The following is a 51904-nucleotide window of genomic DNA, read 5'->3' as shown; positions in this document are numbered from 1 at the left end:
TTTTGCATAGCGAGAATAATTAACGTCACAACCACATCACCAATACCATCTCTTAGGTCGTTTTCGTTGTTTCTTGCCAATGCAGCGCCAACTTCTCCGACTTCCTCAATCACTTTTAGCATTTGCTTTTCGGGTTCCGCTTTATCTAAACGCTTTTCTTTCGCCCATTCTTCCACTAATTTAACTAATTCATTCATCATTTTCCCTCCAAAAAATCTTTTATTTGTCTATCAAGTTCAGCTTGTTCTTCTGGTGATAGCTTTTCTTCTTCACCGTTCGCTTGATTCATCCATTCAGGCACCTTTTCTTGCCGAACAGGTTTATTTTGATATTGCTTATTTTGTGTTTTTTTATCTGCTCGTTCTCTCTCGTTATTTAGATAATCAGCATATGTTTTTACACCATTTGCTCGCCAATTTTTCAAAATACCAGCAAAATAGCTATATCTTCGTTCATTATTTCTAGCACAGATATTAACAGCCTCTTTCAATAACTCGAGATCTCCGTCAAAATCAGCAAGATCATATTGTAAATCAGTGATATTAACAGGAGTAGCAGGACTTACATTCTGTGAATAATAGCGGATTAACTCCGTTAGCTTTTCTTCACCTAACGGCTCTTCAAAGAATGCTTTTTCAACCGACGTTTCAGGTGACGACGGATTGATGCAACTTTCTGTTTCTTTTTTGTTTACTTTACTTTTATTTACTTTACTTTCCTTTACTTTACTTTGTGTATTAATGTCAGCATTAACTGTTTCACTTTGAGAGTTACTGTTGACATTAACTATATATTTAGTTGGTTTTGGTGTTTTCCGTCTTTTTGTCGCTTCGAAAAATGTCGCTTGGATATTCTCACTCGTAAGCACCTTGACCGAGTCAAACAGTTCTTTATCAAAAAATCCCCATAAGACTAAGCGGTTCACTATTTGATTGAGCATTTCCTTACTTACTCCAGGCAGGCGTTTTAAAAGAGTTGCTTGCGATAAATCATCCCACAAAATGAAATATCCTTTTTTGTATATCGCACAAAGCAGTTTGATTACCGCAAGTTCTCCTTTAATACCAAATTCCCCAGCAATAGCTTCTATTTTTTCGTCTTCAAAAATTCCAACATCAAGAGGAAAATAATCCAAACCTTCTTTTGCAGGTCTTGCCATTACATCTCCTTCTTTACTCTAATGGTGGATTTTTAGTATCAAATAAATCTGTTTGATTCAATGAATCTGAATTAGCTTCATTAATTACTTCTGCTGTTTTCAGCGTAGTATTTTCTTCTACTTCCGTTTCGGAAATAATAGTTCCATCTTCTTGCATTTGTTGAACTTTTTCATCTGAAGTTGTCGCTTCTTGCATTTCGATAGATAAAATTCCCCATTTTGATAACATATTTCTTAATACTGTTTTACGAGCCATCGCATTATAATCTGTAGCCCAGACACCGCTCAATTTTGTTTTTTCTTTGTCTTTGCTATTTACGATTCGATGAGCTTCAATTTCTTGTTTGGTCCAATAAACAGTTTTCTTGAATCCATTTAATAGTTCAAAATATCCAACATATCCGATTACATCGTCTGATTGTCTACCGTTTGGATCAAATTCAAATTCTTCCGTTAACCTGTTCCAACTCAGTAACTCTCCTTCGTAGACTTCAATAACATTTAATGCTTTATATTTACCTGACCGTTGAGCCAATTGAATATACCCTTTATATCCTAAAATAAATTGGGCTTTCCTCTCCCATTTGCCAGTCTGCTTATTTTTAGTATTAAATGGTACGAGATAGGCATAACCTAGATTTTTATCTAATCCTAAATTTAATGTAGCAGCTGTTAAAGCCCCGCTTAAGATAGACATTGGCTCGCTTTCTGCCAAGTAGCTATCATTAGAAACTAAGGTCATGACATTTGACATAAAAGCATTAGCATTTTCATGAAGAACTTCCTCAAATTTCCGCTTCATAGTAGGAGTATTCATTAATCCTTTTAAACCTAATTGATTCGCAGGAACTTGTTTTTGATTTTGTTGTGATAATTGATTTTTTAAGGTTTCGTTTGTTGCCATTATTACTTAATCTCCTTTTCTATTAATCTTCGTGGCTTAGTAACCATATATATTTCTTCATCTTCTGCAATTTGAGGATATTTTTCAGCAATCTTTTTACTGTTCAATCTTTTAGTAGGTATTTCCTTCCACTCAACAATATATTTTTTGGTAATACCAATGCTTGCATTTCTTTTTCCCAATTCGCTTTTTATTTCATTTTCAATTTTTCTAATAGCTACATCCAACTCTTTTTTGGTTTTCTTCATTTCATTTTTTTGATCTATCAATTCGTCAAACGAAGCAGGTAAAGTAGTTTGCGTTTCTTCTATGTCGCTATACTTATCCTTTAAAAAGTCAGCTGTTGCCTTACTTCCGTCAATAATAGGTTCAACGCCTTTGATTACGTTATTTTCCCAAAAATCAACTAATTGCTCGGTCAGTACATCGATTAATTCCTGATCACGTTCTACTCGTTTCCAAATAAATTTCTGACCACCAATTAAAACTGCAATATAACAATAGTCTTTATTCAAAACATTCATATAATGCTGAACTTGGCAAAGATAACTCAATGGCACTTCGTCTCCTGCCCATTCTTTCGCTAAAAATTGATTTGCAGTTTTGCATTCTAGAATGGCATTTTCTCTAACCACTTCTCTATCAATATTTGCTCTTAAAAAAGGATGGAGCGAATGTTCGAAGACTTGATTTCTACGACGAACTTTTTTTCCTGTTCTTTCTTGGAACTCTTTCGCAACAACTTCTTCTAAAATAGTTCCCCAATAAGCTGGCTCACTATCTGTCTCGGTTAGCTCTATTTGACCAGTTTTTTCTAGCCATAATTGATAAGCGGATTTATATTGATTCAAGCCTAAAATCGTTGCAACGTCTGATCCACCTATACCCTTTAAACGATCTAATAACCACTCATCGTGAGTCATTTCAAGCGTTGATTTGCTCATCGTACTTACCTCCTTGTTCTCTTTTTGTTCGTATTATAAATTTGATACACTTTCCTTAAAGGAGTGATTTTAATGTATGATTATTTGATGGAGCCAAAACTACAAAAAACTATTGATGGCGAATTCATCGAAGTAAAAACTTATCTTTGTGGAGAAAATGTCATTTTTATCAAACTTAAATCAGATGTTGTACTGATGATTGACGAAACGAGACATTCTATTAATTTTCTTTTGCCAAATAAAAATAGCTGTTACGACATTGTTACTGGTATATTTCCTACCAAACCGATTCTCGGTCACCTAGAACTAGAAATGGACACATCCTGTTTATCAATGATTGAAAAAGTATACAAAAACAATCGCTTTGACACAGATTTTATTGGTTTTGAATTAGATAGCATTAAGTTGTTTCTATCCGATTCTTCGATTACTAAAGATACTCATTCTTAATTTAGAAAGTTCATCATTAGCTATATTCGATGACTTTTCAGCTTGTTCCGCTCGACTCTTCAAAAGTATGTTTTCTTCGGATAGTTCTTCAATTCTTTTTAAAAGATCATCCTTTGAATTATCCGAAGAATAAACCACTGATTTACGATTTCGTTCTATTCTATTAGCGATAATTTCTAACAAACTATTTGTAATTTCTTGTTCTTTCTTGATACTGTGTAATATTTCTTCGATCATTGTTCTTCCTCCTCATCGTATTCCCACGTTAGCTCTAACACTTCTTTTTCTTCAGGCGGCTCTTGTCTTGCCCCTAGCGAATCAAATTCAGGCATTACAACCCCTCCCAAAATAGTTTTATTTTTTCATCTTCCAATTCGATATAATCGACACCTTGTATTTGTAATTGATCTAAAAATGGTTTTGTAGCTCCTTTACTGCTTACCACACAACTTGTATTGCCATAAGATGCAGATGTCCGAACAGATTGGACAATGTTATTCTGTGCGTTTGCTAGCATTAATTCGTAAATGTCGTTACCTAAACCTCTTACTTCAATCATTACAACTCACCTCGTAAAAAATCTTTTAACAATATATCTAGTTTTTCCTCATTATTTTGTTTAGTTGAAGATGATTCTGCACCAATAAGTGCTTCTTTTATTTGTTTACAATGCGGACAATTACAATCATGAGCAAGTGCTTCTTCTTTAAATTTTTCAAATAATTCATTAAATGCAATTGCTTGTTCAGGCAAAGAACCTGCAAGTAAAACACTGGATGGTTCCATTCTTTCTGGATCAACAGTTGCTAAAACAAGAGCAACTTCTCCTCTCTGGCATTCTTTTACAAGTTCCATTAATAAATTTTGAATTTTTTCGTTCATTTTGATATACTCTCCTTAGTTAATAATTTTTGATTTTTTTGTTCAATATTTGCCCTGTTCGTTTGCAGACGATTGGGGCTCTTTTTGTACTATGCTTAATCTCTCTGGATAAACACCTTCATCAAATGAAACATATGGATATTCTTCGAGCAATTTTCTAAAGACTTCCGCTTGTGTTTCTCCAATCACATATGTTTCTCTACTAGCTTCACCCACAGCTACATACATTTTTCATCGCCTCCTTTTTTAGAGTATTGATACTTCGCTTCATCCCAGTTAAAAAACCAATGGATAAAGAAAGGTGCACTTAACGTTGCTAGTATTGGCATTGAAAAGTGGGTTTTCAGTAATACACCTAGCGCAATCATCAATAAAAATGTACCTATCAATCGTGCTTCTCGGATTGCTTTCATGGTTAACCTCCTATACTTTTTTGATATAATTCAATTGAAAGCGGGGTGCAAAAATGTTTTTTGTGATTAAACGAGCTTCTGATAAAAAATACTATTTTTTGATTAAAACTGAAGAAAATGAAATAATCGCATCAAGCAAAACTTACTACTACAAATCTTCTGTTTTAGAAATCATTGAATCCATTAAGAATGATATGAATCCAAAAGCAATCATTGTTGATACTACTTTTAACTGAGGATAAGTTAGGCTTATCCTTTTATTTTTATTTACTGATCTAGCTCACTTCTTTAAACATATCTCTGTTTCCATTAGCCATATCAATTCTTGCTTGTAATTCCAAGTCAGGCTTCCATTTAGGAATTAGAGTTAATGCTTCTTCATATCGAACTTTTGGAATATCTACATAAGAGGCTACATCGAATAATGCTTTCAATTGTTTATAGCAATTACTAAATGCTGATTGCTTAATACTTGAATCCTTATAAGCCGATGTTTTTTTGCCACCTAATACTTTGATAACAGTTGATGAAACTAGTCCTTGTATCTTTCGTTGTTGGCTTCTATTAATTGTTGTTTCTGTTTCTAGCTTATCTAAACGTTGATTTACAAGAGTCAATCCACGTTCATGTTTTAACGCAGCTTCTAATAACAATTCTGTGTTATTAATCGGTAAGTTTGATTGAGTTTTAAGCAGTTCCTCCATTTGGTTAAAAGCTTCAATGTATTTCAGTTTGAATGAATCTGCTTTTTTCCCAGTGAATCCAAATGCAATGAAAGAAAAGCCATCTCGATTCATGTAGTACAATCTTTGTTTTCTACCTCGAGAATCTTTATATTCTCCCTCAACAAACATACTTTGGTAATAAGCCGAATTTTCGGCCGATTGAATTTTAGCCTCTATTGCTTCAATAACATGCTTATGTTGTTTTTCAAATACTTCAGCAACTTGTAAACTAGTTGTTACTGCTTGTTGGTTTTTCATAATTACTAAGTTGTCCATTTTTTCCTCCTTAAAAAAATTAATAATCAGGCAATTCGATATATAACCATTTTAAAAACGGTCTAATGCGTTCAGCATCAAACAGCCATTGCGCATTTACGCTATCACTTTCTTTTTTAGCTAGCTTATTCTTTTTTACATACGGATCATCAACAATGTTTTGCATAATCCACGCCCGTTTGTGTCGAGTGATTTTTTCCATATCCGACATTGTGTACCATTCAGGTTGTAAAAAAGTTTTACAATATTGTTCAACATATTCTTTTAGATGTTTATCAAGATATTGATTATCCACTTGTACGTTAACTTGTACTGGCACTTCTGGTTGTGAAAACATGGCTACACCTCCTACATGGGTTGTTTTACATTTGTATATTTTCGATCAATATCTAAAAAATCAGCAATTTTCAACTTATAAGAATCTGCTTTTTCTCCACGTTGGTACCCTTCAATTATTTGCTTTGCATAAACTGATGATGTTCCAATATGCTCGGCAATATCTTTTAACTTAAGTTGTTTACGCTTCATCATAACTTCAGCTAATTCAGCAAAATCTGTCACATACATTTGACATCCTCCTTATGTTTAGTTTTGAATTAGCTAATTTATTAGCTAATATGTTGACAAACACTAATATATATATTAGTATAAGTGCATAGCTAAATAAGACTGTGAATAAGCCTTATATTCAACCTTTATCCGTCGCCAAACGTTTAGGTTCATCACTACGCTATTCTTTTGTCTTTTTTAGCTAACTAACTAGCTTATGAATACAGTATACTAACGTTTTTATTAGTTGTCAATAGAAAACTAATATTTTTTTTAGCTGTTATTTAAGCTTACTTTGAGGTGAAGGTTTATGAATTTGTTAGAAAGAATTAAAGAACTTTGTAAAAAACGAAGCATAAGTGTTTCTCGATTGGAAGAAGAATTAAGTTTTCCGAAAAATACAATTTATCAATGGAAAAATAGAACTCCTGGAACAGACAAATTAAGTATAGTTGCTGACTACTTTGGTGTTACTATTGACTATTTATTAGGTCGTACAGACACCCCACAGTTCTCAGCTAAGAATGAACGAGATGTACAAAAAATGTTATCCGAAATGAAAGATGGATTAACTAACAAACATACCTTAGCTTATTTTAAAAATGATGGTGAAGAAATCGACGAAGAAGATGCTGAACTACTAGCTGAAGCTTTAGAGTTTGTTGTACGTCAATCCAAGCTTATCGCCAAAAAGAAATTTACTCGCAAAGATTATCGAAAAAACAATCATGACGATTTAGCTTAAAGAGGTGTTTCTTTTATGTCGAGACAACGTATTAGAAAACTAGCTCATAAATTAATAGAAAAATATAATACAAGCAATCCTTATGAACTTTGTGATTATTTAGGAGTACCTATTTATTACATGGATTTAGGGAAGAATATTCTAGGTTTCCGTTCAGTATTGAATCGTGCACCTATGTTGCTTTTAAACACAAGAAATTCAGAAGAAGAGGAATATATAGTTTGTATTCATGAGTTAGGTCATCACTGTTGTGGGCATACTAATAACGCCGACCAGCTAACACGTAATAACATGCGTTTTATAGCTCAAGGTGATGAGTATGAAGCTAATTGCTTCATGATAGAAATTCTATTATATGGTGTAAACCTAGCAGAATACCCAACTAAAGAATGTTTATTGAGAAGTTGCGGTATTCCTAGCTGGGCTGAGCGCTATGTAGATTGGAAATATTTAGAAGAAACGGCAAATTTTGATAGTTATAACAGTTATTATTAATAAGGAGTTTTAATTTTATGAAATTTTTTACTAATTTGCAGTCTTACAAAAAACAATTAGAAAAATTTTATATCAAGGAAAAATATGAAACAATTCCTTTTTTACCTAGCGAAGAAGAGTGTAAAAGAATACTAGCTGAATACAAAACTTTTCCTTCAGTTATAGTTCCAAAAGAAAATATGAAAAAATTAAATAACGGATTATTGCCTGGACACATCATAATGTTGTGGTGGATATGTAATCCACGTACAAATAAAGAAAACATCCCATTATATTTTCTATATGAATACGGGATAGATTTCCATAAACAATTTGATTTCTTAATTTCAAAAAATTATATTATTGGAAAATGGATTATTTCTGAATTAGGTAGAAAAACAATTGAAAAATATGAATATATTATAAGAAATCACAAAGCCTTCAAAACAATTGATAAAAATGGAAATATCAAATATTCTTACCAAGATAAAAAAAGAACTCAAGTTAATGGGAAAATTATACCATTTAAATCTACTGGCGATTTTGTGGAAGATCAACATTTAGGATACTCGTATGAACAAAATAAAGATTATCCGAATGCTATTAAAGCCTATGAATCTGCACTAAGATTATCTTTAAAAGATAAAATGTTCTCAAATTGCCCTCCCCCTAACATTTTTACTAGATTAGCTATTATTTATAGAAAACAAAAAGATTATTCTTCTGAAATAAAAGTACTTAATCAAGCTTTAATGTATTATCCCTCATCTGAAACTTTTCAAAAAAGGCTTGAAAAAGCTAAACTTTTAAATACAAAAAAATAAAAGCTTTTTAGCTTTTATTTTACAACTAAAAAAGAACATACATTCGAAAAAGAGGTGCATTATGTGTAAACAAACAGATTTACAAAAATTATTTTCCCAGAGAAAAAAAGCTAAAATACTCCCTTTATCCGTTTCTTTGGAAATCACTACGCAGCCATCAAAAACGACTTTTATTAATACGGAAGTTTTAGTGAATGAAATGGATATTCCACATACTTATGATTTAATAGGTATTGTAAAAGACGACATAGCTTTCTTTCATATTGACGAATTAGTTTATATTCAACTGACTCAAGATATTACCAAGGCGGGATTTTACGTTATTAAAACAGAATTTGGAATTGAGATAGTTGTAAAAAAATACGGGAACGAAATCTATACATCACTAAAACGAAGACGAGGAAATAAAAACAAACCTCTTTATCAAAAGTACCATGTCGAAGATTTTTTATTCATCTTTGGAAAAATAATTTACTAGGAGAATCAATTATGGCAAGTATTAAACAACAACCTAATGGAAAATGGCGCTATCGCATTCGATACAAAGAAAATGGAAAATTTAGAGAAGTTTCAAAAAGCGGATTTAGAACTAAAAGAGATGCACAAGCTGCAGCAAACGAGCTAGAAAGAAAGCTAAATTCAGGACTAGTTGTACAACATAACAAAGACATTTTAGTTCAGGAATATCTAAGCAGTTGGATAAAATTAAAAGAAAAACAAGTTAAAAAATCAACTTTGGCAAAATTAAATAGAGCAATTCGTTTACACATTCTACCACAATTTGCTTATTATAAAATAACAGAAATTCGTCGTATAGATTGCATAAATTGGGTAAACGAAATGTGCACTCATCTATCAATTGAATCTGCTAAATCTTATTGTTCAACTTTTAATAGCGCTTTAGAGGATGCTGTTAACGACTTTAAATTAATAGATTCTAATCCTATGAAAAATATTAAATACCCTAAAACGGAAAAGAGAAAAACAGCGATTCAGTTCTTTGAAAAAAGAGAATTACAAAATCTTTTAGTAACCGCTGAATCTTATAAAGGGACAAAACCTTTCATTAACTATCAATATTATGTACTTACTTTTTTACTTGCTCGAACTGGATTAAGGCTGGGTGAAGCGTTAGCGTTAAAATGGGAAGATGTCACAGAAGATAAACTCACAGTGAGCAAAACTTTATACCGTGAAAACAATCAAAATTTTATTACCACTCCCAAAACCATATCAAGCTATCGAACAATTATACTTGATAAAAAATGTATCGAACTCTTGAAAAGCTTTAAAATAAAGAAAATTGAACACTCTTTAAAATCAAACGCTTTCATATTGAATAAAGAGTTTGTATTCACAGATTCAAAAGGCGACTTCTTAAAACAGTGTAACTACAGAACGTATTTCACAACAATATGTACATTAGCCGATGTTCCTAAATTATCACCGCACGCGCTAAGACATTCACACGCTGTACATCTTTTAGAAAGCGGCTCTAATATAAAATTTGTTTCAGAACGATTAGGCCATCACACGATCAATATGACCGCAAATGTTTATCTACACGTATCTAAAAAAATGGAAACAGAATCCATTTCAAGATACGAAAATTTTTTATAATTTTTTGTGGCAAATTTGTGGCAAGTAATTTAAAACATCGATACAAAACCTTATTTATAAAGATTTTCAGCAATTTACACTATTCGGTTGATGAACCTTGGTTACAATTGCAACAGTTCACATTCTAATATGGAAAGTCAAAATAGTCAATGAAAGCCCTGTTTTACTTTGCACTTATTTGCAGTTTTCACCTCTCATGCATTGTTTCGTGCCTTTTTCTAGTCATTTTTTACTTTTTTAAGCAATCTTTATTCGCAGAAGTTCCTCCCTCTGGTATAATGGACAATAGCGATTCAAAGGAGGAGCTCAATGAACATTCACTACTATCTTATTATCAACGAGCAAGCAAGTAGCGGCAATGGCCGAAAAGTCGCTAGAAAAGTGATTCAACAACTCAAGCAACAAGAACTTAAATATACGGCTCTTTACACTGATTACGCTGGACATGAAAAAGAATTGACGAAGGAACTTGCAGAAACAACTTTACTTCCTTGGTCTGAAGACTTAGACGTTTCAACTTTTCCAATCCTAGTCGTGCTAGGCGGCGATGGCACACTACATAATGTCATTAATTCATTACTTCCATATGATTCAGCTATTCCTTTAAGCTATATTCCATGCGGCTCTGGAAATGATTTTGCACGAGGGGTGGGATTATCAAGAAATATTGATAAAGCATTGCATCAAATCCTGCGCACCAGACGACCAAAAGAAATTCAAACGATTCATTATGTAGAAGCCAACCAAGAAGAAATCGGCTTAGCCACCAATAATGTTGGCTTAGGATTAGATGCGGCAATCGTGGAAAAAACCAACGAATCGTCATCAAAAAAAGCCTTAAATAAATTTAAGCTTGGCTCGCTTTCCTATATTTCTTCAATCATTCATGTCTTTTTTAAACAAAAAGGCTTTCCAATTTTAGTTGAAATGAATGGTAAACAATACACATTTAATCGTGCTTTCCTATGTACGGTCACAAATCATCCTTATTTTGGCGGGGGCGTATCAATTATGCCGACGGCCAATCCTCGCAAAGCAGTCGTGGACTTAGTTGTCGTGGAACGAATCAATATTTTTAAAATTTTGTGGCTTATTTTCCTATTGCTTCGTCAAAAACAAGGGAAATCTAAGCATTTTCATCATTTTCAATCAAGTAAAATTCGAATTGTTTCGACGATTCCACAAACCATTCACGCAGATGGCGAGATTTTAGGCAAACGAAGTATTGATATGGTTTATACCACACAAAAACGTTTGTTTTGGTTTTAACTGAGTCCCTTAAGGTTGAAAAAGAGTGCCATAAGTCAAAACGACTTATGGCACTCTTTCCTTTTCTCACATAAATTGATAAGGCGTCGTATCCTTCATTCCAATCATTGGATCAACAGCATTTGTTTGAATAATTTCGACTGTTAGTCGTGGTTCTTTTGGTAATGGTTCTTCGACAACTTTTGTCGCTTTATTTGCTGTTTCTGGGGTTGACTCTTCCCCTTCATCAGCAAATAGTGAAACTTCTTGTACCGTTGTGTCAACTAATTGCTCGTCTGTTTCTTTTATCTGATTGGCTTTCGTTGATTGCTGTTCAGTTTCATAATAGACAGCTTTTGTTTCCGTTTCAGTAAATGGATGGTCTGCCGTTAAACCTTCTTCATAGGCTTCTAACTGGGTTCTAGTCGTTAAGGTCATTTGTTCTGCGTTCACGATTCGTTCTTTTAGCATCGTCATGCGACTAGCCGATTCGTTTTTGACACATGTTTCAAAAGCAGAAACCTCACCTAATAGAATTAATAATTCTTTACTACGTGTCACTGCTGTATACAGCAAATTTCGTTGCAGCATTCGGCTATACTGATGAACCATTGGCAGTAACACCATGCGGAATTCACTACCTTGCGCTTTATGAATCGAACAACAATAGGATAACGTAATTTTATTCCATTCATTTCTTTTATACGTTACTTCATTATTATCAAACTGTAAAACCAACTCGTCCACTTTGTCCTCTGAGTCTTTGGCTAAAGTAATTCCGACGATTTCTCCCATATCTCCATTGAACACATTTAATTCTGGCGTATTGACTAGTTGCAAAACTTTGTCCCCAATCCGATAGACGGTGTCATTCCATTTGACTTCTTTTTTCTTACCATCATTTGGATTGAAGATTTCTTGCATCATCTTATTCAAGGCATCAATGCCGGCTGCGCCACGATACATTGGCGCTAAAACTTGGATATCTTGTGGCGTAAACCCTTTTGCTTTTGCCTTTGTGACGATTTGTCGAATGTATTCTTCGATATGACCAATATCACTTGCAAAGAACGAGCGATCCTTTTGATTTTTTTGAAAATCAGCAGGCAACTTTCCTTCTTTAATTTCATGGGCAAGAGGAATAATACTTGAACCGTCTCCTTGACGATAAATTTCGTTTAGCTCACATTTGGGAATTTCGTTAATTTGCAATAAGTCATGTAAGACTTGACCTGGACCGACAGACGGTAGCTGGTCCTTATCACCAACAAAAATCACTTGCATATTTGTCGGAATAGCTTTTAATAACGTATTGGCTAACCAAGTATCCACCATTGACATTTCATCTACAATTAGCAAACCGCCTTCTAATTCTTTGGCGGTTAAACTCGGATTTTTTTCACGACCTGTCAAGCCTAACAAACGATGGATGGTACTTGCAGGTAAACCTGTCGTTTCGTTCATACGTTTCGCTGCTCGCCCAGTTGGCGCCGCTAGCAAGATTGGAAACATCTCCTGCGTGTAGTCTTTGAGATCTAATGAAAGACCATTTAGCTCCGCAAACAACGAGACAATCCCATTAATAACAGTTGTTTTCCCTGTTCCGGGCCCTCCAGTTAAAATAAATAACGGCGATTTAATCGCTTCTTCAATCGCTGCTTGTTGCGAGTCGCCATACTGAATATTTAAACGTTTCTCAATCATTCGGATATTTTTTTGGACTTCTTCTTCCTCGTAATGAATTTCTTTTTTACGAGAAAGTAAACGCTGAATCGAAGTACCAATGCCCCATTCAGAAAAATAGAGACTGTTCTCAAAAAGTTTAGTCTCTTCTTGTTGGATTTTTCCATGTTCGACTAACGTAATGATTTCATTGGCCACTTGATCAGGTGAGATTTCCACTGGGCGACTTGCTTCCAAGGTCCGAATCGCTTCTTCTAACAAAACATCTGCTTGAACATACGTATTGCCTGAGCGAATGGAGTGTTCAAACACTTCATGTAAAATCGCCGCTCGAATTCGAACAGCAGAATCCGCCTGAATGCCGATTTGTTCAGCAATATTGTCCGCTCGTTTAAATCCGACTCCCTCAATATCTTCAACTAACTGATAGGGATTTTCTTGAATCACAGAAAGGGTTTCTTCTTGATACGTTTGATAAATTGAAAAAGCTAACTGACTACCGAAGCCGTATCGATTTAGTCCCACAATCACTTGCTCCATCCCGTGATTCAAGCGAATTGTTTCGACGATTACTTGACGTTTTTTTTCATTTAAAACAGTAACTTCTTCCAAAACACTCGGGTCATCAATAATTCGGTCAATCGCACTTTCCCCTAATACTTCAACAATTTTTTCAGCTGTTCGTTTACCAATGCCAGGAAATTTGTCACTTGATAAATAGTTAACCACCCCACTAGCCGAAGTCGGTCTTTCTTGCTGATAACTATCCACCTGAAACTGTCTGCCATAACGAGGATGGTCCACAAAATGACCAAAGAAACGATAGGGTTCCTCTTCTTGAACTTGGCCAAAACTTCCAGTTACTACAATTTCTTTTTCTAAATAATCTGTATTTGTATCGGTCACATTTACAAGAACGACTTTATAAAAATTACTGGGATTTTCAAAAAAGATTGCTTGTACAGTTCCAACAATAAAGGCTTTTTCTTCGTCCTCACCAAAAAGTGTTACCACTACAAGCCCTCCTTTCTGTTGTGCGCTTATTGTGATTTTTCTTTAGCTAAAAAAGACGTATCATTCCATAATGTTAAGTCGTACGGCATGTTCCTTGATGCCTCTTTGGTTTCAAGGATTGAAAGGCTATTGTTTAACAGCCCGCCCATTGTCCGTAATTCTGATAATGGTTTACCAGTCATCGCTTGGATTGCCGCTGTCAAGGCTGCTCCGTGTCCGACAAATAGAACTGGACCTTCGTGCTGCTTCGCCGCTTCAGCAACTGTTTCTGAAATCCGTTGAATCGCTTGCTCGATTGGTTCACCATCAAAAATTGTTGGATCATACAAATCTAAACGATGCCGTAAATGATCTAATTCTTCTCCATAAAAATTACGCATTTCTTCAATATATTGTCCTTCTAGACGACCTAAACCTAATTCTTTTAAGGTATCTGTATAAACAATTTCAACTGGATGAGTCAATTCTTGTTGAATTCCTCGCGCAGTATTTTTGGCACGTAATAGCGGACTAGAATAAATTTTTTCAAACGGAATATCTTGTAAATATTGGCCTAATTGTTTAATTTCGTCATAACTAGTTGATAATAACGGCGAATCTCCTGTCATTCCTTGAAATCGTTTCTGTTGATTCCATTCAGTTTTTCCATGTCGTGTAAAATATAATTTCATGTAACTTCTCCAAACTTCTTTATCTCTTCATATGTCTTTCTAGTTTATCACTTCCCTGCGAAAATATCCATGGAAGTTTCTAGTAATCCAAGCAAAATAAGCCTAGAACAAAAATCTAAATTGTTTTTTGTTCTAGGCTTGAAAATTGGGCAACAGTATAAATAAAACCACTTTCTTCTGACATTTTTGAAAAAAAGCGTTACTGTCTTAACTTTTTTTAATCCAATTTATCATTTTCATAATGATGCGTCAGTTCTAAGTTCGGAAAATTTTGCTGACGTAAGGCTTCATAAACAATTAGTGCGGCAGTGTTAGAAAGATTCAGTGAGCGCACATGTTCATCATTCATAGGAATTCGGATACACTTTTCTTCGTTTTCTCGCATAAACGTTTCTGGTAAGCCCGTTGTTTCTTTTCCAAAAAGGAAATAATGGTCCTCGCCATCATTATAATTGACCTCACTGTATGTTTGGTGAGCAAATTTGGTTACTAAATGCAAGTGTTTGCCTGCCACATGGGCTAAAAAGGCAGCCAAATCTTTATGATACGTAATATTTACATCATTCCAATAATCTAATCCGGCACGTTTTAAGTGTTTATCATCTGTTGAAAATCCTAAAGGTTCAATTAAATGCAACGGTGTATTCGTCGCTGCACATGTCCGTGCAATATTTCCAGTATTTGCTGGAATTTGTGGTTCAAATAAAACAATATGGTTCGTCAACTATCTTCAGCTCCTCAAATATCAATCGTGTTCATTTTAGCATAAATTCAAAATAAATAGCGCCCACAATACTTATTTTCAAAAAAAAACCGCATGACGCGATGATGTCAGGCGGCAGCTATTCTAACCAATAAAAAAAACGTACCGTCTCGGTGTCTAGCACGGCGAGTCGTTACGTTAGTGAAGGTCTCTTCACTAACTTTTATCAGAACAGGACCCTGATAAAAACCAATGAAAAAACAACTTGTAAGTAATATAACACCAATGTCACTTTATTGCAAGACTTTTTTAGGATTTTCTTCACAAAAAAGTCTATCTTTTACGACCTACTAACAAGCGGACGTCAATCGTGATTTTTTCCAATGGTCGCTGTTGTAGCTCGGCTTTAACTTCTTGAGAAACTTGCCACTCTAATGGCGACATTTCTAATAAATCCAACCGTCTTTCCTCCGGAATGTCAAAGCAATAAGTTATTCGTTCATCTACTTCTACTGCTAATTCCTCGGCAAAACGTTGGACTACTTTTTGATTGGAATAACTTTGTTTCTTTTCGTCATTGGGATAAAAAGCCGCTCGTAATTCCTTTAAATAATTCTCTTCAGGAATAATTTTAATCACAGTCCCGTCAGCTTTTAGTACTCGCCGAAATTCTTGATAATGTGAAGGAGAAAAAATATTCAAAATCGTATCAAGCCCTTCATTCGCAAATGGCAAATTCGTTAAATCCGCCACACACCAAAACGCATCAATTGGTTGATTACTTGCTAAATAGATTCCTTCCTTTGATAAATCAAACCCGATTTTCAGTCCAGATAAGCCTGCTTGACTTAACTCAGCTAGAAAACTCCCTTCACCACAACCAACATCGACTACTGTTTTATTTCGAGGAAGATAGTGCATAATTTTGTTTAAAACAGGTGCGTACATGCCACTTTGAATCATTTTTCCTCGAGAAGTAAACATTTTTTTATTATATTCTGTCTGAACGCCATGATTTAGAAAGTATAGCGTGCCTTTCTTGGATAAATCAAATTGATGCCTCTGTTGACAAATCAGACCAACCCCTTCTACATGCATTGGTTCATGACAAGTTGGACAGCGAAATACGGCTGCTTCTTTTTTCAATAATTGTTGTGCTCGTTCAATTTTCTTTAACATTTAAAACTCCTTACGTTCATCAAATGAACATTTTCTCTTATAAAAAGTTGCACTCTTTTTTTCAGGGCTATGGTAGTAAGCAGAATTATGGTACAATGCCTGTGAAGAAAAAGCAAGGAGCGATAAGAAATGATTAAAGAATTCTGTGCCGAAAATTTCACTAAGATTCCCCAAGCCATTCAAAAAGGTGCGAATCGCATCGAATTATGCGATAACTTAGCCGTAGGTGGAACGACGCCAAGTACTGGTGTTATTGAAGAAGTCTTAGCATACGCTGGCGAACATTCTGTACCAGTGATGACAATCATTCGTCCTCGTGGCGGCAATTTTGTCTATAATGATATTGAATTAAAAATTATGCATACCGATTTAATCGAAGCAAAGAAATTAGGAACCGACGGCATTGTTATTGGCTGTTTAACTGAGGACGGTTGGTTAGATGAAGAAGCTTTGGACTTATTCATTGAAACAGCTGAAGGCTTGCAAATCACTTTCCATATGGCTTTTGATGCCTTGTCGAAAGAAAACCAATTTAAGGCGATCGACTGGTTAGCTGAGCGTGGTGTGACGCGTATTTTAACTCATGGTGGGCCAGCTGGTACCCCTATCGAAGACAACTTTGATCATTTAAAAGAATTAATTGCCTACGCAGATCAACGGATTCTTATTTTACCAGGTGGCGGTATTTCCACAGAAAACGTTCAAACTGTGATGGACACTTTAAAAGTCACAGAAGTCCATGGCACAAAAATTGTTTAATTTCTTGTATCTAAAAAAGTGAGGTAGCCGTCGTAGCAACGGCTATCTCACTTTTTTGATTTCAAGCAAACCAACGAATCCTTTTACCTCAGTCTCATGATAAATAAGTGCAATTTTTTAAACAAAATAACGCATAAACATGCTGGCAATATTGAAATAAATTAATACACTGGTTAAATCACTTAAGGTAGTAATAAACGGACCACTGGCAACTGCGGGATCAAACCCTAATTTATCCATTAACATTGGGATTAAACTCCCTGCTAAATTCGCCACAGTAATTGCACAGAGCATTGCCATCCCAATCACAAATCCAAGCGGAAGATTATGTTGCCACACGCCAACCACAATCATAATGGTTAAACCTGTCACAGCCCCCGTCACTAGTCCCGTGAGCACTTCACTTAAGATTAAGCGACCAAAATTACTATCCTTTTCATCTTTCATAGCCAAACGGCGTACCGCGACCGCCAATGATTGTGTCCCGGCATTGCCGGCTGTTCCGGTAATTAAAGAAATAAAAACGGCTAAAATACTCGCTTCGCTAACTAAAGACTCATAATTACTGATTAACGAGGCCGTAGACATCCCTAAAAACAGCAGCGTAATTAACCAAGGTAATCGTTTAGAAGCGGCTTTTAAAGGGTTCTCACTAACTTCCTCAACGTCGACCCCGGCTAAACCAGAGTAATCGCTAGCGGCCTCATCATCAATAACATCAATAATATCATCAACTGTTACAATCCCCAACAAATGATCATCATAATCTGTAACTGGCACAGCCAAGAAGTCATAGTCACGAATTGTTTGCGCGACATCTTCTTGGTCATCGCCAACATGAACTGAAATAACCCGTTCATTCAAAATATCAGCAATCAAGGTATCATCATCATTAACAATTAAATCCCGCAACGAAATAACGCCGACTAAATGATTTTCTTGGTCGACTACGTAAACGTAATAGATTGTTTCTGCCATGTCCGCTTGATTCTTTAAGACGTACATCGCAGAACGCACTGTTTGATTCGCCACAATCGAAACAAATTCGGTGGTCATAATCGCCCCAGCAGTTTCATCTTCGTAATGAAGTAACTCTTTAATTTCGCCTGCTTCTTCACTACTTAACAAACTAAGATATTTCGCCTTTTGACTTTTATCTAACATATTTAGTAAATCCACCGCATTATCGGTATACATCTCAGCTAACATATCTGCTGCATAACTTGGGCGCATTTCAGCTAAATAATCTTTCATATTCTCATTATCTTCTTCGATAACATCAAACATATCCGCTAATTCTTTCGGAGATAGGTAATTGTATAAATGTTGTCGGTCTTTTTCATCTAACGATTGGTAAAATTGTCCTTGTTCATAAATGTGTAACGCTAAAAATAGCTCACGAAATTCGTTCATTTGTTGATTTTTTAGCGTTTCTAAAAGAAGGGCAAATTGCTCTTCCATTTCTTGGCCTTCATTCATCTTACACTTTCCCCTCCTGCCTCTTTATTATTATAACGTATCATCTACACTTTTCATATCCTCCGCTAGTGGGGAAATCAGATGAACCGTTTCTTTGGTAAAAGGATGAGTAAAAATCAGTTCCATGCAATGCAACGCTTGCCGCTCAATTCCTTGATCCATCTTTCCATGATACATCTCATCCCCTAACAATGAACAGCCAATTGCTTCAAAATGTACCCGAATTTGGTGTGTTCGTCCTGTATGAAGCTGAATGCGCACAGCTGCTGCTTGGGCTCCTCTTTTTGCGAGCCAATATTCTGTACTAGCAAATTGACCCGTTTCGATAACTTGACGTTTTAATAAAGAGGACAAGTCGCGCCCAATTGGCTTTTCAATCAATTGATGCTCGTTTAACTGCTCAATCGCTCCACCAACAAGAGCATAATAAATTTTTGTCACCTTTTTTTCTCGTAATTCTTGATCAATTAAAGCATGAGCAAAGCCGTGTTTCGCAAATAACATCAGCCCAGAAGTATCTCGATCTAAACGAGTCACGACATGAATAACTTGATTCACGTAATTTTGACGCTTGTAATAGCCCTTAACACGATTCGCCATCGTTCCTGAAGGATGATACTGAGCAGGTATCGAAGCAATGCCAGCGGGCTTATTAACTACTAAAAAATGATCATCTTCAAACACAATTTCAATCGGTTCATCATCTGTTAATAATGTCTCATGTTCCGCTTCATCTGGAATCGTCATTTTAACGACATCGCCAGTTTGTAAAGGATAGATGGCATTTTGAACGGTCCCATTCACTTGGATTTTACCACCTTGAAATTTCACCTTAGCTAATAACCCTTTTGAAACGCCTTGTTCCTTTAAAAAATATTTCACTTGTTGTGTTGTTTCTTTGTCATATGTCCATTGAAATTCCATCGTTTAATTAATCCTCACCAATAAAGGCATCTTTCACTCGATGCCAGAAATGCATGTGCCGATAAGAGGCAAAATGAATCCGTTCGTCTGCAATTCGATAGCAGACAGAAGCGATATTTTCTTGATAAATATCTAATTGGTCCACCGTGACAAAATAATCATCGCTTTCCTGTAATTTAATCTCCAGCCACTCCGTATGTGCGATTACAATCGGTGAACCCAATGTTCGAAAGACACGATTGTTTAAGGAGGCGATTTCGGTTAACTGAAACGCATTAATGCTAGGATGCAAAACAGCTCCACCAATACTTTTATTATACGCAGTAGAGCCGGTTGGGGTCGAAATCGACAACCCGTCACCACGAAATCGTTCAAACAGTTCGTCTTTAATAAACACATCGCCCACCATCGTCCGGTTTCCTCGTTTAATTGTCGATTCATTTAATGCTAAAAAATGTTTATCTGGTTTCCCATCTCTAAACCGAATCCGCACATCTAATAATGGATAACTCGTACTTTTTTCACGATGAATACACAAACTCTCAACTAGTTCTTTTAATTCATAATCACGCCAATCTGTATAGAAACCCAAGTGTCCGGTATGTACACCTAAGAAACTTACTTCGTTTAACAGATGATTAAATCGATGAAAAGCGGAAAGAAGCGTACCATCTCCGCCGACTGAAATCACAATTTCAGGTTGACGATTGTCTATTTGAATTTGGTTTTGCTCTAATAGTGTTGTCAGTTGTTTTGTGACTTGTTTCGATTTTTCTTCCGAGTTATGAACAATCGCCACTTTCATAAGCAGACTCCTTTACTGATTTTCTGGTGTTTCGTTTTTAATTTGCTTATAGTATTCGTTTTCTAGCAATCCACGGCCATGAGAGAAGTAATGTTGTGCTTCTTGAATTTCTTCACGAATAGATGACATTTCTTCATCTAATAAATAGGCTGCCTCTGCCGCTCGCTGAAGGCGTTCTTTCATTTCTTCAGGAAAGACACCTTGATATTTATAATTCAAAGAATGTTCAATCGTTGCCCAAAAATTCATGGAGAGTGTCCGAATTTGGATTTCGGCCAAAATAATCTTTTCCCCGGTGACTAATTGCACAGGGTATTCCACCACCACATGGTACGAACGATAGCCACTTTCTTTTTTATTTTCAATGTAGTCCCGTTCTTCCACAATTTTTAAGTCTTTACGATTTCTTAAAAGTGCGACTACCTGGTAAATGTCTTCCACAAATTGGCACATAATCCGCAAACCAGCAATGTCTTGCATTTCTTCTTCAATCCGATTTAAAGGAATATGCCGAATAGCCGTCTTGGTCAAAATACTATCTACTGGTTTCACACGTCCTGTAACGAATTCAATTGGTATGTGTTTATCTTGCTCCCGAAATTGTTTACGAATACCTCGTAGTTTTACTTTTAATTCGCTGACCGCCTGTTCATATGGCGCTAAAAACAGCTCCCACTCTCGTTCCATGGTAGATCCCTCAATTTCCTTGAATTTCATTCACTGATTATTTTACCACAGTCCTCCCTAAAATAGGGTGTTATTCGCTATTTGATTTCCAAACGCCTTTCATTAGAAAAAATTTTCACAGAGAAGACCACTTTTCTTGACGGAAACCTATATAATATGTGAAAATTGGAGTGATTTAAGAAAGAGAGAGAACCCCATGAGTGAGCACTTAGAAATTGAATTTAAAACATTAGTTAGTCCGCAAGATTTCAAACGATTAATCGACCATTTTGCTATTCAAAAAACGGACTTTTTTACGCAAACAAATCATTATTTTGATACGGACGATTTTCAATTAAAAGCACAACGAATGGGCTTAAGAATTCGCGTATTAGCAGATCGTGGTGAGTTAACCTTAAAAGTTCCTGCGCCAGAAGGATTATTAGAAATCAATGACCCTTTATCGCTTGAGACGGCGAACCACTTTATCAAAAGGAATCAACTCCCTACTGAGGGGGCTGTGGCGAAGAAATTACAAGAATTAGGTATTGAAATCGCCTCGATCCATTTAATTGGTTCATTAAAAACAGCACGTGCAGAAAAACAAATTCCTCAAGGACTACTTGCGTTAGACGAAAGTTGGTATAACCAACAGCACGATTTTGAATTAGAGTTAGAAGTTACTGAAGCTGAAAGCGGCAAGCAAGCGTTTCAAACATTAATGGCTGATTTGAACATTCCCATTACGCTTGCACCTAACAAGATTCAACGCATGATGCGGACCACTGCCCCTTAGTATTCGAAGCACTGACGTTCTGGCACCTGTATTTGAAAAAGCATGGCATTGGAGGAAGTATGAATGGTTGAAATTTATTTGTTCGTCAATCCTTTAGGCGGCGTCTGTTTAGAAATTGAAAAAGAAATTATACAATTGTCTGTTAACGACAAGAAGAAAATACAATTGCGCTTTATTCCTTTATTAAACATGAAAACGATCAATGAATTTTTGAGTCGTCAACATATTCCGATTAATGACATTAAACGACGGAATCGAATTTTTGAAGATTTATACTCAGCCGCTCTTGACTATAAAGCAGCACAGTTACAAGGCCGAAAAAAAGGCCGACAATTGTTGATTGGCCTACAAAAAGCAGTAGCTGAAGACGGTCTAGCTTACTCTCCTGAGTTATCAGAAGAACTACTTCTAGCGGCCGGCGGGGATATTGATATGTATCGTAAAGACCGACAATCAGATTTTGTCAAAGAATCTTTCCAAACCGACCAAAAAGTTGCTCGAGAAATGGGGATTAAACAACATCCTACCGCAGTCGTTTACAACTATACTTGCGAGAACGATTTCGGCATTTTAGTCGAAAATTTTGAAAACATGGATGAAATTAAACAACTTTGTCGTGTCCATCCACATAACGAACCGTTGCTGGACCAAGGTGACGCAACCTTTGAATTTAAACGTCGCTCCAATTATCATTTTCCAAATGGACATTTACATTTATTATAAAAAAGATGCTGCGAGAAAAGCGGTTAACTGATTATCTTAAGAGTTAAAAAGTGGGCTATAAGTCATTTCGACTTATAGCCCACTTTTTTGTCTATAATTTTTCAACCAAAGCTTCTAATTCCGTTAAACGTTCTTCAAAAACTTTCATTGCATCTTCGATATACGCGGCTTGCGTCATATCCACGCCCGCTTTTTTCATCACTTCAATTGGGAAGTCACTACTTCCTGCTTTCAAGTAGTTAAGATAGTTCTCTAAAGCTCCCTCTTCTTCAGCTAAAATATGTTTAGACAATGCCGAAGCGGCTGAGAAGCCAGTTGCATATTGATAAACATAGTAATTGTAATAAAAATGGGGAATTCTCGCCCATTCGTAACTGATTTCTTCGTCTCTAACTACTTCTGGTCCATAATATTTAGCATTGAGCTCGCCATAATACTCACTCAAATATTCACTCGTTAATGGCGTGCCTTTAGCATCTTCCGTGTGAATAAAATGTTCAAATTCCGCAAATTGCGTTTGACGGAAAATGGTTCCCTTAAAGCCGTCTAAATAGTGATTTAAGACATACGCACGTACTTTAGGATCTGTTTCTGTTTGTAATAAATATTCTGTTAAAATATTTTCATTTGTGGTTGAAGCAATCTCAGCTAAGAAAATTGAATAGTCGCCATAAACATACGGCTGATTATTTCTTGTATAGTAACTATGAACACTATGGCCCATCTCATGGACTAATGTAAATAGTTGATCCAAACTATCATGCCAATTCATTAAAATGTATGGGGCTGTATCATAAGCTCCTGAAGAATATGCGCCGCTTCGTTTTCCTTGATTTTCAATCACATCAATCCAACGACTTGAAAAAGCTTCTTTAACAATAGATAAATAGTCTTCACCTAGTGGTTTTAAAGCCTCAATTGCTTTTTCTTTTGCTTCTTCATAGCTGTAACGAATTGGTGCTTCACCTAGCAAAGGCGCATACAAGTCGTACATGTGTAATTCTTCTACGTTTAATAATTTTTTTCTTAATTTTACATAACGATGTAGCAAAGGTAAATGTTTATTTACTACAGCTACTAATGTTTCGTGAACACTTTCAGGGATATGATTACTTGCTAAAGAGGCTGCCCGAGCAGAATCATAATTTCTAATTTTTGCTTTATAATTATGCGTTTTAACATGTGCACCTAAAGTTGAGGCTAATGTATTTCTAAATTGTTTGTACACTTTGTACAACCCTTTAAATGCTGCTTCACGAACAGATGGATCGACACTCTCCATTAATTGACCATAAACGCCATGAGAAAGTTGAATCGTTTCGCCTTCAGCATTTTGCACAGTTGGAAATTCTAAATCTGCATTATTTAAAATTGAAAATGTATTACTTGAGGCACCAAAAATTTCACTAGCCCCCGCCAGTAAAGCTTCTTGTTCCATCGATAAAACATGGGGACGTTCATCTAAAATATTTTGAATATAGTGACGATAAACAGCTAATTTCGGCTGCTCTTCAAAATATCCCCAAATTTGTTCATCACTTAATGTTAAAACCTCTGGGTCAAACCAAGAAACAGCTTCACTAACTTGTGCATATAAAGAACTAGCTCTGGCATATAAAGCTTGGTAAGCTGTATTTGTAGTGTCTTGATCATTTTTTAAATGAGAATAGACATATAATGTTTCCACTTTTCGATAGACATCTAAAACGTATTCTAACGCAGCTAGAAAAGCTTCTGCGCCATTCCCTAAGGTACCTTTAAATGACTCTGCTTGATTTAGCTCCTCTGTCAACTGATTATACGCAACATCAAAAGCAGCATCATCTTTAAAAATTTTGGTTAAATCCCAAGTCAATGGAGTTGGAACTTCATCACGTGTTGGTAATTGTTTAATTTCGCTCATAGTTTACTCTCCTTTAAGAAACGTTTTACTCATTATACTATCATAATTTAACACGTGTGACTAAAAAAATGTTGTTTTTTCACTTTTTTTAGCCAATGAACGAGCTTTTCAGGATCTTCTCTTAGGAAAATACTAGTTATTAGGTACTTATTGTTTACTTTAATTAACACATAACATTCTTGTAACCAGCTCAATAAGCTATTCCCCACGATTTTAAAAAGCTTTTTTAAGCCAATATTCGGCAGTGGTTGCCAAATAAAGTTCCCTTCTTCCAAAAAACTAGCTTCCAAGATACGCCATAGTTCCTGTTTGGTCACTAAACGCCCTTCTTTGGTTTTTAGTGCTTCCCAAACAAGCATTTTTAAATGAATATCTTCTTCAGAAGAAGGTAATAGCTTCAATCCAGGATAGTAAAACCAAGGAGGTAACTGGAGAAGGTGACAACCTTTCGTGTATAAAAAGCTTTGTGTTCTAAGCAACTGAGCATTTCTGTAACCAAGTTGTTGAGTCAATTTTTGATAATAATCATGCATCAATTGACCAGTATGCTGTCTACCTGGCAGTAAATTTAAATTAGCAGTCGGTAGTTGGATGATTTCTAGTAATTTTTTTTCGTAAAAATCCCATGATTGTTTTCTTCTATAAAATTGTTGACATTGACTCTCTTCAATATGACAAAGTAACTCTATTCGTTCTTGTTTCTTATTGGCCGTCCATAAATAAAACCCCAAGGACTCCGAAAAGTAAAGAAATTGTTTCGTTAATTGCGTGAGCTTGTCTTTAGGCACTAATCGTTCACCTAAAATCCAAACAACTTGATAGCCATGAGTTTGATAAGTCTCCGTCCGTTCCACCAAACGTTTAATTGGCAATGGACTACATTGAATTTCAATGGCTATCTTCCCAATGAGTAAATCTGGGCGTTGCTTCAAGGTGGGTAAGTATGCCTCAACTTGAAAGGACAGCTTTTCGCGTAAACACTTTTCCGCAAAAAGCTGCTTCAAGCGGAGGTGTTCTTCTGTTTCAGCTTCTGCTTCGTACCAACAACTATTCTTTTTACGATGAGCAAAATGGGGTATTTTAATGGGGCCTGCCTTCAAAATGACCGATTGATGACACATTGGACACACAAAAGCTTGTTCGCTTCGTATCTGTGCTAATTCATCAATCGAGCAATCGATTAAAGAAAATAATTCTTGGTTGTCTGCCGTTAAAGCTGTTAACATGATTTTCACCTCTCATAAATAAACTACGCAAAGTTTCTTAATTTTCATCAAAAAAAAAAGCAAAAACTCGAAAGTTTTTGCTTTTTTGCTTAATCATTAAAGTAATAACGTGTTAATTCCAGCGCACTGCGTTCCATAATACAAGTGCCATATTCGACTAAAGTATCCTGAGTGACAGTTGTTTTATGAGCAAATTCTAAAATCTGTGCAATTTCATTGTCAACATTTGTTTTTTCTAATTCATCGGTTAAGAACAAAACTTGTAAGTAATAACGATCGTTGTACGTGTATAAGTTAGTCAAAACAGATTGCATGAAGACTTCTTTGGATAATTGGATCATCGCTTCAAAATTATCTAATTCAAAGATTACATTTCTGTTTGTTTCATCTGTGGCTTCCATCTCATCAAGTTCATCGGCGGCTGCTTTGTCTGCTTCAATTTGTTTGCGAATTAATTCGCTAACATCTGCATTGACTTCGCTCAGACCTTCTAAGGAAGACAAGTCGTCCATAGCGACATTTTTACTAATAAACAGTTCTAAGCCATCATTTTTAGGCAAGACTTGGAAAGTGACTGCTTCACTACCTTGGAATTCATCTTCGACATCAACTTCTTCTAAAATACTATAAAAGAAATTTTCAACATCTTTGTGGTTTCCTAGTAAGTCAAGAAAAGTAATCCCTCTATCCGCCAGGTCTTCGTTGCCAATTAACACACGAATCGTATTTTCATTAATATGTTCCATTTCCATAGCGCTACACCTCTCTTTGCTTCAATCAGGAAACTTCTTACGTTCATTGTAGCGAAAACTACACAAAAGTAAAGTGGAAAGTCTGTAAATCCTCGAAAACTAGCGAACGTTTTATAAACTTTGAACTTTTTTAACGATTAGTTTTTCGCTCCTTCTACCTCTTCATCTTAACGCAGTCTCTCCAAAAAAGATACTATTTTTCCTTGACCACGTTCTGCCAAATCAAATGAATACAAGTTCTAAATATGTATTAAAAAGCCAGAGATAAAAATCCCTGGCCCTAAATTCATATGAATCGTTCTTTATTACAATTAACAAATAAAGAACAAAATTTTATATTTTTTATAAACCTGCCATTAATTGTGCTTGGCGCAATTCCAGTTGTCGAACATCTCTTGGTAAGAATCGACGAATTTCATCTTCGTTAAAACCGACTTGTAATCTTTTCTCATCAATCATAATTGGCCGACGCAACAATCCAGGGTTTTCTTGAACCAACTCTAATAAATCTTGAAGTGGAAGCTCGTCCAAATCCATATTTAATTTTTGGAAAACTTTAGAGCGAGTAGAGATAATCTCTTCTGTTCCATCTTCTGTCATGATTAAAATTGCTTTTAATTCCTCAATATTTAAAGGTTCAGAAAAAATATTTCTTTCTTTAAAAGGAATTTCGTGCTCTTGCAACCAGGCTCTAGCCTTACGACATGACGTGCAACTCGGGGAAGTATAAAGTGTCAACATTGTGCATCACTCCTTTTCGCGAATCATCGCGTTTCTGAAACAGGGAACTGTACTGTTCCTCTATTTAAAACCAGTATACCTAATTTCTAATAAAAATACTAGGGGTTTTTAAACATTTTTTATTAACTTTGTTTATTTTTCCTTCATTACATCCGTGTAAAATTAGGGTTAATTTTTATGAAATTTTATGGATATTCGTTATGATTCTGTAAAAAAGTAATACAGTTTTCTATTTTTATGGTTGCTGTTATAATTTACTTCTCTTGGTGATTTTTCAAGAAGTTCCCATGTATTTTTTTCTAATAAAATGTATAATAGAACTATTCACTATCTTAAGTCTAAAGTCAGGTGGTTATTTAATGAAAACAATTTTTTCTGGTATTCAGCCCAGTGGTACTCCGACAATCGGAAATTACATTGGTGCAATGAAACAATTTATCGAATTACAAAATGAATACAATTGTTATTTTTGTATTGTAGATGAACATGCCATTACCGTTCCCCAAGAACCGCAAAAGCTACGCCAGCAAATTCGTAGCTTAGCAGCTCTTTACCTAGCGGTTGGTTTAGACCCACAAAAAGCAACAATTTTCATACAGTCTGAAGTGAGTGCCCATGCAGAAGCTGGTTGGATCATTCAGTGCAATACTTCTATTGGTGAGTTAGAGCGAATGACACAATTTAAAGATAAATCTCAAAAAAATGGTCGTGCTGGCGTAAGCGCTGGTCTTTTAACATACCCTCCATTAATGGTTGGTGATATCGTGTTGTACAACGCTGACTTAGTGCCAGTCGGAGATGATCAAAAACAACATTTAGAATTAACACGTGATTTTGTGGAACGCTTCAACAAACGTTACGCCCAAAAAAATCAAGAAATTTTAACGATGCCTGAAGTAAAAATCGCTGAGCAAGGTAGTCGAATTATGAGCTTACAAGAACCAACGAAAAAGATGAGTAAGTCTGATACAAATGTGAAGGGCTTTATTTCAATGCTTGATGAGCCAGCAGTGATTCGCAAAAAAATACGCTCTGCTGTAACTGATTCAACTGGTGTAATTGAATATAATAAAGAAGAAAAACCTGGCATTACTAACTTACTAAATATTTATTCTGCTGCGACAGGTCAAACTGTTGAGGAGCTTGTTCAAGCTTACGAAGGCAAAGGCTATGGAGACTTCAAAGCAGATTTAGCAGAAGCAGTGGTTGCCTTATTAGAACCTATTCAAGTGCGCTACCAAGAGCTTCTAGCTTCAGAAGAATTAGATATGATTTTAGATGAGGGCGCAGAAAACGCTCGCCAGGTAGCCAACAAAACACTTCAACGAATGAAAAATGCTGTTGGTTTGGGAAGAAAAGTTCGGCGCTAACTAAACAAAAAAAAAAACCGCGAATTTTTATTCGCGGTTTTTTTTATGTTCTAAATTGAGCATCGTACAAGCGACGATAGTGTCCTCTTTGCGCGTACAAAGTTTCATGTGTTCCATCTTCTAAAATTCCTTGGTCACTAACCACGATTATTCGATCAGCATGTTTAATCGTTGCCAGTCTGTGGGCAATAATTAATGTTGTTCGCCCGTCAGCTAACGAGTTTAATGACTCTTGAATCACTTGCTCTGTTTCTGTATCTAATGCAGAAGTCGCTTCATCTAGAATTAAAATCGGCGGGTTCTTCAAGAACATTCGCGCAATTGCCACTCGTTGCTTTTGACCGCCCGATAATTTCACGCCACGTTCGCCAATAATTGTGTCCAAGCCATCTGGCATTAGCTGAATTACATGTTCTAAATGTGCTAATTTCACCGCTTGCTGAATGTCTATTTCTGTAGCATTTAAATTCCCATAAGCAATATTTTCTCGTAATGTTCCAGGGAATAAAAACACATCTTGTTGAACAATTCCAATTTGCTTACGTAATGAAGCCAAGGTCATTTGCTGGATATTTCTACCATCAATCGTAATTTCACCACTACTGACTTCATAAAAACGAGGCAACAGATTACACAAGGTCGTTTTTCCTGAACCACTTTGTCCAACGAAAGCAACGGTTTCACCAGGTTGAATTTTTAAATTGATATGGTCTAAAACTTTTGTGCCATCTTCATAAGCAAATGAAACATCTTTATAGGCAATCATTCCTTCTAAATGCGAAACAGCAACAGCTCCTGGCAAATCTTTGATGGCCGGTTGTTTGTCCATTTCTTCCGTAAAACGTTTAAAACCAGCAAATCCTTTGGGATAACTTTCAATCATATTATTGACTTTTTCAATCGGCCGAATAAAAATATTGGCTAATAAAATAAATCCTACAAACTGACCTTCTGTAATTTCTCCTTTAATTGTATAATACGCACCAAAAATTAATGAAAATAAATTTATCAGACGAATTAATAAGTAATTATAGGCGGAACTGACACCCATCACCTTATAAAAATATAATTTCGATTTTCGATACATTTGATTTAAATAATTAAACTGTTTTCGTTCAAATGGTTCATTTGCAAAAGATTGCGTGACACGTATCCCACTTACTGACGCTTCAATCCCAGCATTAAATTCACCTAAATTATCGTAAATATCCGTATTCGCTTTTGTCATTTTTTTATTAAAATAGCCTAGCGCAATCGTGATAAATGGCAATAAAATAAACGTAGCGATGGCTAATTTCACGTGAATGGTTAACATTAATAAAAAAGAACCTGCTAACGTCATAATCGTAATAAAGACGTCTTCTGGACCATGATGCGCCACTTCCGAAATTTCAAAAAGATCAGTGGTCAAACGGCTCATTAATTTCCCTGTTTTTTGATTATCATAATACTCAAACGGTTGTGTTTGAAGATGCTGATATAATTCTTCACGCATATCTGTTTCAATATTCACGCCTAACATATGACCAAAATAAACCACAATAAATTGTAAAAACGTATTGATTATATAAAATGCAAATAAGCCCGCACTAGCTAATGCAATGAGGCGAAAATCTCCTTTTGGCATAATCTTATCAATTACTTGGTTGACTGCTACTGGAAAAGCCAACTCTAACAGCCCCGCAAAAACGGCACACCCAAAATCCAAAATAAATAATCGACGATAAGGTCGATAATACCCAAAAAAACGCTTTAACATAACTCCTTAACTCTCCCCCTTCATTCTCACTCATTATACGGAAAAAGACGGTCTCTTGCAAAATTCTAACTTCTATCAGAACGCATGTTATTTAAGTAACTTTGACTCAAAATCATTTTCACAAACTTTTCATTATCAGAATATTTTTTCATTTATCGTTTCCATTTTTTCGGTAAAAATAACTATAATTGTCTTTTCCCGCAAGGCTTTGATTTCTGCGAAAAACCTTGAAATACAGTGAAAAATACTCTATTTATTTGTGAAAATATCAGCTACAATATAACATATGAAAAGTTTTGTAAAAAAGTTAAGAGGTGCACTTGTTAAATGAGAACCATTGTTTTTGATGTTGATGACACGCTGTACGATCAGCAACAACCCTTTCGAAATGCGATGACTAAAATTTTCCCGAACGTTGCGACAGAGGATATGCATGAATTGTATCTTCGTTTTAGACACCACAGCGATGAAACGTTTCCGAAAGTTTTAGCCAATGAATGGTCCCTAGATTTCATGCGGTTTTTCCGGATGAATGAAACATTAAAGGATCTAAACTATCCAGGAATTTCACAAGAAGAAGGAAAAATTTTCCAACAAGTTTATGAAGAAGAATTGGATAATATTACGATGCATCCAGAAGTTACTAAGCTTCTTGATACTTTACAAGAAAAGGAAATTCCGATGGGGATTATTACAAATGGTCCAACAGACCATCAATTTAAAAAAGTTAAACAATTGAATCTTGAAAAATGGGTTCCAAGCCAAAATATCATTATTTCTCAAAGTACGGGTTTTCAAAAACCTGAAAAGGAAATTTTTGATTTAGCCTGTAATCAATTTTGTATGGAACCTGAACATACTTTATATGTTGGTGATAGTTATGACAATGATATTGTAGGCGCACGTAATGGTGGCTGGCATTCTCTTTGGTTTAACCACCGCTCTCGTGAACTACCAAGTTGCCAACCTGCATCACACCTTGCAGAAGTCACTTGTTTCACTGAACTTTGTCCGACTGTGGAGAAATTATTTAATCTTTAAAAATAAAAAAGCCTAACTACGCTTCAAATTTGAAATGTAGTTAGGTTTTTTTCTATTCTCCAATGCTTAAAATTGTGCGAATATCTTCTTCCGTCATTTTCGCTAATTGCTCTTCATTTCCTTGAATCACTTTTTGGAACAGCTCGCGTTTCTCTTGCTGTAAGGAATTCATTTTTTCTTCAACCGTTCCTTCTGCAATCATCCGCCACACTTCAACAACCTTTTTTTGTCCCATGCGGTGCGCCCGACCAGCCGCTTGTTCTTCGACTGCGGGATTCCACCATAAATCGTATAAAATAACTGTATCTGCACCAGTTAAATTTAGTCCGGTTCCCCCTGCTTTCAATGAAATTAAAAAGACATCTTTTTCTCCTTCATTGAAGGCATTCGCCATCGTTAACCGATCTTGGGGCTTCGTACTTCCTCGTAAATAGAACGTCTCTAAACCTAATTCATTCAATTCTTTTTCTAAGATAGAAAGCATGCTTGTGAACTGAGAAAATAATAGAACACGACGATTGTTTTCTTTTGCAGCCACTAAAAAGTCTTTGACTTGTTCCACTTTGCCAGAACCTCCCGTGTAATCCTCAATAAACAAACGCGGATCGCAACAGATTTGTCGTAAACGGGTCAAGCCTGCTAAAATACTCATACGATTTTTCTTGAAGGTTGCCTGATCCATTTGACTAACATCTGCTTGCATTTGTTTTAGATAGGCCAAATAAACCGTTTTTTGTTCTTCTGTTAAGACACTGTACATATTATTTTCAATTTTTTCTGGTAAGTCTGCGAGCACCGTTTTCTTGTCTCGTCGTAAAATGAATGGTTGAATCATTTTGGCAATTTCTTCCGGCTTAATTTCTCGAAAGGCTTTTTTGCCTGGGAACAATCCCGGTAAGATCATTTGGAAAATTGACCACAGTTCATCTAAATTATTTTCAATTGGTGTGCCACTTAATGCAAAACGTTGCGGTACTTTTAAACTTTTTAAGGCTTGCGCCGTTTTGGTCCCACTATTTTTAACCATTTGAGCCTCATCTAGAATCAAATAGCCGACACGCATTTCCTGATAAAGCTGAACATCTTGTCGCATACTTGCATAAGAAGTAATCAGAATATCTTCAGTGCTATTTTGTAAAAGCGCTGCTCGTTCTTGGCGGTTGCCAGAAACCACTTGAACATTTAAGGTTGGCGCAAAACGTTTGACTTCGGCTAACCAGTTATAGGTTAAACTTGCAGGTGCGACAATCAAAGCTGTCCCTTTCAAGCGCTCTTCTTCTTTTTCCGAAAGTAAATAGGTAATGGTTTGCAGTGTCTTCCCTAAACCCATTTCATCAGCTAAAATACCGCCAAATTGATAATGGCTAAGCATTTTCAGCCATTTATACCCTGTTTCTTGATAATGGCGTAACGTTGCTTGTAAGGTTTTGGGGACTTGCGCTTCAAAGTTTTCTGGATGCGTTAAATCCGTGACCATTTTTTTAAAGGAATCTGAAAAATGTGCCCGCTCGTTGTCTTCTAATAAACTTTCGATCATGAGACCTTGATTTTTGGGCACATGAATGACATTGTCTTCTTGATGCATATTTTTTCGCAGCTTCGTTAAAATTGCACTTGTATGGAAAAATTCCTCTGAGTCAAAAGCAAGAATTTCACCACTTTTTAACGTATAAAAAGCATCATTACGTAGCAGACTAGTCAAGACTGCATCGATTTCGGTTTCATCAATGCCAGTGACATCAAACCGAATATCTAACCAAGAATCCCCTTCCGCAACTTCAATCGTTGGTTGATGATGCTGGGCATCTAAATACAATTCCCGTAATTTCCGTCCCATCCGAACTTCTCCTAATTGACGGAAAGCTGGAACCTCGGCTTTAAAGAAATAATACAAGGACTCTCCAGCAGGTAAGACTTTTTCAAAGCCTGTGGTTGTTTGCTGATAGGAAAACTGTTGAAATTGCTGTTTAATTGCTGTTTCTTTTGCTTTATCTCGAACGATTTCTTGATTAACTTCAGGTAATTGAGCATATTTCGGGTTTGTCGAGAAAATGACTTCTCCATAGTGATAGTCAATCCGAGCGTTAATCCGACCTTTAATTTTCTTAAAAATAAAGACTGCTTTTAAAGGATGATGGACGACTAATTCTTCAACTGATTCTTCAACAGACACTCGACCAATTTTTTCCAATAATGGTAACACTTCACTAAATAAATCAGAAACTGTTTCTTTTTCATAAATAATTGACGGCTCTTCCAAGCGTTTCATTAATTGAAGTAACGTGGTGTAGATGGCTTCCTGCTCTTCTGTTAGTAAATAAACCGTTTGATCCGCAATCGCCCAGTGATAGTGGGCTAGAAACGTTGTAATAGGATTCTGAATAGTTAATTTGAAGCTTTGTTCCTCGGTTTTTTGCACTGTAAACGTAAGTGGCAAACTGGTTTCTTTGAACGTTAGATAGCGATACTTATGAGTTTGATTGATCAATATAAACTGACCCGTTCGATTCATTTTTTCAACTAACGATTGACTGCGATCAATTGGTAATAATAGATAACGTTTGTCGATTTTCCCTTTAACTTGAATACCGTTTGCACCTAATAATTGGCTGGTATGATAAATTGCCGCAAGTTCTGTTAAAATTTCTTGAATCTCCATTGAAAAAGAATCATGTAGCAAAGTAAATTGGTGTTGTTTATTCACCATAAAAGTCATTTCTTTTTCATATGCTTGTAAAAAATCACCAATATTTTTCACAATATATGTTTTAGGTTTGGTGCCTTCCAAACCAATTTTTAAAGAAAGACCAATCGTTGATAATTCTGGATAGTAATTATTCGTTTCAATCACATCTAAATGAAATTCTAAACGTAAAGGCTGCAAGGGAACTTCGGCAGAAGGTTTGCTTAATTTGGCAAAGCCTTTTGTAAACATTTCAGCTGTTGATCGATTTGTTTTCTCAAAACTGACTGTTTGATTCGCTTGAATAATTCTTGACACGCCTCGTTGTTTCAGTGCCAGTTCAACTGCCACTGTATGCTTGCAATAGCCATGTTCCATCCAATATTGACATTCACAAACATCTTGTTCTTTGGCGGTACCATCCAATTCAACAAGATAAAGTTCTTCCCCTAAAACCTCAGACAACCAGATCCTTTTTTCTGGATTTTGAACGATAGATAAGACCCGGCCTTCTTGCATATATTCGCGCCCTTGTTCAACGATTCGCTCTGGAATACTCCATTTCATCGACTCACCTCCTCTTCTACTAAGCTAGCTGATAGTGAACGGTACTTTGACCATTCCCATTGCTTTTTATTTGTAATTGTTGTGGAATTCGTGCTTTTAATTCGCCAATATGACTAATAATCCCAATCATGCGGCCTTCATTTTCAATCGTTTCTAACGCCTCCATTGCCATTTCCAATGCTTCTTCATCTAAGGAACCAAAGCCTTCATCAATAAACAACGCATCAATTAAGACTCCGCCTGCTTGTTCTTGAATCACTTCTGCTAAAGAAAGTGCCAAAGCTAACGCTGCTATAAAACTTTCCCCGCCTGATAACGTGTGAGCGCTGCGCACCGTCCCTGAATTGTCATCATAAATATTGATTTCTAGCCCCGTTTGATTCCGATAACTGCCTGCTTCGTGATTCAATTCAAATTGATAACGACTATTGGTCAGGCGGTCTAAACGCTGATTAGCGACTGTCAGCACTCTTTCTAAATACGTTTGTAACATATACCGTTCAAAACTAATTTTTTTAGGATTATTGCCATTCACCGTATCTGCCAACTGTTGTAGTGCAGCAACTTCCTCAAACTTGTCTTCAATTGTTGTTCTTTGCGCATTAATTTCTTGAACCAACTGTTGGTTGTTCAGCATTTTTTCATGCAGTTGATAGTATTTTTTTTCTTGTTCTTCAATTTGTTGTGTTATTTGTTCAATTTCTGTGGTGATTAAAGATAATTCTGGGAACGTATCACTAGATAATTTTTTCTCAATTTCAGCGAGTTGGATAGTCAGTTGGGTTTGCTCTTGTTCAAATAAAGAAATTTGTTCTTGCTGACTTTCTAGTGTCGGTACCTCTTTCAACCACTCCGTCAATTGGTCCTCTGTCACTCCTTGTTCCGTTAAAATTGCGTTTAACTGACTCTCAAGTTGCGCGACTGTTTGTTGAAGTGTTTGTTGTTCTTTCTCCAAATGCGTCAAGGTACTTTCAAGGATCATTTCTTCTTTCTTCAAGGTTTCTCCTTGTGTCGTCACGTTTTCTTTTTGACGTTCAAATGCAGAGAGTTCTTCTTGAAGCAAAGTTTGTTGTTTGGTCATTTCTTCGTATGTGACGGTTGCATCCAATAATTGGCTAGCAATCATTTGCTGCTGGATAGTGATTCTTTCCAGACTTTGTTGCATTGTTTCTACTTGTTGTCGGAGCACTTCAAAGCGTTGGGAATTTTCAGCTACTTGTTCTTCTAGTTCCGCTAGATGGTCCTTTTCGACTGAAATTTCCGTTAGTTTTTGTGCTATTCGTTGTTTTTCTTTAGCTAATTGCGACTCAACTTCCGCAATTTCTGCAGGTGTTACTTGTGAAAAAGTTAGTCCTGTTAACGGCAACTGCAAGTCAGCAAACTGGGCTGCTAATTGTTCTTGTTCCTCAGTATACGCAGCTTCCTGTTCTTGTAATTGGCTTTCTTTCTGTTGCTTTTCCGCCCCTAATGCAGAGAGCGTTTCAGTAAATCGTTGAACCGTTTTTTCAACTTCCGTTAATTCCCGTTCCGCTTGATCAATCTCTTCTAGGGAAACTTCTTGATGAGTTTGTTGCTTTGGATGTTCTAAAGAGCCACAAACTGGGCAAGGTGCCCCCTCTTCAAGTAACAAGCTTAATCGTTGGATTTGTAAAGAGGCCCATTGACTTTTCTTTGTCTGCAACTTCGCTTCTTCGGCGCTTTTTTGTTGCTGTTCAACTGCAAACCGTTGTGTCAACTCGTGCAATTCCGCTTGGTTTTGACTAATTTTTTGCCAAGCTTTTTGATTTTTTTGCCAACGTTCTACAAAATTTTGCCAATGATCTGCTACACTAGAACATTCAAAATTTGCTTTTTCAAGTGTTCCTTCTTGTTCAATAAATTGTTTGGCTGTCGCCACTTTATCCTCTAATGTTATTTTTTCCTGTTGGCAAGATTCATACTCTTCTTGAATGGCTTGATAATTGGCTTGCTCTGCTATTTTTCGTTGGGCTAACTGTTCATATTCTTGGTATTGTGGTAATTGACGTTGAATCGTTTGAAGACGTTCTTGTTTTTCAGCAATCAATGGTTGTTGTTCTTCCAACTCACTCATGATTGCTTGCCAATCCGTCAATGCTTGTTGCGTTTCCATGAGAGCTTGTTGTTTGGACTTTGTTTCTTGCTCTTTTTGTTGTTTTTCGCTTCGTTTTTCAAAGACTTTTTCAGCTAAAGATTGCTGTTTTTGGCTCCATTTTAATTGCTGAATCTGTTCCTTTAGCCGCTCAATGACGGTTTCCTGTTCAGCTTGTTTTGCTTTCTTTTCCAGTAATTCTTCTTTTTGCTGTTGCAAGTTTTGCCGTTCTTCAATAGCATAACGAACTTGCTCTTTTGCTTGTTTGGCTTGTTTTAAGGTTGCAATTTGTTCTCTTTCAACTAATAGTTGTTGCTGAGCCTCTTGTTGTTGGCTTTCTAATAATTGAAGTTTTTCAAAAAGTGTCATTGTCGGTTCAGGTTCTTCTGACCAATGCAACTGTTCTGTTTTCAGTTCAATTTTTTGCTGGGTTTCTTGAATCTCTTGATTGGCAATTTTTAAGCGTTCTTTTAAATTTTCGCTGAACAACTGATACAATTCTGTTCCGAATAAATTACGCAAAACCTTTTCTTTTTCATCACTTTTAGCAATTAAAAAAGTCCGAAACTCTCCTTGTGGTAACAATACAATTTGAGCAAATTGATTGGCATTTAAATGCAATAATTCTTGAATGAGTTCGTCCACTTCACGTCTTTTAGAATAGGCTCGTAGTTCTTTTCCTTGAGCATCTTTGACAATTAAAGAAATTTTGGCACTTTGTTTACGGACTCCTGTGCCACGTTTTTTAAAAAGTTCTTGTTCGGGAAGGCGGTTCAGTTCATAGAGATACTCGTTATGTTTAAAAAGCAAAGTAACTTCAGTGGCTTCTGAGGGGTCAGCAAATGTGGAACGCATTTCTTTGCCTAAACGTAATTTTCCAGAACTTTCACCAAACAAAGCATAGCTCATTCCATCAAAAATCGTTGTTTTCCCAGACCCTGTTTTTCCACTAATTAGAAAAAGTGAAGAATCTTCAAACTTCGTAAAATCAATGGTTTCATTAATATACGGTCCGAAGTTTTTCAATGTTAAAGATAATGGTTTCATCCTGTTACTTCCCTCTTTCTAATTGATTAAGTGTACTCAGTTCTTCTTGGACCCATTGTGCTTGTTGTTCTGTCAAGGCCTCTCCTGTCACATCGTTAAAAAAGTCATGCAGATGTTCTTCTGGTGAACGTTGTTCTATTTGTACCACTTTTTTCTGATTTCCGTTGCTTGTTTCTCGACCATTCAAACGTTCCAACCCAATAATTTTGGGGTAAATTTTTCGCAATTGATTCATCATGTTGGGAATGATCGCTCGGTCGGTTAATTGGACATGTAAATAATTTTCCCGATTCACTTCTTGATAAAAAGCGGGATCCGTTAACTGCTGAAACGAGCCCGTCAATTGTTGAATGTCTCGTAATGGTTTCAAAGCACGGAATTGAAAATGAACTTCAGTTTCTGTTTCAACAAGCCAAACACCCTTTTCTTGTGTCATTTCTGATAAAGAAAATTTTACAGGCGAACCACTGTATCGAGCATTAGGTGCCTGCAACGCATTTTTTCCATGTAAGTGGCCCAACGCGACATAATCAAAAGGCTCTAACAAAGCCGTTGGAACAACATCCAAACCACCCACTGTTAATTTTGTTTCAGAATCAGTTTTTTCACTGCCAGCGACAAAAAAATGACTAACTAACACTTGTTTTTTGTTGGGGAGAAAAGATTCCTGCATTTTCGCGACAACTTTTTCCATCGCCGCCTGAATCGTTCGAATCGTTTCATCTTCAAAATATAAGCGAGCCGCAATCGGTTCAAAATAAGGCAACAAATAAAATTGGGTATTGTCGATTTCAATTGGTTGAAAGGCTTGTTCTAAACGCGTATTCAAATGAAATTGCGTTTGGTTAAACCAAGGGCCTCCTGTTTCTAAACGAGTACTGCTATCATGGTTTCCCGAAATAGCTAACACGGGGAAATGCTCTTTGAGATTCATTTGAATCATCATTTCATTAAAAACCTCGACTGCTTCAACCGCTGGAACAGAGCGATCATACAAATCTCCAGCGATCACAACAGCATCCACTTGCTCTTCTTTCGCAATTGCTAAGATTTGTTTAAAGGCTTCTCTTTGTTCTGCCAACAAATCAAAACCATGTAATTTTTTGCCAATATGCCAATCTGCTGTATGTAAAAATTTCATTTTTTCACCGCCTAAAAAAGTCCTTCTTATTATTATAACAAATTTCTGGTATTTTTTAAGAAAATCGGACAGAAGAATTAGATTTTTAACAAACTTTTTTCTTAACGCAAGAAAAAAGACAGGAAGCATCATCTTTTGATGAGACTACCTGCCAGTAACATACCTATTCTATAGCGGTTTGTTTTATTCTTTTTCTGTTGAATCATACTTAAAAGTTGGATCAATTTCTTTATCTAACTGATCAAATGCTTCTTGCATCCGACGTTCCACTTCAGCTAAACCGTCTTTATCCATTTTTTTAATATCGCTAATATCGATTGGGTCCCCAAAACGAACCGTTACTTTTTTACGTTTAAACAACTCTTTTAAAGTTAACGGACCTTGATAAACAGATGGCACGATAGGTACTCGACCCATTTTAGCAATCAAGGCTACCCCACCTTTTAATTCTGAGGAATGACGCGTGCCACTAGGGAACATAATCAAACTTAAATCAGAATTTTTTAAAATTTTGACAGGTGTTTTAATCGCGCTGGGACCGGGCTTCTCACGATCCACCGGAAACGCATTCGCATGTTTTAAAATGAAACGTAAAACAGGATTTTTAAACAACTCTTTTTTTGCCATAAAGCTAAACTTCTTAGGACTGCCAGCAACAGCTAAATACAGCGGTTCCCACCATGTTCGATGCGGCGCAACTAAGACATAGTTTTGGTCTTTTGGTAATTTTTCTTTATTTTCATAATGTGCATTTCCATTAATCACAAATAAAATGACGCGAACCACGCCACGCATAAATGTAAAAAACATAATTTTCTTCCTTTCTTCTCTCCGCTTTCTAGTATGCCGAAAGCTCTACCTTTTGACAAGCTTTTTTTACTTCTATCAATCAGAGAAATAACATGCCCCCACTAATCTAGGGAACAGATTTTGTCATACGGGTTTAAAAGTAGTATAATACATGAACAATCAGATGAAAAGTTGGAGGTTCTTAATCTATGTTATTATCCGGCGAACGGATTGATCAATTATATGCGGATGATATTCAAATTATTCAAAGCAAAGAAGTCTTTTCTTTTTCCATTGATGCAGTCTTATTGGCTAATTTTCCGCAACTACCAAAAAAAGGCAAGATTGTCGATTTGTGTGCTGGCAATGGCGCGGTCGGCCTCTTCGTTAGTCGGAAAACAGCTGCAAAGATCGACCAAATCGAATTACAACCTCGTTTGGCAGATATGGGTCAACGAAGTATTCTATTAAATAAATTGGAAAAACAAGTAACGATGTATGAACGTGATTTAAAACAAGCGACAGAGGTCATCAAAAAAGATTCTGTCGATTTAGTACTATGTAACCCCCCATACTTTAAAGAACGACCAACTAGCCAAAAAAATCCAAACCCGCACTTAGCGATTGCCCGTCATGAAATTCACACGTCTCTTCAAGAAGTGGTCACTGTGTCGGCGGATTTATTAAAAACAAATGGTCGCCTCGCAATGGTTCATCGTCCTGATCGTTTCCTGGATATTTTACATGCCATGGAAAACGCCAATATTGCGCCGAAAAAAGCTCGGTTTGTTTATCCGAAGCCAGGCAAAGAAGCTAATGTTTTACTAATTGAAGGCATTAAACAAGGCAAAAAAGACGGTTTTCGTGTGTTACCACCTCTTTTTACATACAATGAAAAGAACGAATACGAAGCAGAAATGAAGGCTATGCTTTATGGAGAATAAGAAATCCCATTATTTTTATGTTTTACTTTGCCAAGATGGTTCCTTTTACGGTGGCTATACAACTGAGCCAGAACGTCGATTAACCGAACATAATAGCGGAACTGGTGCAAAATATACTCGATTAGCCAAACGACGGCCAGTCAAAATGATTCATACAGAGAAATTTGAAACACGTAGCGCGGCCACCAAAGCCGAAGCCGCCTTTAAAAAATTAACGCGTAAACAAAAAGAACAGTATTTAAAAACCTTCCATTAAATGACAATAACTCAGAAAGAAACAGCCATCATTTCATTGATGAAATGATGGCTGTTTCTTTCTCTTTTTAAACTAAGTTTTCGACAAAATGAATAACCATTTCGGCTGATTTTTTCCCAGCTTCATCGATGAATTCGTCAAAGCTTTGAGTTGCTTCGCCATCTGCTGTATCACTCATTGCCCGTACAACTAAGAATGGAATATTGAACTGTGAAGCCGCTTGGCCAATTGCTGCGCCTTCCATTTCACAAGCTAAGGCTTCAGGAAACTCTTTCTTAATTTTGGCGATTTTCTCAGCGCTGTCCACAAAAGTATCTCCAGTAACAATCAATCCTTTACGAATAGCTAAACCAGTTTTTTCAGCAGCTTTCGCAATTTCCATCCGCAAGTATTCACTTGTTTCAAAATACAAAGGCACACCACCAGGCAATTGTCCATAGGCATAACCAAAACCAGTGACATCAACATCAAAGTAAGCTAATTTGTCTGCAATGACTAAATCGCCGACTTTTAGTCCTTCACCGATACCACCAGCAGAACCTGTATTAATCACCATATTTACGCCATATTGATGAATCAATAAAGTCGTCGTCACAGCTGAGGCCACTTTACCAATTCCTGAACGAACCACAATCACCTCATGTCTTCCTAACGAACCAGAAACAAATAAAGCGCCTGCTCGTTCCCATGACATCGTGTCTGTCAATTTTTCTTTTAGAATTTTGACCTCTTGATCCATTGCTCCAATAATTCCAATTTTCATAGTGATTCCTCTTTTCTATAAATTCAAAACGATATACGCCACAACGGCTAATAAAATCGCTACAATAATAATTGCCTTGTTTAACCAAGTACTCCGTTCTCGACGTTTCGAGTATTCTCCTACTCGTGACTTGTTGATCGGTTTTTGTTTTTTCTTTTCTTTACGATAAAACGTCGAAATTTCTTTTTCTTTTCGCTTATACGCTTTTTCCGCCAGCTTCTGTTCTTCCTGCTGACGACGTTCTGCTTCTTTTTCTTCTGCTTCTCTGCGTTTGCGAAGTTCTGTCCGAGTGACTAACGGACCTTTGCTCATTGCGTGTCCTCCTTAAACTGTCTCTGCAGTAAATACAATTCCCAGTATTGTATAGCAAAAAGTGTTTTGGCATCACAAATCGTGCCCTTTGCCACTTCTGCTTTGGCTTCAGCTATTGTTAGCTCGTAAAGTTCCAAGATTTCATCTTCATCTTGAGGACGCGGATTTTCGACTTTCTGCAAATCCGTTGCCAAATAGAGAGCCAATTTTTCGTTAGCAAATCCTGGTGACAGATACATTGAATTTATGTAGGTGAGCTGACCTGCACGATACCCAGTTTCTTCTTCTAATTCCCGCATAGCCGTCATTTCCAATTGATTTTCTTCTCCAGGATCAATTTTTCCCGCCGGAATCTCTAAAATCACTTGTTCCAAGGGTTTTCTAAATTGTTTAACTAAGACGATTTTTCCTTCTGCGGTTAACGGAATCATAGCTACTGCGCCTGAATGAAAAACCAATTCGCGTTTAGCTGTGCCGCCTGTCGGTAAAGCCACGTCATCCAAAAAAACATCAATAATCTTTCCTTTAAAAATTTCTCGACGTTGAAGTGTTTTTTCTTCGAAGTCCTCATAATTTAACATATCTTTCACCAACCTTTCTTGTTTATCATACCCTAAAATGATAAAAATCGCACCCCTTCTTCTCTAGTTAAACCCTTTTCAAAGAAAAAAATTTATTGCTTTAGAAAAAAATTACATTTTCGAAAAAAAATAGACATAAAAAATTCACAACTTCCTTGTATTATTTAAGCATACCAACAAACAACCCTAACAAAACACTTTTTCATTTTTAACTCCTTTCCCGTCCTACCCCCAATTAGGACGGGTCTTTTTTTGCGTTTTATACTTTTTTTCTTAGGATTTCACTAAATCATAAAATACATCTTCCGCTGTATGTCTTTTCTCTCACAGAGTATGCTAAAATAACTATTGTAACGAGAGCTGACTCTTTCGAGGATTAGATAGATAGGAGGAACTATATAAATGAACAAATTAAATACAAAATTACTGATTGGCTATATTCTTTTAGGAGCCTTAATCATTGCTGTCGCTAGAGAATATGGCTTCTTCGCTTTTGTGATTCTGGTAGGCTTTTTAGTATTCGTTCTCTATCGAAAAAAGAAAAATGCCGCCGACAAGAGCGATCAAATGCCTTACTTAACGAAAGATAAAGAAGCCCATTATCGTGAGTTGGGGTTATCTCCACAAGAAATTGATTTTTTCAGAAGTACAATGAGCACAGCCAAAAAACAAATCATACAATTACAAGAAAACATGAATCGTTCAACTAAATTACGGGCGATTGACTTACGTAATGATACAACGAAGGTTTCTAAAGCTCTGTTTAAAGAGTTAGTGAAAGAACCTAAAAAGTTACACTTAGCCAATCACTTTCTCTACACACATTTACCAAATATCGTTGACTTAACAAGTAAACATTTAGAAATCGAACAACATGAAGTAAAAAACAAACAAACGTATGAAAAATTAGAAGAAAGCGCACAAATCATTGACCAATTGTCAAAATTAGTTAAAAATGATTATGAGGAAATCGTTTCCGATGACTTAGACGATTTAGATGTCGAAATGTCGATCGCTAAAAGCAGCTTGTCGCAAAAAGCTGCAACTGAGGAATCACCTCAAGTAAACGAAGACCAGCAATAATCATTAGGGAGGAAAAAAAATGACTGAGCAACAACCCAAAGAAACAACATCTGTAACCAATACATTGGACGATTTATTAAGTAATCCATTTTCATCAATGGATGAACTAACACCAACGCAACAAAATGAACTATCTGAGTTAAAAGAACAGCAAGCAGCTCCTCGTTTAATTGATAAATTACCACAAGAACGTCAAGCCCAAGCAAAAGAGTTAGCTTCAAAAATTGACGTTCAAGATTCACAAGCAGTAATTACCTATGGTTCAAATGCCCAAATCAAACTTGGCGAATTTTCGCAAGCGATGTTAAACCACGTTCAAGCACAAGACATTGGTCCTGTTGGTGATTCACTGACCGATTTAATGTTTCGTTTAAATGAAGCCAATCCCAATGAATTACGTGCTGGCGAAGGCAACTTTATTCAAAAAATGTTAGGTAAAGTCAAACAATCCGTTTACGAAATTACCGCCAAATATCAAAAAATTGGTGCGCAAATTGACAAAATTGCTGTCAAATTAACCCATGAAAAAGATGGTCTTTTAAAAGATAATGCCATGTTAGATCAATTGTATCAAAAAAATAAAGATTATTTTGATGCCTTAAACATCTATATTGCCGCTGGGGAATTAAAAGCAGAAGAACTACGGACGCAAATTATCCCTGAAGCCATGAAAAAAGCGGAAGAATCTGGGGATCAAATGGATGTCCAAATTGTTAATGATTATAACCAATTCCTAGACCGTTTAGAAAAAAGAACCCATGATTTACGCTTGGCTCGTCAAATTACGATTCAACAAGCCCCACAAATTCGTTTAATCCAAAATACTAACCAAGCTTTGGCTGAGAAAATTCAATCATCGGTGAATACAGCGATTCCGTTATGGAAAAACCAAGTAGTCATCGCCTTGACCTTACTCCGTCAAAAAGATGCTGTGACTGCTCAACGTCAAGTCTCTGAAACCACCAATGACTTACTGAAGAAAAATTCAGAAATGCTAAAAATTTCTGCAATTGAAACAGCAAAAGAAAACGAACGTGGCCTAGTCGATATTGAAACATTACAAAAAACACAAAATGATTTAATTGAAACTATCCAAGAAACATTACGTATTCAACAAGAAGGAAAAGAAAAACGCCAAGCTGCCGAAATCGAGCTTGGCCATATGGAAGAAGATTTGAAAAATAAATTATTAGAATTAACACAATAAACAACGTTTAGAACAAACTTCTTATAGTAGAAGCCTGGGACAAAAATCCAAAGTGATTTTTGTCCCAGGCTTGCTTTTCTTTTTACGCTTGAATATTGTATTTCAGCCACTTAATGATACAATAAAAGAAAACCATGTTTCTTTTTGAAAGGAGGAGCAATTGTGCCACGATTTGCTTCTAAAGCCGAAGAAAAAAATTATTATGAACGCCAAGCCAGCTTAGCAGAGTTTTTAACTTGGTATCATCAACAAGAATTACCTGAATATGAAAAACCCTCTTTAACCGTTGATATGGTTCTTCTTTGTTACAACAAGGAAGCTGATCAATTAAAAGTCTTACTGATTCAACGTAAAGGTCATCCCTTTAGAAACTCATGGGCGCTTCCTGGCGGTTTTGTTAATCGTAACGAATCTACTGAAGATAGTGTTTTAAGAGAAACAAAAGAGGAAACTGGTGTGGTGATTTCTCAAGAAAATATTGAACAATTACACAGCTTTAGTCGCCCAGATCGAGATCCTCGTGGCTGGGTCGTGACAGTCAGCTATTTAGCCTTTATTGGTGAAGAACCTTTAATTGCTGGCGACGATGCCAAAGAAGTCCACTGGTTCAATCTTGAACGGCATGGTCAACACATCACGTTATCTCATGAAGATGTGGAAATTACTTTAGACTTGAAAACAGCGGCCTCTCTTGGTAAAGATACATTAGCCTTCGACCATAGTGAAATTATAATTAAGGCGTTTAATCGTGTTGTTGATAAGATGGAACATGAACCGCAAGTGCTTCAAGTCTTAGGAAAAGATTTCACCATTACGGAAGCCCGTAAAGTTTTTGCAAAGTTCCTCGGCGTTGATTATCGCAGCATTGACCATTCAAATTTTAAAAAAGCCATGACACAATATTTTGAAGAGTTAGGTGAACGTCCCGTTGGCATTGGCCGCCCTTCAAAAATTTACCAATTGAAAACAACGACAGGGTTCTAAGAGGAGGGAATATTTTTTGACTGTTTACTTAAGAAAAGCAGAACCTTCTGATTTGCCTGACATCCTTGCTATCATTGAAGATGGACGCCGCACCTTACAAAAAAGTGGCATTCCCCAATGGCAAAACGGCGATGGCCCGAATCAAGAAATTTTAGCAAAAGATATCGACCAGCAAACTTGCTATATTTTAATGGTTGATAATGCCTTGGCAGGCGTTGGTGTTTTATGTTCGGAGATTGATCCTGCTTATGAAGCGATTTTTAATGGTTCTTGGCAACCTCATTCCCAAGCTACGTATACAGCAATTCACCGTGTTGCTCTAAAAAGTTCCTTTCAAGGTCAAGGACTGGCCTTGGTGCTTTTGCGCTTACTGATTACAGCCGCTCGTTTGCAAGGTGCTACTGATATTCGAATCGATACACATCCACAAAATCTCGCTATGCAGCACCTGATTAAAAAAGCTGGCTTTGTTTATCAAGGTGACGTGATTTTAGATGTTAACGATGGCGAACGTTATGCTTATCAGATGATATTGAAATAAAAAAGTTAGGGATAACTGCCAGATTGACAGCTATCCCTAACTTTTTACATCTTATGAACACTATGAGCGCTTTGAATGCCCTCACAGGCTTCTTTACAAGCTTGATTAATTAATAAATAAGAGGATTCTTTTTGGCGGATTCCTAATTGATATTTCAATTCATCTGTCACTTGGCAAGATTCACTTAATGCCTCTAACCAGAAAAATACTCCTTCTTTATACGTATCTAATCCTTCTAGCAAGATTTTCGTTGCTTCTTTATCATAATACGGCTCTAAATTTTTACGAAACATCATTTCTTCTGTAAAAAAACGATTCACATTATTTCGGCAAAACATATAAGTATCACGGCCTCTCCGATGTGCAGCCTGATTACAACCGTATTCTTGAACTTCTTTAGAGATGGCTTTGAAAATTTCGTTGTATACTTCAATTCTTTGCATAATTGACAAAATGGTATCTGTATAACTAAACATAACTCCTTGCTCCCTTCCCCTTCTAAGTAACAAAAATTTGCTTGTTACTTTCATTATAAAGGGAATGTTGGGTTTATATCAAATGATACGCTGTTTTCTTGCTAAAATCCTTCGTTTTTTCCTTAGAAGAATAATAAGTAAGCGGATTACTTAATCTGTTATGTTCGGATTTTCTAGACTTGGAAAATAAATTATTTTATAAAGCCATTTTCCGTTTTAACTGATGGCAACGGGCCAGTCTGTGTATTGCCAGGAACACCAATATACGTATTGCCGTTGATGGAAGTCATTTCGTTTTCCTCAGCTGCTTCATCTTGAACGGTATAATCACTTTGATATAAAAATTCACCGTTCGTATGGAAGACATAGCCGTCTTGATCTCGTTCATCTGGCTTTTCTAAATTTAAAGACACACGTAATTGATGACGGACATTTTCAATACTATCTGGATATAGTTCAACCATACTGCGCCCTTCATTACTAAAAGTGCGCCAGTCAAAAGAAAGCTGTTGTTTATCATAATTGGTCCAAGTCAAACCTTCTTTGACTAAGTGAGTCAATTCATTGGAATCCACATCAGTTTGAATGTTTCCATTTAACGAATCAATAATGTCCATTATTTTCATGATTGATTGACCAGATTTCAACTTGTCTTCAACTGCTTGAATAATTTCTTGTTGTCGGAATCCACGCATAATATCGTTATCGCTATGTCTTTCACGGGCATAAGATAAAGCTTTCGTACCATCTAAATGCTGTTTCCCTGCATCAAAATGAATGGATCCTGGCCCGTCTTTGGTGACACCATCAAACGCCTGCTTGACATTGACATCTATGCCGCCAACTGCATCAATTAACTTAATAAAAGATAAAAAGTTAAACACAACGTAATGATTGATTGGAATATTCAATAATTTCTCAACTGTGTTAACAGAAGCTGTTGGTCCATCGTAGGTATAGGCGGCTTCAATTCGCTGCATCCCTTGGTAATTTTTCGCATCAATTTGAACAAAACTATCCCGTGGCAAACTTAAATAGGTTATTTTCTTCGTCTTGTTATTCACGGTAATCACCATCATAGCATCAGTCCTAGTTGTGCCTAATTTCCGTTCAATTGTATTGTCTAGACCCATGACCAAAAACGATTGACTATCTTTATTTTGCGCTTCAGTATAATCATTTTTTATGGGGACATAGCCTTTATCAATCGTTTTCTTTAAATAGCTACCCGCTACAGCAAAGTATGCTGAGCCGACTGTGACAAAAAACAAAATGATGACTAAACTAATTAAGCTGATTTTTCGCTTCCTACTCATTGGCTGTACTTCCTCTCTCTTGAAAAGTCTCCACCATCATTACTACTCCTCTAAGCAGACAAGAGACAAGTCTATCTTACCAGTCCCCTTCAAAACTAAACATAGCAGAATTTATATAGGGGTATAACCTAGAGGAAACAAAAAAGAGGGGCTTGTTTGTTTAAAAGCCTCTCTTTTTTGTTATTTATTTTTGTGTTCTTTTTTGAACAATTCCACCATTTTTTGCTGTGGTTTTGGAAAAACATACTCTGAAAATTGTTGTGCTGCCACCCATCGCTGCGACTCTAGTGTGGCTAATTCGCCTGTATTTCGGCCATAAAAGACTAAGATATGCCATTTTAAATGACTGAAAATATGAACGACTTCGCCTAAGGCACGTTTTTGCCAGACAACTGTTTCATAGTCAGCAAAAACATTGACAGGTTCTTCAGCGACCAAAGGCTCTGTTACAGGCTCTAACTCTAAAGTTAATTGTTTTTCCGTTTCTGCTGGTTGCGCCATTTTTTGCAATTGTTGAAATTGTTTTTTGCTAATTTCTTCAATCGGAAACAGCCACATATTGGCTAACAAACCGGTTTCAGGGCGTTGTTCTAATAAAAATTCTTGCTTTTTATTTTCAATAATAGTGCCGACATAATACACATCTTTCGGCTTAACTTTTTTTGATTTAACTGGATAAGCGGTCATTTTATCTGCCTGATAGGCCGCACAATATTGCTGAAGCGGACAGCTTTCACACTTAGGTGAAGTTGGGGTGCAGACGGCTGAGCCTAGATCCATTAAGGCTTGATTAAAATCCCCTGGACGCTCACGATCGATGATTTTAAGCATCGCCGCTTCAAATACTTTACGATTACTCGCTTTTGCAATATCTGCATCAATTTCAAATAAACGGCTCACTACCCGCATGACGTTACCATCAATTGCTGGTTCGGGGAGATTAAAAGCAATGCTGCCAATTGCACCAGCCGTATAGGGGCCGATTCCTTTTAAACTCCGAATATCTTCGATTGTGTCAGGCATTTTCCCACCAAATTCTGAAACAATCTGTTGCGCTGCCACTTTTAAATTACGTGCTCGTGAATAGTAGCCTAACCCTTCCCAAGCTTTCAACAACTTATCATCTGGCGCTTCCGCTAAATCTTGAATCGTCGGAAACCATTCCATAAATCGATAAAAATAATCAATGACTGTATCTACGCGAGTTTGTTGTAGCATAATTTCAGAAATCCAAATACGATACGCATCTGTATTCGCTCGCCAAGGTAAATTGCGTTTTTCTCGTTCATACCAAGCTAAAAAATCTTCCTGGAATGAACTAACTTTTTCGGGACTCCACGCCTCCCAAGGCTCTTTATTCGTCATGTTCTACTTCCTTTTCGCTAATAAATTGCTGAACCAAATCATAGTCAAACCCTTTTTGGAATAAGCTTTGTTTGACTTTTTGGACTTTTTTAGAAAAATCAAATCGCTGATTAGCACGCCATAAACGTTCGCCTTCCTTGTTTAACGCTTGTTGTTCTTGTTCTTCGTCCTTTTCAAAAGCTAAAGATTCCAAAGCTAGATCAATGATTTCATTTGTAAAGCCCTTTTGCATCAGATGCAGACGCGTTTTCTGTAGTGCATCTTTAAAACTTTTAGTTCGATAGCGTTTCATGGCCTTTTCTGCAGTTGCTGTGGCAACATTAAGCTGTTCATCTAACGTATAAAAGGTCAAGCCATGCTGAATATCTTCTTCACTAATGCCTTTTTGCTTTAATTGTTGTGCCACATTTCGTGGTCCTTTATCACTGGTTCGCATAGCTGTCCGTACGTAACTTTCACTAAAAATTGCATCATCCAACAACCGTAGCTCTTCTAAACGTTGAACGATTTTTACTTGATCTTCAGGTACAATTTCTTTCTCTTTTAAATAAGTAAAAATCTCTTTCTTTGAACGTAATTGATAGCTTAAGTAATTCATCGCCATTTGTAACCCGACATCATAAGAACTGGCTTTTTTTATTTCTTCTATTAAAGTATCTGATAACTCTTGGCCTTTTAGCAGACGCTGCCGTACTAAAATATCTTCCGAGACACGCAGTTTTTCGCCTGAAGATAGCCAAAGTAGATAAAATTCACCTTTATCTTTACTAATTCGTGTGATTGTTGTCATCTTATTCTCCTGCCCCTCTAAATCAGAACATATATTCTACTATACCATAGAATCCTTGGAAGCCAAATAAATAAAAATGTGCTAAAATGGGAGGAAGTGAAAAATGTGAGATGACTAAAGGATGAAAGAATATGACCCAACAACTAGTAAAAAAAGGCCAACAAATTTCTTTAAAAATTAAACGATTAGGAATTAATGGCGAAGGTATCGGCTATTATAAAAAATTAATTATTTTCGTTCCTGGGGCGCTACCCAAAGAAGAAGTGACTGCCACAATCACAAATGTTACACCCAAATTTGCTGAAGGAACCCTTCAATCTGTCAAAAAAGCTGCTAAAGATCGCGTGGTCCCTCCTTGTCCTGTCTATGAAACATGTGGCGGCTGCCAACTACAACATTTAGCCTACAAAGCACAATTAGACTTTAAAAAAGATTTATTGAAGCAGGCGCTTAACAAATTTAAACCAGTCAATTATCAAAACTATGAACTACGAAAAACAATTGGGATGGAGAATCCTTGGAATTATCGAAATAAAGCCCAATTCCAATTACGCCAAATCGATGGCCAAGTAGAAGCTGGTCTCTATCAAGCTGATTCACATCAATTAGTACCGATTGATAACTGTTTGGTCCAACAGCCTGCGACAACCAAGGTGATGAATACATTAGTTGATTTATTGAATGACTTTCAATTACCAATTTATGATGAACGTAAAAATAGTGGTATCTTTCGAACATTAATGGTTCGAGTGGGCATCCAAACTGGCGAAGTCCAAGTAGTGTTCATTACACAATCGCAGAAATTTCCACAAAAAGAAAAAATGGTTCGCGCAATTAATGAACAATTACCAGAAGTTGTTTCTATTATGCAAAATGTTCAAAATAAAAAAACCTCTCTAGTAATGGGTGATGATACCCTTCACTTATGGGGCAAAGAAAGCATTGAAGAACACATTAACGACGTTGTCTTTGATTTATCGCCGCGAGCATTTTTCCAATTGAATCCAGAACAAACGGAAATTTTATATAATGAAGGAATCAAGGCCTTAGATTTACAACCAAATGAAACTGTTGTTGATGCTTATTGTGGCGTCGGGACCATTGGCTTAAGTTTAGCGAAACAAGCACATCAAGTTCGTGGTATGGATACCATTCCCGCCGCAATTGACGATGCTAGATTCAATGCAAAACGACTTGGTGTTACGAACACACATTATGCTGTTGGAACAGCTGAAGACTTATTACCTAAATGGTTCAAAGAAGGCTTTAAACCTGATGCCATTGTAGTTGATCCCCCACGGACTGGTTTGGATCGTAAATTATTAACGGCCCTTTTGAAACAACCACCTAAGAAAATGGTGTATATTTCTTGTAATGTATCCACGTTAGCACGTGATTTAGTTCAATTAGCCAAAGTATATCAAGTAAACTATTTACAATCTGTTGATATGTTTCCACAAACCGCTCGTTGTGAAGTTGTCGTAAAATTAACGAGAAAATAAAAAAAGGAGCGTGGGACAAAAATCACTTTGGATTTTTGCT

The 51904-nt window shown here is 36.4% G+C and carries 56 protein-coding genes; 20 read left to right on the top strand and 36 right to left on the bottom strand.

The window, feature by feature from the left end; translation table 11 throughout:
• From HMPREF2810_RS12845 to HMPREF2810_RS12830, 4 genes are all read right to left on the bottom strand, one after another.
• A partial coding sequence (locus HMPREF2810_RS12845; RefSeq protein ID WP_070635617.1) for a MazG-like family protein occupies window positions 1–197 on the bottom strand: 197 nt, incomplete at its 3' end.
• Window positions 197–1159 (bottom strand): Lin1244/Lin1753 domain-containing protein, encoded by a 963-nt coding sequence (locus HMPREF2810_RS12840; RefSeq protein ID WP_002382580.1) that lies wholly within the window; start codon window positions 1157–1159, stop codon window positions 197–199. The genes HMPREF2810_RS12845 and HMPREF2810_RS12840, both read right to left, overlap by 1 nt.
• A 13-nt stretch (window positions 1160–1172) precedes the next feature.
• Complete coding sequence (locus tag HMPREF2810_RS12835; protein ID WP_002382579.1) at window positions 1173–2063, bottom strand: recombinase RecT; 891 nt, start codon at window positions 2061–2063, stop codon at window positions 1173–1175.
• Window positions 2064–2065: 2 nt separating this feature from the next.
• Window positions 2066–3007, bottom strand: a complete 942-nt coding sequence (locus HMPREF2810_RS12830) for a YqaJ viral recombinase family nuclease (protein WP_002382578.1) — start codon at window positions 3005–3007, stop codon at window positions 2066–2068.
• A 72-nt stretch (window positions 3008–3079) separates the two neighbouring features.
• Between HMPREF2810_RS12830 and HMPREF2810_RS12825 the strand changes: the two genes are divergently transcribed.
• On the top strand, window positions 3080–3457 hold the full coding sequence (locus tag HMPREF2810_RS12825) for a hypothetical protein (RefSeq protein WP_002410219.1): 378 nt from the start codon (window positions 3080–3082) through the stop codon (window positions 3455–3457).
• Here the strand turns inward: HMPREF2810_RS12825 and HMPREF2810_RS12820 are convergent.
• The 5 genes from HMPREF2810_RS12820 to HMPREF2810_RS12795 all read right to left on the bottom strand — a co-directional run bounded on the left by HMPREF2810_RS12820 (window position 3419) and on the right by HMPREF2810_RS12795 (window position 4752).
• Entirely contained in the window at window positions 3419–3694 is a 276-nt protein-coding gene (locus tag HMPREF2810_RS12820) for a hypothetical protein (protein ID WP_002382577.1), read from the bottom strand. The two genes, HMPREF2810_RS12825 and HMPREF2810_RS12820, sit on opposite strands and share 39 nt — an antisense overlap.
• Before the next feature lie 94 nt (window positions 3695–3788).
• Window positions 3789–4016, bottom strand: coding sequence for a hypothetical protein (locus HMPREF2810_RS12810; RefSeq protein ID WP_002382575.1), 228 nt, complete (start codon window positions 4014–4016; stop codon window positions 3789–3791).
• Window positions 4016–4339 (bottom strand): hypothetical protein, encoded by a 324-nt coding sequence (locus tag HMPREF2810_RS12805; protein WP_002382574.1) that lies wholly within the window; start codon window positions 4337–4339, stop codon window positions 4016–4018. Before HMPREF2810_RS12805 ends, HMPREF2810_RS12810 begins: the two co-directional genes overlap by 1 nt.
• A gap of 42 nt (window positions 4340–4381) precedes the next feature.
• Window positions 4382–4567 carry a hypothetical protein gene (locus HMPREF2810_RS12800; protein WP_002382573.1) on the bottom strand — a complete coding sequence of 62 codons (186 nt, stop codon included), beginning with the start codon at window positions 4565–4567 and terminating at the stop codon, window positions 4382–4384.
• Window positions 4558–4752 carry a hypothetical protein gene (locus tag HMPREF2810_RS12795; protein ID WP_002382572.1) on the bottom strand — a complete coding sequence of 65 codons (195 nt, stop codon included), beginning with the start codon at window positions 4750–4752 and terminating at the stop codon, window positions 4558–4560. Before HMPREF2810_RS12795 ends, HMPREF2810_RS12800 begins: the two co-directional genes overlap by 10 nt.
• Before the next feature lie 53 nt (window positions 4753–4805).
• Between HMPREF2810_RS12795 and HMPREF2810_RS12790 the strand changes: the two genes are divergently transcribed.
• Window positions 4806–4988 carry a YegP family protein gene (locus tag HMPREF2810_RS12790; RefSeq protein WP_002364224.1) on the top strand — a complete coding sequence of 61 codons (183 nt, stop codon included), beginning with the start codon at window positions 4806–4808 and terminating at the stop codon, window positions 4986–4988.
• Window positions 4989–5027: 39 nt separating this feature from the next.
• Here the strand turns inward: HMPREF2810_RS12790 and HMPREF2810_RS12785 are convergent, their stop codons facing one another.
• Genes HMPREF2810_RS12785 through HMPREF2810_RS12775 form a run of 3 tightly spaced genes read right to left on the bottom strand, consistent with a single transcriptional unit; the run spans window position 5028 to window position 6320 of the window.
• Window positions 5028–5753 (bottom strand): Rha family transcriptional regulator, encoded by a 726-nt coding sequence (locus HMPREF2810_RS12785; RefSeq protein ID WP_002410221.1) that lies wholly within the window; start codon window positions 5751–5753, stop codon window positions 5028–5030.
• 19 nt (window positions 5754–5772) lie between these two features.
• On the bottom strand, window positions 5773–6090 hold the full coding sequence (locus tag HMPREF2810_RS12780; protein WP_002382568.1) for a DUF771 domain-containing protein: 318 nt from the start codon (window positions 6088–6090) through the stop codon (window positions 5773–5775).
• An 11-nt stretch (window positions 6091–6101) separates the two neighbouring features.
• The gene (locus HMPREF2810_RS12775; protein WP_002382567.1) at window positions 6102–6320 is read right to left on the bottom strand and encodes a hypothetical protein; all 219 of its coding nucleotides are present in this window, start codon (window positions 6318–6320) and stop codon (window positions 6102–6104) included.
• A 292-nt stretch (window positions 6321–6612) separates the two neighbouring features.
• Here HMPREF2810_RS12775 and HMPREF2810_RS12770 point away from each other — a divergent pair, with 292 nt between their 5' ends.
• The 6 genes from HMPREF2810_RS12770 to HMPREF2810_RS12745 all read left to right on the top strand — a co-directional run bounded on the left by HMPREF2810_RS12770 (window position 6613) and on the right by HMPREF2810_RS12745 (window position 11234).
• Window positions 6613–7047 carry a helix-turn-helix domain-containing protein gene (locus HMPREF2810_RS12770; RefSeq protein ID WP_002382566.1) on the top strand — a complete coding sequence of 145 codons (435 nt, stop codon included), beginning with the start codon at window positions 6613–6615 and terminating at the stop codon, window positions 7045–7047.
• A gap of 15 nt (window positions 7048–7062) precedes the next feature.
• Complete coding sequence (locus tag HMPREF2810_RS12765; protein ID WP_002382565.1) at window positions 7063–7542, top strand: ImmA/IrrE family metallo-endopeptidase; 480 nt, start codon at window positions 7063–7065, stop codon at window positions 7540–7542.
• Window positions 7543–7559: 17 nt separating this feature from the next.
• On the top strand, window positions 7560–8345 hold the full coding sequence (locus HMPREF2810_RS12760) for a tetratricopeptide repeat protein (protein WP_002382564.1): 786 nt from the start codon (window positions 7560–7562) through the stop codon (window positions 8343–8345).
• Window positions 8346–8406: 61 nt separating this feature from the next.
• Window positions 8407–8823 (top strand): hypothetical protein, encoded by a 417-nt coding sequence (locus HMPREF2810_RS12755; protein ID WP_002382562.1) that lies wholly within the window; start codon window positions 8407–8409, stop codon window positions 8821–8823.
• 11 nt (window positions 8824–8834) lie between these two features.
• A complete protein-coding gene (locus tag HMPREF2810_RS12750) occupies window positions 8835–9965 on the top strand; it encodes a tyrosine-type recombinase/integrase (RefSeq protein ID WP_002382561.1) in 1131 nt (376 codons plus the stop codon).
• 309 nt (window positions 9966–10274) lie between these two features.
• Entirely contained in the window at window positions 10275–11234 is a 960-nt protein-coding gene (locus HMPREF2810_RS12745) for a diacylglycerol/lipid kinase family protein (RefSeq protein WP_002356498.1), read from the top strand.
• Window positions 11235–11300: 66 nt separating this feature from the next.
• On the opposite strand, the gene HMPREF2810_RS12740 is transcribed toward HMPREF2810_RS12745, so the two are convergent.
• The 4 genes from HMPREF2810_RS12740 to HMPREF2810_RS12725 form a co-directional block, all read right to left on the bottom strand.
• Entirely contained in the window at window positions 11301–13910 is a 2610-nt protein-coding gene (locus HMPREF2810_RS12740; RefSeq protein ID WP_002382560.1) for an SF1B family DNA helicase RecD2, read from the bottom strand.
• A 26-nt stretch (window positions 13911–13936) separates the two neighbouring features.
• Window positions 13937–14581 (bottom strand): histidine phosphatase family protein, encoded by a 645-nt coding sequence (locus tag HMPREF2810_RS12735; protein ID WP_002416027.1) that lies wholly within the window; start codon window positions 14579–14581, stop codon window positions 13937–13939.
• Window positions 14582–14798: 217 nt separating this feature from the next.
• A complete protein-coding gene (gene trmL, locus HMPREF2810_RS12730; protein ID WP_002356493.1) occupies window positions 14799–15305 on the bottom strand; it encodes a tRNA (uridine(34)/cytosine(34)/5-carboxymethylaminomethyluridine(34)-2'-O)-methyltransferase TrmL in 507 nt (168 codons plus the stop codon).
• Window positions 15306–15617: 312 nt separating this feature from the next.
• Window positions 15618–16463: a methyltransferase domain-containing protein gene (locus HMPREF2810_RS12725; protein ID WP_002382556.1), complete on the bottom strand. Its 846-nt coding sequence runs from the start codon at window positions 16461–16463 to the stop codon at window positions 15618–15620.
• A 129-nt stretch (window positions 16464–16592) separates the two neighbouring features.
• Between HMPREF2810_RS12725 and cutC the strand changes: the two genes are divergently transcribed.
• Window positions 16593–17222, top strand: coding sequence for a copper homeostasis protein CutC (gene cutC, locus HMPREF2810_RS12720; RefSeq protein WP_002359565.1), 630 nt, complete (start codon window positions 16593–16595; stop codon window positions 17220–17222).
• A gap of 117 nt (window positions 17223–17339) precedes the next feature.
• Here cutC and mgtE read toward each other — a convergent pair whose 3' ends face one another.
• From mgtE to HMPREF2810_RS12700, 4 genes are read right to left on the bottom strand one after another with little or no spacing between them, the layout of a single operon-like run.
• Window positions 17340–18701, bottom strand: coding sequence for a magnesium transporter (gene mgtE, locus HMPREF2810_RS12715; RefSeq protein ID WP_002362548.1), 1362 nt, complete (start codon window positions 18699–18701; stop codon window positions 17340–17342).
• Window positions 18702–18731: 30 nt separating this feature from the next.
• A complete protein-coding gene (locus HMPREF2810_RS12710; protein WP_002362281.1) occupies window positions 18732–19625 on the bottom strand; it encodes an RluA family pseudouridine synthase in 894 nt (297 codons plus the stop codon).
• 7 nt (window positions 19626–19632) lie between these two features.
• Complete coding sequence (locus HMPREF2810_RS12705) at window positions 19633–20430, bottom strand: NAD kinase (RefSeq protein ID WP_002382555.1); 798 nt, start codon at window positions 20428–20430, stop codon at window positions 19633–19635.
• Between the two features lie 12 nt (window positions 20431–20442).
• Window positions 20443–21117 (bottom strand): GTP diphosphokinase, encoded by a 675-nt coding sequence (locus HMPREF2810_RS12700; RefSeq protein ID WP_002356484.1) that lies wholly within the window; start codon window positions 21115–21117, stop codon window positions 20443–20445.
• Window positions 21118–21313: 196 nt separating this feature from the next.
• On the opposite strand from HMPREF2810_RS12700, the gene HMPREF2810_RS12695 reads away from it, so the two are divergent.
• Together HMPREF2810_RS12695 and HMPREF2810_RS12690 are read left to right on the top strand one after the other, a co-directional pair.
• Window positions 21314–21892, top strand: a complete 579-nt coding sequence (locus HMPREF2810_RS12695) for a CYTH domain-containing protein (protein WP_002382554.1) — start codon at window positions 21314–21316, stop codon at window positions 21890–21892.
• Window positions 21893–21955: 63 nt separating this feature from the next.
• Window positions 21956–22615 carry a ClpXP adapter SpxH family protein gene (locus HMPREF2810_RS12690; protein ID WP_002356482.1) on the top strand — a complete coding sequence of 220 codons (660 nt, stop codon included), beginning with the start codon at window positions 21956–21958 and terminating at the stop codon, window positions 22613–22615.
• A gap of 91 nt (window positions 22616–22706) precedes the next feature.
• On the opposite strand, the gene pepF is transcribed toward HMPREF2810_RS12690, so the two are convergent.
• The 4 genes from pepF to spxA all read right to left on the bottom strand — a co-directional run bounded on the left by pepF (window position 22707) and on the right by spxA (window position 27237).
• Window positions 22707–24518, bottom strand: coding sequence for an oligoendopeptidase F (gene pepF / locus HMPREF2810_RS12685; protein ID WP_002382553.1), 1812 nt, complete (start codon window positions 24516–24518; stop codon window positions 22707–22709).
• 47 nt (window positions 24519–24565) lie between these two features.
• Complete coding sequence (locus tag HMPREF2810_RS12680; RefSeq protein WP_002382552.1) at window positions 24566–25744, bottom strand: competence protein CoiA; 1179 nt, start codon at window positions 25742–25744, stop codon at window positions 24566–24568.
• 89 nt (window positions 25745–25833) lie between these two features.
• Complete coding sequence (locus HMPREF2810_RS12675) at window positions 25834–26496, bottom strand: adaptor protein MecA (protein ID WP_002356478.1); 663 nt, start codon at window positions 26494–26496, stop codon at window positions 25834–25836.
• Between the two features lie 342 nt (window positions 26497–26838).
• Window positions 26839–27237 carry a transcriptional regulator SpxA gene (spxA, locus tag HMPREF2810_RS12670; RefSeq protein WP_002356477.1) on the bottom strand — a complete coding sequence of 133 codons (399 nt, stop codon included), beginning with the start codon at window positions 27235–27237 and terminating at the stop codon, window positions 26839–26841.
• 359 nt (window positions 27238–27596) lie between these two features.
• Here spxA and trpS point away from each other — a divergent pair, with 359 nt between their 5' ends.
• Complete coding sequence (trpS, locus tag HMPREF2810_RS12665; protein ID WP_002359559.1) at window positions 27597–28607, top strand: tryptophan--tRNA ligase; 1011 nt, start codon at window positions 27597–27599, stop codon at window positions 28605–28607.
• A gap of 43 nt (window positions 28608–28650) precedes the next feature.
• Here trpS and HMPREF2810_RS12660 read toward each other — a convergent pair whose 3' ends face one another.
• A complete protein-coding gene (locus tag HMPREF2810_RS12660; RefSeq protein WP_002416861.1) occupies window positions 28651–30366 on the bottom strand; it encodes an ABC transporter ATP-binding protein in 1716 nt (571 codons plus the stop codon).
• Window positions 30367–30693: 327 nt separating this feature from the next.
• Here HMPREF2810_RS12660 and HMPREF2810_RS12655 point away from each other — a divergent pair, with 327 nt between their 5' ends.
• Window positions 30694–31407 carry an HAD family hydrolase gene (locus HMPREF2810_RS12655; RefSeq protein WP_002356474.1) on the top strand — a complete coding sequence of 238 codons (714 nt, stop codon included), beginning with the start codon at window positions 30694–30696 and terminating at the stop codon, window positions 31405–31407.
• 52 nt (window positions 31408–31459) lie between these two features.
• Here HMPREF2810_RS12655 and HMPREF2810_RS12650 read toward each other — a convergent pair whose 3' ends face one another.
• Genes HMPREF2810_RS12650 through HMPREF2810_RS12635 form a run of 4 tightly spaced genes read right to left on the bottom strand, consistent with a single transcriptional unit; the run spans window position 31460 to window position 39765 of the window.
• Window positions 31460–34657, bottom strand: a complete 3198-nt coding sequence (locus tag HMPREF2810_RS12650) for a DEAD/DEAH box helicase (protein WP_002382533.1) — start codon at window positions 34655–34657, stop codon at window positions 31460–31462.
• A gap of 19 nt (window positions 34658–34676) precedes the next feature.
• Window positions 34677–37814 carry an SbcC/MukB-like Walker B domain-containing protein gene (locus tag HMPREF2810_RS12645; RefSeq protein WP_002382531.1) on the bottom strand — a complete coding sequence of 1046 codons (3138 nt, stop codon included), beginning with the start codon at window positions 37812–37814 and terminating at the stop codon, window positions 34677–34679.
• A gap of 4 nt (window positions 37815–37818) precedes the next feature.
• Entirely contained in the window at window positions 37819–39087 is a 1269-nt protein-coding gene (locus HMPREF2810_RS12640; RefSeq protein WP_002382530.1) for an exonuclease SbcCD subunit D, read from the bottom strand.
• A gap of 51 nt (window positions 39088–39138) precedes the next feature.
• Complete coding sequence (locus tag HMPREF2810_RS12635; protein WP_002367188.1) at window positions 39139–39765, bottom strand: lysophospholipid acyltransferase family protein; 627 nt, start codon at window positions 39763–39765, stop codon at window positions 39139–39141.
• 188 nt (window positions 39766–39953) lie between these two features.
• On the opposite strand from HMPREF2810_RS12635, the gene HMPREF2810_RS12630 reads away from it, so the two are divergent.
• Both HMPREF2810_RS12630 and HMPREF2810_RS12625 read left to right on the top strand, forming a co-directional pair.
• Window positions 39954–40688 (top strand): tRNA1(Val) (adenine(37)-N6)-methyltransferase, encoded by a 735-nt coding sequence (locus tag HMPREF2810_RS12630; protein WP_002356457.1) that lies wholly within the window; start codon window positions 39954–39956, stop codon window positions 40686–40688.
• Window positions 40678–40944 (top strand): GIY-YIG nuclease family protein, encoded by a 267-nt coding sequence (locus HMPREF2810_RS12625; RefSeq protein WP_002356455.1) that lies wholly within the window; start codon window positions 40678–40680, stop codon window positions 40942–40944. Before HMPREF2810_RS12630 ends, HMPREF2810_RS12625 begins: the two co-directional genes overlap by 11 nt.
• Window positions 40945–41011: 67 nt before the next feature.
• On the opposite strand, the gene HMPREF2810_RS12620 is transcribed toward HMPREF2810_RS12625, so the two are convergent.
• From HMPREF2810_RS12620 to HMPREF2810_RS12610, 3 genes are read right to left on the bottom strand one after another with little or no spacing between them, the layout of a single operon-like run.
• Window positions 41012–41707 carry a 5'-methylthioadenosine/adenosylhomocysteine nucleosidase gene (locus HMPREF2810_RS12620; protein WP_002356454.1) on the bottom strand — a complete coding sequence of 232 codons (696 nt, stop codon included), beginning with the start codon at window positions 41705–41707 and terminating at the stop codon, window positions 41012–41014.
• 15 nt (window positions 41708–41722) lie between these two features.
• Window positions 41723–42019 carry a cell wall synthase accessory phosphoprotein MacP gene (macP, locus tag HMPREF2810_RS12615; protein ID WP_002356451.1) on the bottom strand — a complete coding sequence of 99 codons (297 nt, stop codon included), beginning with the start codon at window positions 42017–42019 and terminating at the stop codon, window positions 41723–41725.
• Window positions 42016–42600 (bottom strand): NUDIX domain-containing protein, encoded by a 585-nt coding sequence (locus tag HMPREF2810_RS12610; RefSeq protein WP_002367189.1) that lies wholly within the window; start codon window positions 42598–42600, stop codon window positions 42016–42018. Before HMPREF2810_RS12610 ends, macP begins: the two co-directional genes overlap by 4 nt.
• A 402-nt stretch (window positions 42601–43002) precedes the next feature.
• Here HMPREF2810_RS12610 and HMPREF2810_RS12605 point away from each other — a divergent pair, with 402 nt between their 5' ends.
• From HMPREF2810_RS12605 to HMPREF2810_RS12585, 4 genes are all read left to right on the top strand, one after another.
• Complete coding sequence (locus tag HMPREF2810_RS12605) at window positions 43003–43683, top strand: 5-bromo-4-chloroindolyl phosphate hydrolysis family protein (RefSeq protein ID WP_002356448.1); 681 nt, start codon at window positions 43003–43005, stop codon at window positions 43681–43683.
• Window positions 43684–43702: 19 nt separating this feature from the next.
• A complete protein-coding gene (locus tag HMPREF2810_RS12600) occupies window positions 43703–44890 on the top strand; it encodes a toxic anion resistance protein (RefSeq protein WP_002356447.1) in 1188 nt (395 codons plus the stop codon).
• Between the two features lie 162 nt (window positions 44891–45052).
• A complete protein-coding gene (locus tag HMPREF2810_RS12590) occupies window positions 45053–45874 on the top strand; it encodes an NUDIX domain-containing protein (protein WP_010715412.1) in 822 nt (273 codons plus the stop codon).
• Between the two features lie 16 nt (window positions 45875–45890).
• Entirely contained in the window at window positions 45891–46415 is a 525-nt protein-coding gene (locus HMPREF2810_RS12585) for a GNAT family N-acetyltransferase (RefSeq protein ID WP_002367191.1), read from the top strand.
• A gap of 44 nt (window positions 46416–46459) precedes the next feature.
• On the opposite strand, the gene HMPREF2810_RS12580 is transcribed toward HMPREF2810_RS12585, so the two are convergent.
• From HMPREF2810_RS12580 to recX, 4 genes are all read right to left on the bottom strand, one after another.
• Complete coding sequence (locus HMPREF2810_RS12580) at window positions 46460–46945, bottom strand: hypothetical protein (RefSeq protein ID WP_002356444.1); 486 nt, start codon at window positions 46943–46945, stop codon at window positions 46460–46462.
• Between the two features lie 137 nt (window positions 46946–47082).
• Window positions 47083–48207, bottom strand: coding sequence for an LCP family protein (locus HMPREF2810_RS12575; protein ID WP_002368824.1), 1125 nt, complete (start codon window positions 48205–48207; stop codon window positions 47083–47085).
• A gap of 180 nt (window positions 48208–48387) precedes the next feature.
• Window positions 48388–49572, bottom strand: coding sequence for an A/G-specific adenine glycosylase (gene mutY, locus HMPREF2810_RS12570; RefSeq protein ID WP_002367193.1), 1185 nt, complete (start codon window positions 49570–49572; stop codon window positions 48388–48390).
• Window positions 49562–50362 (bottom strand): recombination regulator RecX, encoded by an 801-nt coding sequence (recX, locus tag HMPREF2810_RS12565; protein WP_002382524.1) that lies wholly within the window; start codon window positions 50360–50362, stop codon window positions 49562–49564. Before recX ends, mutY begins: the two co-directional genes overlap by 11 nt.
• 131 nt (window positions 50363–50493) lie before the next feature.
• On the opposite strand from recX, the gene rlmD reads away from it, so the two are divergent.
• Window positions 50494–51864 (top strand): 23S rRNA (uracil(1939)-C(5))-methyltransferase RlmD, encoded by a 1371-nt coding sequence (gene rlmD, locus HMPREF2810_RS12560; RefSeq protein WP_002382523.1) that lies wholly within the window; start codon window positions 50494–50496, stop codon window positions 51862–51864.
• The last annotated feature ends 40 nt before the right edge of the window (window positions 51865–51904 follow it).

This window comes from Enterococcus sp. HMSC078F03 (genome assembly GCF_001811595.1).
Lineage (GTDB): Bacteria > Bacillota > Bacilli > Lactobacillales > Enterococcaceae > Enterococcus > Enterococcus faecalis.
This window is presented reverse-complemented; position numbering and strand designations above follow the sequence as displayed.

Bases quoted from the DNA above. Each gene is read 5' to 3' on its own strand.
- HMPREF2810_RS12840 (WP_002382580.1), bottom strand. From the start codon at position 1,159: ATGGCAAGACCTGCAAAAGAAGGTTTGGATTATTTTCCTCTTGATGTT.
- HMPREF2810_RS12835 (WP_002382579.1), bottom strand. From the start codon at position 2,063: ATGGCAACAAACGAAACCTTAAAAAATCAATTATCACAACAAAATCAA.
- HMPREF2810_RS12830 (WP_002382578.1), bottom strand. From the start codon at position 3,007: ATGAGCAAATCAACGCTTGAAATGACTCACGATGAGTGGTTATTAGAT.
- HMPREF2810_RS12825 (WP_002410219.1), top strand. From the start codon at position 3,080: ATGTATGATTATTTGATGGAGCCAAAACTACAAAAAACTATTGATGGC.
- HMPREF2810_RS12820 (WP_002382577.1), bottom strand. From the start codon at position 3,694: ATGATCGAAGAAATATTACACAGTATCAAGAAAGAACAAGAAATTACA.
- HMPREF2810_RS12810 (WP_002382575.1), bottom strand. From the start codon at position 4,016: ATGATTGAAGTAAGAGGTTTAGGTAACGACATTTACGAATTAATGCTA.
- HMPREF2810_RS12805 (WP_002382574.1), bottom strand. From the start codon at position 4,339: ATGAACGAAAAAATTCAAAATTTATTAATGGAACTTGTAAAAGAATGC.
- HMPREF2810_RS12800 (WP_002382573.1), bottom strand. From the start codon at position 4,567: ATGTATGTAGCTGTGGGTGAAGCTAGTAGAGAAACATATGTGATTGGA.
- HMPREF2810_RS12795 (WP_002382572.1), bottom strand. From the start codon at position 4,752: ATGAAAGCAATCCGAGAAGCACGATTGATAGGTACATTTTTATTGATG.
- HMPREF2810_RS12790 (WP_002364224.1), top strand. From the start codon at position 4,806: ATGTTTTTTGTGATTAAACGAGCTTCTGATAAAAAATACTATTTTTTG.
- HMPREF2810_RS12785 (WP_002410221.1), bottom strand. From the start codon at position 5,753: ATGGACAACTTAGTAATTATGAAAAACCAACAAGCAGTAACAACTAGT.
- HMPREF2810_RS12780 (WP_002382568.1), bottom strand. From the start codon at position 6,090: ATGTTTTCACAACCAGAAGTGCCAGTACAAGTTAACGTACAAGTGGAT.
- HMPREF2810_RS12775 (WP_002382567.1), bottom strand. From the start codon at position 6,320: ATGTATGTGACAGATTTTGCTGAATTAGCTGAAGTTATGATGAAGCGT.
- HMPREF2810_RS12770 (WP_002382566.1), top strand. From the start codon at position 6,613: ATGAATTTGTTAGAAAGAATTAAAGAACTTTGTAAAAAACGAAGCATA.
- HMPREF2810_RS12765 (WP_002382565.1), top strand. From the start codon at position 7,063: ATGTCGAGACAACGTATTAGAAAACTAGCTCATAAATTAATAGAAAAA.
- HMPREF2810_RS12760 (WP_002382564.1), top strand. From the start codon at position 7,560: ATGAAATTTTTTACTAATTTGCAGTCTTACAAAAAACAATTAGAAAAA.
- HMPREF2810_RS12755 (WP_002382562.1), top strand. From the start codon at position 8,407: ATGTGTAAACAAACAGATTTACAAAAATTATTTTCCCAGAGAAAAAAA.
- HMPREF2810_RS12750 (WP_002382561.1), top strand. From the start codon at position 8,835: ATGGCAAGTATTAAACAACAACCTAATGGAAAATGGCGCTATCGCATT.
- HMPREF2810_RS12745 (WP_002356498.1), top strand. From the start codon at position 10,275: ATGAACATTCACTACTATCTTATTATCAACGAGCAAGCAAGTAGCGGC.
- HMPREF2810_RS12735 (WP_002416027.1), bottom strand. From the start codon at position 14,581: ATGAAATTATATTTTACACGACATGGAAAAACTGAATGGAATCAACAG.
- HMPREF2810_RS12725 (WP_002382556.1), bottom strand. From the start codon at position 16,463: ATGTTAAAGAAAATTGAACGAGCACAACAATTATTGAAAAAAGAAGCA.
- cutC (WP_002359565.1), top strand. From the start codon at position 16,593: ATGATTAAAGAATTCTGTGCCGAAAATTTCACTAAGATTCCCCAAGCC.
- mgtE (WP_002362548.1), bottom strand. From the start codon at position 18,701: ATGAATGAAGGCCAAGAAATGGAAGAGCAATTTGCCCTTCTTTTAGAA.
- HMPREF2810_RS12710 (WP_002362281.1), bottom strand. From the start codon at position 19,625: ATGGAATTTCAATGGACATATGACAAAGAAACAACACAACAAGTGAAA.
- HMPREF2810_RS12705 (WP_002382555.1), bottom strand. From the start codon at position 20,430: ATGAAAGTGGCGATTGTTCATAACTCGGAAGAAAAATCGAAACAAGTC.
- HMPREF2810_RS12700 (WP_002356484.1), bottom strand. From the start codon at position 21,117: ATGGAACGAGAGTGGGAGCTGTTTTTAGCGCCATATGAACAGGCGGTC.
- HMPREF2810_RS12695 (WP_002382554.1), top strand. From the start codon at position 21,314: ATGAGTGAGCACTTAGAAATTGAATTTAAAACATTAGTTAGTCCGCAA.
- HMPREF2810_RS12690 (WP_002356482.1), top strand. From the start codon at position 21,956: ATGGTTGAAATTTATTTGTTCGTCAATCCTTTAGGCGGCGTCTGTTTA.
- pepF (WP_002382553.1), bottom strand. From the start codon at position 24,518: ATGAGCGAAATTAAACAATTACCAACACGTGATGAAGTTCCAACTCCA.
- HMPREF2810_RS12680 (WP_002382552.1), bottom strand. From the start codon at position 25,744: ATGTTAACAGCTTTAACGGCAGACAACCAAGAATTATTTTCTTTAATC.
- HMPREF2810_RS12675 (WP_002356478.1), bottom strand. From the start codon at position 26,496: ATGGAAATGGAACATATTAATGAAAATACGATTCGTGTGTTAATTGGC.
- spxA (WP_002356477.1), bottom strand. From the start codon at position 27,237: ATGTTGACACTTTATACTTCCCCGAGTTGCACGTCATGTCGTAAGGCT.
- trpS (WP_002359559.1), top strand. From the start codon at position 27,597: ATGAAAACAATTTTTTCTGGTATTCAGCCCAGTGGTACTCCGACAATC.
- HMPREF2810_RS12660 (WP_002416861.1), bottom strand. From the start codon at position 30,366: ATGTTAAAGCGTTTTTTTGGGTATTATCGACCTTATCGTCGATTATTT.
- HMPREF2810_RS12655 (WP_002356474.1), top strand. From the start codon at position 30,694: ATGAGAACCATTGTTTTTGATGTTGATGACACGCTGTACGATCAGCAA.
- HMPREF2810_RS12650 (WP_002382533.1), bottom strand. From the start codon at position 34,657: ATGAAATGGAGTATTCCAGAGCGAATCGTTGAACAAGGGCGCGAATAT.
- HMPREF2810_RS12645 (WP_002382531.1), bottom strand. From the start codon at position 37,814: ATGAAACCATTATCTTTAACATTGAAAAACTTCGGACCGTATATTAAT.
- HMPREF2810_RS12640 (WP_002382530.1), bottom strand. From the start codon at position 39,087: ATGATGCTTCCTGTCTTTTTTCTTGCGTTAAGAAAAAAGTTTGTTAAA.
- HMPREF2810_RS12635 (WP_002367188.1), bottom strand. From the start codon at position 39,765: ATGTTTTTTACATTTATGCGTGGCGTGGTTCGCGTCATTTTATTTGTG.
- HMPREF2810_RS12630 (WP_002356457.1), top strand. From the start codon at position 39,954: ATGTTATTATCCGGCGAACGGATTGATCAATTATATGCGGATGATATT.
- HMPREF2810_RS12625 (WP_002356455.1), top strand. From the start codon at position 40,678: ATGGAGAATAAGAAATCCCATTATTTTTATGTTTTACTTTGCCAAGAT.
- HMPREF2810_RS12620 (WP_002356454.1), bottom strand. From the start codon at position 41,707: ATGAAAATTGGAATTATTGGAGCAATGGATCAAGAGGTCAAAATTCTA.
- macP (WP_002356451.1), bottom strand. From the start codon at position 42,019: ATGAGCAAAGGTCCGTTAGTCACTCGGACAGAACTTCGCAAACGCAGA.
- HMPREF2810_RS12610 (WP_002367189.1), bottom strand. From the start codon at position 42,600: ATGTTAAATTATGAGGACTTCGAAGAAAAAACACTTCAACGTCGAGAA.
- HMPREF2810_RS12605 (WP_002356448.1), top strand. From the start codon at position 43,003: ATGAACAAATTAAATACAAAATTACTGATTGGCTATATTCTTTTAGGA.
- HMPREF2810_RS12600 (WP_002356447.1), top strand. From the start codon at position 43,703: ATGACTGAGCAACAACCCAAAGAAACAACATCTGTAACCAATACATTG.
- HMPREF2810_RS12580 (WP_002356444.1), bottom strand. From the start codon at position 46,945: ATGAAAGTAACAAGCAAATTTTTGTTACTTAGAAGGGGAAGGGAGCAA.
- HMPREF2810_RS12575 (WP_002368824.1), bottom strand. From the start codon at position 48,207: ATGAGTAGGAAGCGAAAAATCAGCTTAATTAGTTTAGTCATCATTTTG.
- mutY (WP_002367193.1), bottom strand. From the start codon at position 49,572: ATGACGAATAAAGAGCCTTGGGAGGCGTGGAGTCCCGAAAAAGTTAGT.
- recX (WP_002382524.1), bottom strand. From the start codon at position 50,362: ATGACAACAATCACACGAATTAGTAAAGATAAAGGTGAATTTTATCTA.
- rlmD (WP_002382523.1), top strand. From the start codon at position 50,494: ATGACCCAACAACTAGTAAAAAAAGGCCAACAAATTTCTTTAAAAATT.